55 protein-coding genes (2 of these 55 running past the window's edge) are annotated in these 56,932 nt (G+C 67.6%); 28 read left to right on the top strand and 27 right to left on the bottom strand.

The genetic code is table 11. The annotated features are described in order from the left end of the window. Positions 1–134 carry the final stretch of an SDR family oxidoreductase gene (locus M9980_RS05505; protein WP_250754278.1) on the top strand. Its footprint begins 616 nt before the window's first position, so only the last 134 of its 750 coding nucleotides appear in the window; the start codon falls outside the window, past its left edge; the stop codon is at positions 132–134. Between the two features lie 3 nt (positions 135–137). Here M9980_RS05505 and M9980_RS05500 read toward each other — a convergent pair whose 3' ends face one another. After that, positions 138–914, bottom strand: coding sequence for a hypothetical protein (locus tag M9980_RS05500; RefSeq protein WP_250754276.1), 777 nt, complete (start codon positions 912–914; stop codon positions 138–140). 340 nt (positions 915–1,254) lie between these two features. Here M9980_RS05500 and M9980_RS05495 point away from each other — a divergent pair, with 340 nt between their 5' ends. From M9980_RS05495 to M9980_RS05475, 5 genes are all read left to right on the top strand, one after another. After that, the gene (locus tag M9980_RS05495) at positions 1,255–1,872 is read left to right on the top strand and encodes an energy transducer TonB (protein ID WP_479725557.1); all 618 of its coding nucleotides are present in this window, start codon (positions 1,255–1,257) and stop codon (positions 1,870–1,872) included. A gap of 49 nt (positions 1,873–1,921) precedes the next feature. Further along, positions 1,922–2,725 carry a MotA/TolQ/ExbB proton channel family protein gene (locus M9980_RS05490; RefSeq protein ID WP_250754272.1) on the top strand — a complete coding sequence of 268 codons (804 nt, stop codon included), beginning with the start codon at positions 1,922–1,924 and terminating at the stop codon, positions 2,723–2,725. Positions 2,726–2,814: 89 nt separating this feature from the next. Continuing rightward, positions 2,815–3,297 (top strand): ExbD/TolR family protein, encoded by a 483-nt coding sequence (locus M9980_RS05485; RefSeq protein WP_250754270.1) that lies wholly within the window; start codon positions 2,815–2,817, stop codon positions 3,295–3,297. Between the two features lie 30 nt (positions 3,298–3,327). After that, a complete protein-coding gene (locus M9980_RS05480; protein WP_250754269.1) occupies positions 3,328–3,753 on the top strand; it encodes an ExbD/TolR family protein in 426 nt (141 codons plus the stop codon). 198 nt (positions 3,754–3,951) lie between these two features. Then, complete coding sequence (locus M9980_RS05475; protein WP_250754267.1) at positions 3,952–4,317, top strand: tetratricopeptide repeat protein; 366 nt, start codon at positions 3,952–3,954, stop codon at positions 4,315–4,317. Positions 4,318–5,187: 870 nt separating this feature from the next. Here the strand turns inward: M9980_RS05475 and dcd are convergent. From dcd to M9980_RS05455, 4 genes are all read right to left on the bottom strand, one after another. Continuing rightward, positions 5,188–5,742 (bottom strand): dCTP deaminase, encoded by a 555-nt coding sequence (gene dcd, locus M9980_RS05470; protein ID WP_250754265.1) that lies wholly within the window; start codon positions 5,740–5,742, stop codon positions 5,188–5,190. Positions 5,743–5,822: 80 nt separating this feature from the next. Further along, positions 5,823–6,938: an FAD-dependent oxidoreductase gene (locus M9980_RS05465; protein ID WP_250754263.1), complete on the bottom strand. Its 1,116-nt coding sequence runs from the start codon at positions 6,936–6,938 to the stop codon at positions 5,823–5,825. After that, positions 6,935–7,384: a cytidine deaminase gene (locus tag M9980_RS05460; RefSeq protein ID WP_250754261.1), complete on the bottom strand. Its 450-nt coding sequence runs from the start codon at positions 7,382–7,384 to the stop codon at positions 6,935–6,937. The genes M9980_RS05465 and M9980_RS05460 overlap by 4 nt, the downstream gene beginning before the upstream one ends. Before the next feature lie 2 nt (positions 7,385–7,386). Continuing rightward, positions 7,387–7,869 (bottom strand): UPF0262 family protein, encoded by a 483-nt coding sequence (locus tag M9980_RS05455; protein ID WP_250754259.1) that lies wholly within the window; start codon positions 7,867–7,869, stop codon positions 7,387–7,389. Between the two features lie 120 nt (positions 7,870–7,989). Between M9980_RS05455 and M9980_RS05450 the strand changes: the two genes are divergently transcribed. Further along, the gene (locus tag M9980_RS05450; RefSeq protein ID WP_250754257.1) at positions 7,990–9,498 is read left to right on the top strand and encodes a replicative DNA helicase; all 1,509 of its coding nucleotides are present in this window, start codon (positions 7,990–7,992) and stop codon (positions 9,496–9,498) included. Positions 9,499–9,626: 128 nt separating this feature from the next. Here M9980_RS05450 and M9980_RS05445 read toward each other — a convergent pair whose 3' ends face one another. Together M9980_RS05445 and M9980_RS05440 are read right to left on the bottom strand one after the other, a co-directional pair. Continuing rightward, a complete protein-coding gene (locus tag M9980_RS05445) occupies positions 9,627–9,887 on the bottom strand; it encodes a hypothetical protein (protein ID WP_250754255.1) in 261 nt (86 codons plus the stop codon). A gap of 135 nt (positions 9,888–10,022) precedes the next feature. Then, positions 10,023–11,396 carry a M20/M25/M40 family metallo-hydrolase gene (locus M9980_RS05440; protein WP_250754253.1) on the bottom strand — a complete coding sequence of 458 codons (1,374 nt, stop codon included), beginning with the start codon at positions 11,394–11,396 and terminating at the stop codon, positions 10,023–10,025. Between the two features lie 105 nt (positions 11,397–11,501). Here M9980_RS05440 and ettA point away from each other — a divergent pair, with 105 nt between their 5' ends. Beyond that, positions 11,502–13,181 carry an energy-dependent translational throttle protein EttA gene (gene ettA / locus M9980_RS05435; RefSeq protein ID WP_250754252.1) on the top strand — a complete coding sequence of 560 codons (1,680 nt, stop codon included), beginning with the start codon at positions 11,502–11,504 and terminating at the stop codon, positions 13,179–13,181. A gap of 10 nt (positions 13,182–13,191) precedes the next feature. Beyond that, positions 13,192–14,367, top strand: coding sequence for a sensor histidine kinase (locus M9980_RS05430; RefSeq protein ID WP_250754250.1), 1,176 nt, complete (start codon positions 13,192–13,194; stop codon positions 14,365–14,367). Here the strand turns inward: M9980_RS05430 and M9980_RS05425 are convergent. Both M9980_RS05425 and M9980_RS05420 read right to left on the bottom strand, forming a co-directional pair. Next, a complete protein-coding gene (locus M9980_RS05425; protein ID WP_250754248.1) occupies positions 14,364–14,561 on the bottom strand; it encodes a hypothetical protein in 198 nt (65 codons plus the stop codon). The genes M9980_RS05430 and M9980_RS05425 overlap by 4 nt on opposite strands. A gap of 167 nt (positions 14,562–14,728) precedes the next feature. Next, the gene (locus M9980_RS05420) at positions 14,729–15,007 is read right to left on the bottom strand and encodes an acylphosphatase (protein WP_250754246.1); all 279 of its coding nucleotides are present in this window, start codon (positions 15,005–15,007) and stop codon (positions 14,729–14,731) included. A 248-nt stretch (positions 15,008–15,255) separates the two neighbouring features. Here M9980_RS05420 and M9980_RS05415 point away from each other — a divergent pair, with 248 nt between their 5' ends. Next, entirely contained in the window at positions 15,256–15,528 is a 273-nt protein-coding gene (locus M9980_RS05415; protein WP_250754244.1) for a helix-turn-helix domain-containing protein, read from the top strand. 5 nt (positions 15,529–15,533) lie between these two features. On the opposite strand, the gene M9980_RS05410 is transcribed toward M9980_RS05415, so the two are convergent. Genes M9980_RS05410 through M9980_RS05400 form a run of 3 tightly spaced genes read right to left on the bottom strand, consistent with a single transcriptional unit; the run spans position 15,534 to position 18,943 of the window. Then, entirely contained in the window at positions 15,534–16,340 is an 807-nt protein-coding gene (locus M9980_RS05410; protein ID WP_250754242.1) for an NYN domain-containing protein, read from the bottom strand. A gap of 27 nt (positions 16,341–16,367) precedes the next feature. Continuing rightward, positions 16,368–16,844 (bottom strand): GreA/GreB family elongation factor, encoded by a 477-nt coding sequence (locus M9980_RS05405; RefSeq protein ID WP_250754240.1) that lies wholly within the window; start codon positions 16,842–16,844, stop codon positions 16,368–16,370. An 11-nt stretch (positions 16,845–16,855) separates the two neighbouring features. Further along, positions 16,856–18,943 (bottom strand): lytic transglycosylase domain-containing protein, encoded by a 2,088-nt coding sequence (locus M9980_RS05400; protein WP_422921408.1) that lies wholly within the window; start codon positions 18,941–18,943, stop codon positions 16,856–16,858. Positions 18,944–19,012: 69 nt separating this feature from the next. Between M9980_RS05400 and dapA the strand changes: the two genes are divergently transcribed. From dapA to M9980_RS05365, 7 genes are all read left to right on the top strand, one after another. Next, positions 19,013–19,891 carry a 4-hydroxy-tetrahydrodipicolinate synthase gene (gene dapA / locus M9980_RS05395; RefSeq protein ID WP_250754235.1) on the top strand — a complete coding sequence of 293 codons (879 nt, stop codon included), beginning with the start codon at positions 19,013–19,015 and terminating at the stop codon, positions 19,889–19,891. A 43-nt stretch (positions 19,892–19,934) separates the two neighbouring features. Next, positions 19,935–20,417, top strand: a complete 483-nt coding sequence (gene smpB, locus M9980_RS05390; RefSeq protein ID WP_250754233.1) for an SsrA-binding protein SmpB — start codon at positions 19,935–19,937, stop codon at positions 20,415–20,417. Positions 20,418–20,436: 19 nt separating this feature from the next. Further along, a complete protein-coding gene (locus M9980_RS05385; protein WP_250755076.1) occupies positions 20,437–20,967 on the top strand; it encodes a DUF2062 domain-containing protein in 531 nt (176 codons plus the stop codon). A gap of 100 nt (positions 20,968–21,067) precedes the next feature. Next, on the top strand, positions 21,068–23,116 hold the full coding sequence (locus M9980_RS05380; RefSeq protein WP_250754231.1) for a M13 family metallopeptidase: 2,049 nt from the start codon (positions 21,068–21,070) through the stop codon (positions 23,114–23,116). Positions 23,117–23,129: 13 nt separating this feature from the next. Then, on the top strand, positions 23,130–25,151 hold the full coding sequence (locus M9980_RS05375) for a M13 family metallopeptidase (protein WP_250755075.1): 2,022 nt from the start codon (positions 23,130–23,132) through the stop codon (positions 25,149–25,151). A gap of 49 nt (positions 25,152–25,200) precedes the next feature. After that, positions 25,201–27,603, top strand: a complete 2,403-nt coding sequence (locus M9980_RS05370) for a hybrid sensor histidine kinase/response regulator (RefSeq protein ID WP_250754229.1) — start codon at positions 25,201–25,203, stop codon at positions 27,601–27,603. Positions 27,604–27,640: 37 nt separating this feature from the next. After that, a complete protein-coding gene (locus M9980_RS05365; protein ID WP_250754227.1) occupies positions 27,641–27,991 on the top strand; it encodes a response regulator in 351 nt (116 codons plus the stop codon). A 313-nt stretch (positions 27,992–28,304) separates the two neighbouring features. On the opposite strand, the gene M9980_RS05360 is transcribed toward M9980_RS05365, so the two are convergent. Then, on the bottom strand, positions 28,305–30,632 hold the full coding sequence (locus M9980_RS05360) for a coiled-coil domain-containing protein (RefSeq protein ID WP_250754225.1): 2,328 nt from the start codon (positions 30,630–30,632) through the stop codon (positions 28,305–28,307). Between the two features lie 83 nt (positions 30,633–30,715). On the opposite strand from M9980_RS05360, the gene M9980_RS05355 reads away from it, so the two are divergent. Next, positions 30,716–31,009 (top strand): Hpt domain-containing protein, encoded by a 294-nt coding sequence (locus M9980_RS05355; protein WP_250754222.1) that lies wholly within the window; start codon positions 30,716–30,718, stop codon positions 31,007–31,009. A 12-nt stretch (positions 31,010–31,021) separates the two neighbouring features. Here the strand turns inward: M9980_RS05355 and M9980_RS05350 are convergent, their stop codons facing one another. The 10 genes from M9980_RS05350 to M9980_RS05305 form a co-directional block, all read right to left on the bottom strand. Next, positions 31,022–31,459 (bottom strand): DUF2141 domain-containing protein, encoded by a 438-nt coding sequence (locus M9980_RS05350; protein ID WP_250754220.1) that lies wholly within the window; start codon positions 31,457–31,459, stop codon positions 31,022–31,024. 54 nt (positions 31,460–31,513) lie between these two features. Further along, positions 31,514–32,692 carry a vWA domain-containing protein gene (locus tag M9980_RS05345; protein WP_250754217.1) on the bottom strand — a complete coding sequence of 393 codons (1,179 nt, stop codon included), beginning with the start codon at positions 32,690–32,692 and terminating at the stop codon, positions 31,514–31,516. Positions 32,693–32,700: 8 nt separating this feature from the next. Beyond that, positions 32,701–34,080: a glycosyltransferase family 39 protein gene (locus M9980_RS05340; RefSeq protein ID WP_250754214.1), complete on the bottom strand. Its 1,380-nt coding sequence runs from the start codon at positions 34,078–34,080 to the stop codon at positions 32,701–32,703. Positions 34,081–34,133: 53 nt separating this feature from the next. Further along, on the bottom strand, positions 34,134–34,679 hold the full coding sequence (locus tag M9980_RS05335) for a CHAP domain-containing protein (RefSeq protein ID WP_422921386.1): 546 nt from the start codon (positions 34,677–34,679) through the stop codon (positions 34,134–34,136). Positions 34,680–34,756: 77 nt separating this feature from the next. Continuing rightward, entirely contained in the window at positions 34,757–35,602 is an 846-nt protein-coding gene (locus M9980_RS05330; RefSeq protein WP_250754210.1) for an AAA family ATPase, read from the bottom strand. An 80-nt stretch (positions 35,603–35,682) separates the two neighbouring features. After that, positions 35,683–36,348 (bottom strand): DUF6975 family protein, encoded by a 666-nt coding sequence (locus M9980_RS05325; protein WP_250754208.1) that lies wholly within the window; start codon positions 36,346–36,348, stop codon positions 35,683–35,685. A gap of 152 nt (positions 36,349–36,500) precedes the next feature. Continuing rightward, positions 36,501–38,531, bottom strand: coding sequence for an RNA polymerase sigma factor RpoD (gene rpoD / locus M9980_RS05320; RefSeq protein ID WP_250754206.1), 2,031 nt, complete (start codon positions 38,529–38,531; stop codon positions 36,501–36,503). A 9-nt stretch (positions 38,532–38,540) separates the two neighbouring features. Then, positions 38,541–40,394: a DNA primase gene (gene dnaG / locus M9980_RS05315; protein WP_250754204.1), complete on the bottom strand. Its 1,854-nt coding sequence runs from the start codon at positions 40,392–40,394 to the stop codon at positions 38,541–38,543. Further along, the gene (locus tag M9980_RS05310) at positions 40,391–40,768 is read right to left on the bottom strand and encodes a GIY-YIG nuclease family protein (RefSeq protein ID WP_250754202.1); all 378 of its coding nucleotides are present in this window, start codon (positions 40,766–40,768) and stop codon (positions 40,391–40,393) included. The genes dnaG and M9980_RS05310 overlap by 4 nt, the downstream gene beginning before the upstream one ends. 110 nt (positions 40,769–40,878) lie before the next feature. Next, the gene (locus M9980_RS05305) at positions 40,879–41,331 is read right to left on the bottom strand and encodes a GatB/YqeY domain-containing protein (protein ID WP_250754200.1); all 453 of its coding nucleotides are present in this window, start codon (positions 41,329–41,331) and stop codon (positions 40,879–40,881) included. Between the two features lie 95 nt (positions 41,332–41,426). On the opposite strand from M9980_RS05305, the gene carA reads away from it, so the two are divergent. The 4 genes from carA (at position 41,427) to M9980_RS05285 (ending at position 47,505) form a co-directional block, all read left to right on the top strand. After that, positions 41,427–42,677 carry a glutamine-hydrolyzing carbamoyl-phosphate synthase small subunit gene (gene carA, locus M9980_RS05300; RefSeq protein ID WP_250754198.1) on the top strand — a complete coding sequence of 417 codons (1,251 nt, stop codon included), beginning with the start codon at positions 41,427–41,429 and terminating at the stop codon, positions 42,675–42,677. Positions 42,678–42,990: 313 nt separating this feature from the next. After that, positions 42,991–46,323: a carbamoyl-phosphate synthase large subunit gene (gene carB / locus M9980_RS05295; RefSeq protein WP_250754196.1), complete on the top strand. Its 3,333-nt coding sequence runs from the start codon at positions 42,991–42,993 to the stop codon at positions 46,321–46,323. A 76-nt stretch (positions 46,324–46,399) separates the two neighbouring features. After that, the gene (gene greA / locus M9980_RS05290; protein WP_250754194.1) at positions 46,400–46,876 is read left to right on the top strand and encodes a transcription elongation factor GreA; all 477 of its coding nucleotides are present in this window, start codon (positions 46,400–46,402) and stop codon (positions 46,874–46,876) included. Positions 46,877–46,953: 77 nt separating this feature from the next. Then, positions 46,954–47,505: a rhomboid family intramembrane serine protease gene (locus M9980_RS05285; RefSeq protein ID WP_250754193.1), complete on the top strand. Its 552-nt coding sequence runs from the start codon at positions 46,954–46,956 to the stop codon at positions 47,503–47,505. Positions 47,506–47,529: 24 nt separating this feature from the next. On the opposite strand, the gene M9980_RS05280 is transcribed toward M9980_RS05285, so the two are convergent. Then, positions 47,530–48,159 carry a carbonic anhydrase gene (locus M9980_RS05280; protein ID WP_250754191.1) on the bottom strand — a complete coding sequence of 210 codons (630 nt, stop codon included), beginning with the start codon at positions 48,157–48,159 and terminating at the stop codon, positions 47,530–47,532. Positions 48,160–48,276: 117 nt separating this feature from the next. Between M9980_RS05280 and lipA the strand changes: the two genes are divergently transcribed. After that, entirely contained in the window at positions 48,277–49,215 is a 939-nt protein-coding gene (lipA, locus tag M9980_RS05275; protein ID WP_250754189.1) for a lipoyl synthase, read from the top strand. Further along, the gene (locus tag M9980_RS05270) at positions 49,208–49,690 is read left to right on the top strand and encodes a type II toxin-antitoxin system RatA family toxin (protein WP_250754188.1); all 483 of its coding nucleotides are present in this window, start codon (positions 49,208–49,210) and stop codon (positions 49,688–49,690) included. Before lipA ends, M9980_RS05270 begins: the two co-directional genes overlap by 8 nt. Here M9980_RS05270 and M9980_RS05265 read toward each other — a convergent pair. Genes M9980_RS05265 through M9980_RS05255 form a run of 3 tightly spaced genes read right to left on the bottom strand, consistent with a single transcriptional unit; the run spans position 49,630 to position 51,834 of the window. Then, on the bottom strand, positions 49,630–50,142 hold the full coding sequence (locus tag M9980_RS05265; protein ID WP_250755074.1) for a CinA family protein: 513 nt from the start codon (positions 50,140–50,142) through the stop codon (positions 49,630–49,632). The two genes, M9980_RS05270 and M9980_RS05265, sit on opposite strands and share 61 nt — an antisense overlap. Before the next feature lie 17 nt (positions 50,143–50,159). Continuing rightward, positions 50,160–50,687 (bottom strand): hypothetical protein, encoded by a 528-nt coding sequence (locus M9980_RS05260; RefSeq protein ID WP_250754186.1) that lies wholly within the window; start codon positions 50,685–50,687, stop codon positions 50,160–50,162. Positions 50,688–50,691: 4 nt separating this feature from the next. Beyond that, positions 50,692–51,834 carry a bifunctional 2-C-methyl-D-erythritol 4-phosphate cytidylyltransferase/2-C-methyl-D-erythritol 2,4-cyclodiphosphate synthase gene (locus M9980_RS05255; RefSeq protein WP_250754183.1) on the bottom strand — a complete coding sequence of 381 codons (1,143 nt, stop codon included), beginning with the start codon at positions 51,832–51,834 and terminating at the stop codon, positions 50,692–50,694. Between the two features lie 92 nt (positions 51,835–51,926). Between M9980_RS05255 and dusB the strand changes: the two genes are divergently transcribed. The 4 genes in view from dusB to M9980_RS05235 are tightly spaced (at most 53 nt apart) and all read left to right on the top strand, a layout consistent with a single transcriptional unit that may run on beyond the window. Beyond that, on the top strand, positions 51,927–52,925 hold the full coding sequence (gene dusB, locus M9980_RS05250; protein WP_250754180.1) for a tRNA dihydrouridine synthase DusB: 999 nt from the start codon (positions 51,927–51,929) through the stop codon (positions 52,923–52,925). After that, on the top strand, positions 52,901–53,971 hold the full coding sequence (locus M9980_RS05245) for a two-component system sensor histidine kinase NtrB (protein ID WP_250754177.1): 1,071 nt from the start codon (positions 52,901–52,903) through the stop codon (positions 53,969–53,971). Before dusB ends, M9980_RS05245 begins: the two co-directional genes overlap by 25 nt. Next, positions 53,968–55,428, top strand: a complete 1,461-nt coding sequence (gene ntrC, locus M9980_RS05240) for a nitrogen regulation protein NR(I) (RefSeq protein WP_250754175.1) — start codon at positions 53,968–53,970, stop codon at positions 55,426–55,428. The genes M9980_RS05245 and ntrC overlap by 4 nt, the downstream gene beginning before the upstream one ends. Before the next feature lie 53 nt (positions 55,429–55,481). Further along, positions 55,482–56,932, top strand: partial view of a sensor histidine kinase NtrY-like gene (locus M9980_RS05235; RefSeq protein WP_250754172.1) — the 5' portion only. 799 nt of this gene lie beyond the right edge of the window; only the first 1,451 of its 2,250 coding nucleotides appear in the window; its start codon is at positions 55,482–55,484; its stop codon lies beyond the right edge, outside the window.

The raw sequence follows: 56,932 nt of genomic DNA, 5'->3' as shown, positions 1-56,932 counted from the left end.
CGTCGCCGCAGGAGGTCGCCGATGCCGTCGCCTGGCTGGTGGGCGCGCGATCGGTGACGGGGCAGACGATCTTCGTCGACGGCGGCGCGCATCTGAAGAGTTTCGAGCGCGACTTCGTGCACCTCGCGCGCTGACCCTCAGGCGCGGCAGCGACCGAGCGATTCGCGCACGAAGCCATAATCCTCCCGCGCGATCGCCGCATCGGCCGGCGCCATCGTCGCCAGCGCGCGGTCGGGTAGCGTGGCAGGCAGGCCACAGGCAAGGCGGTACCACAGCAGCGTGTCGCGCCGCGGAACGCCGGCGGCATCGTCGACGATCTCGCTCAGCGCGACTGCCCAGCGGGTCTGCTCGCCGGGACGCCGCAGGATCGACAGCGATACCGGGCGCCCGTCGGTGGTGTTGAGGAATATCTGCGTCTCGCCCTCGCCCGGCAGCGTACCCGCGACGTGGAAGGCGTTGCCGATCCCCGCGATCGCCGGCGGCGCGTCGGCGGCCAGCACTTCGCGCGCGATCGCGCGGACGCGGGCGTCGAGCGCCGGGGTCCACGGGCGCTGGGCGTCGGGCGTGGTCAGCTGCACCTCCCCGGCGCGACCCGCGACCGGGCGCGCGAACACGATCGCACGCGATTTCTTCAGCTTCGGCGCCTTGCCGCGCGCGTCGAGCGGCACGTCGGCGAGATAGGTCAGGCGCTGGGCGATCCCCGACGGCCCGCGAATCAGCGCCAGTACGTCCGCGGTGACGTAGAATCGCGCGGTGCCGGCGGTGAGTCCGGGAGCTTCCTCGGGCTTCAGCCGCTGCGCATCGCGGATCGTGACGTCGATGATCGCGGGTGCGCCGAGCACGCGGTCGGCGACTGCGGCATAATCGGGCAACACTTGCCCTGATTCGGCCACGATCGCGGCATTCTGCGCCAAAACCGGCGGGATTGGCACGCTGATTGCGGCCGTCAAAAGGGCCGCGATACGGATACTGGACATGGTAAACGCCCTACCTCAACCCCCCCAGATGATACAGAAATAATTCCCCGGGCCCGCGCTTGTACGTTTGTTGCGCCCGACAAAGCGTTTGCGTCACGAGAACCACGTGATAGAGACACGCTGCCTTGCCGGGGATATAACAATACCTGCGGCAGAAGGTGGGCATGGCACTGTCTCGATCGTGCTGCGTTCACCTCAGTCAGACTTTAGGGAGTGTGGTTGCTGAATGTCCTACGCTGACAGGAGTACGGGTGGTAGCCGGGTCGTGGCCTTGGTCATGGTCGCGCTGATTTGCGCGGTGCTCGGCTACGCATTCGTCACGGGCCTCGCCTATCAATATATCAAGAAGGCGCAGGAGAATCTGCAGACGTTCGAGGTCGAGGAGCCGCCGCCCCCGCCCGAGGAAGTCCCGCCGCCGCCGCCGCCGCCGGATCAGCCGATGACGCCGCCGCCGGTCGTGACCCCGCCGCCGATCGTGCAGACCACGACCCCGCCGGTGGTGATCCAGTCGGTGACGACGCCGCCGCCGCCGTACGTCGCGCCGCCGCCCGCACCCGCCGCCCCGCCGGCCCCGCCTGCACCCCCGGCTCCGCCGACGGTGAACAAGGCGGCGAGCTCGAAGGGTGACGAAGCCGGCTTCTTCGGTACCGATTCGTATCCGCCGAGCGCGCTGCGCAACGAGGAGCAGGGTACCGTCGCGGTGACCTGGACGATCAACACCGCCGGGCGCGTCGAGAATTGCCGCGTCACCGCGTCGAGCGGGTCGAGCACGCTCGATCGGGCGACGTGCGACAACATCACGCGGCGTGGTCGCTACAGCCCTGCGCTGGACCAGTCGGGTGCGCCCATCGCGTCGACCAAGTCGCGGCGCATCAAATGGGTCATTCCAAACTAAGCCCTTACAAAGTTTTTAAATATTCAGCTAGTTAGAGGGAATTTCGAGCATGTTGACCACCATTCTCGCCGCAGGCGCTGCGCCGGCCGCTGAAAATCCGTACGGTCTCTGGGAAGCACTGCAGCAGGGCGGCGTCATCGCCTGGTCCGTGTTCATCATCCTGGTGACCTTCCTGTTCTTCTCGCTCTTCATCATGTTCGTGAAGCTGTTCGAGCAGCAGAAGATCATGGCCCAGGCCAAGCGCGTGCGCGCGACCTTCTGGCAGTCGAACAGCCTGCGTGAGGGCGCCGCCAAGCTCGAGAAGAACTCGGCTTATCGCCAGGTCGTCGACGACGGTCTCGCCGCGCAGGACCAGCACAAGCTGCTGACCGACCCGGTCGAGGCGCATGACTGGCTGCACGGTTCGCTCGCCCGTTCGGAGGCGCAGATCAACTCGTCGCTCAACGGCGGCCTTGCCTTCCTCGCGACCGTCGGTTCGACCGCGCCGTTCATCGGCCTGTTCGGTACCGTCATCGGCATCTACCGCGCGCTCATCAAGATCGGCGCGTCGGGCCAGGCATCGATCGACGCCGTCGCCGGCCCGGTCGGTGAGGCGCTCATCATGACCGCACTCGGCCTCGTCGTCGCGGTTCCGGCCGTGCTCGCCTACAACTGGCTGCAGCGCCGCAACAAGGCGATCGCGGAAGAACTGTCGGCGTTCTCGAACGACGTGCTCGGCTTCCTCGCCTCGAATGGCGCGGTGAAGCCGGTTGCGATGCGCGCCGGCACGACGAAGCCCGGCGTGGCGACGGCTCCGGCGACCAAGCCGGCGGCGACGACCACCGCTGCCGGTGGCATCCCGACCCGCTCGTAATACCCGGTCGGGGGCGACGTTCGCGGCGCTCCCGACTACCCTCCGGCGAACGGCGCCGGATGTGGAAAAGTGGATAGGATAGGCTCGCAATGGCGATGAGCGTTGGCGGAGGTTCCGCCGAAGACAAACCCCTTTCGGACATCAACACGACGCCGCTCGTCGACGTCATGCTGGTGCTGCTGATCATCTTCCTGATCGCGGTTCCGGTGGTGTTGCAGACGGTGAAGCTCGAGCTGCCGAAGGTGGCCTACGAAGTCACCACGACGAAGCCGGAGAACATCCTGCTGTCGGTTACGGGCGACAACAACAAGTGCAACGTCGGCTGGGGCATGACCCCCGTGACGCACCAGGAACTGCTCGACCGCGGCGTCGCCAAGCTGAAGGGTGTGGTCGATCGCCTGGGCGCCAATGTGAAGCCGGACGACATTCCCGAAGTGCACATCCGCGGCGACATCAACACGCCCTACCGGTGCATCGGCGGTGCGGTCTACACGATGCAGCAGGCAGGCTACCTCAAGGTCGGCTTCATTTCCGAGCCGCCCGCCGGCTCGATCAAGCCGGCCGATCGTTGATCCCCGGCCAGCAGTTCAGGAGTATTTGAAATGGCAATGAGCGCCGGCCAAGACGATGGCGAGCCCATGATGGAGATGAACACGACGCCGCTCATCGACGTCATGCTCGTGCTCCTCATCATGTTCATCATCACCATCCCCGTGCAGACGCACGCGGTGAAGGTCGACCTGCCGCAGAACGCGAACACGCCGAACAACGTCATCGAACCGGACAAAAACAAGGTCACGATCGATGCGGCGGGTTCGATTTTCTGGAACGGCGCGCCGATCAACGAGGTTCTGCTGCGCCAGTATCTGGAACGGACCGCGGTGATGAACCCGGAACCCGAACTCCATTTCGCGCCTGATCCTCAGGCGCGGTACGAGAAAGTCGATCAGGTTCTCGCTGTCATCAAGCGGGCCAACATCACCAAGCTCGGCTTCGTGGGGAACGAGCAATACCGCAACGATTTCTGATCGTTTCGGACCGCATCTTCGGATGAAAGGGGTGGCCTCGCGCCGCCCCTTTTTTTTGTGCGCGTGTTCCGGGGCGGGCGCGACGCCCATGCGCGTTAGCGGTTGGGTGCGGGCTGGGGTCCGCAACCCTCCGGACTTGCGAGCGCGCAACAAAAGTGACACTCTCCTGTCATCGAACTGTAATAGTTGGAGGGTGACATGGCAGGGATGCGGATGGTGTTCGGATTGGCAGCCGCCGCGGTCGCGTTCGTCTCCCCGGCAATGGCGCAGGCGCAGGCGATCAAGGTCGCCCATGATGCGATCCTGGCCGGCGACTTCCACACGGCGGAGCGCACGCTCGACGCGGAACGCCGGATCTTCCCGAAGCGCGCGGAGGTCTTGCTGAACCTGGCCGCAATCTACGCGGGCACCGGGCGGTGGCAGGATGCTGCGCGGCTCTACCGCATCGTGCTGGAGCTGCCCGACTCTTTGATGGACCTGTCCTCAGATCGCACCGCGCGCGCGCACGCCATCGCCCATGCCGGACTGCTCCGCCTGCGCTACGTTCAGACGGCAGCGCGCTGACAGGTTGAGGATCGCGCGGGAGCGGGGGGGTGCGCGGATATCCTGCTGGCTCTGCAATGGACCCGTCCGCAGATCGCACCGCTAGCGCGCACGCATCGCCGGTGCCGGACTGCTTCGCCTGCGCTACATCCAGACCGCGGCGCGCTGGCACGTTGAGGATGGCGCGTGAGCGGGGGCATCCGGGCATATCCTGCTGGCTCTGCAATCGCGATCAGGCATGGGACGGCGAGGCGTTGGGTGCGGCTCCATATCGACATGCCGCCTCGAATCGCGTGTGCGGCGGGGTGTCTCCGGCCTGTGATGTTGGGACGCTGTAGTCGGGGGGGTGGTGACGAGTTTCGTGCTGCCCCGCGGATCGCTGTTCAGATGAAACGCGTTTCCTCGCGACGTCAGAAGCGTACGGAAGCGGTACTTGGACAAATCTCCACGGTCGCGGCGTCGCACTTCACGGTCCCGATTCGCTCCATGCAAAGTCTTCCGCCGTGCGCATTTGCGGACTGGTCGCGGCTCGATCACGGTCGTGACGGCGCTCGTTTCGGAATGGCGGTCGTTCTGGATAAGGCGTCGCCTGCATGCGACGTTTTGGACAAGGCATGGCGCCATGTGTTCGATGTCGCGGAATTCGGCGTCCCGGGTTCCGGTCTCGCTGTACCTTCGGACGCGGCGCTGATTCGCGGGCGCCATCTAGTCGCTTCATGCCGAGCCTCAGACTCGTCGGTGAGCCTGCACAGCGCACCTGCCAAGGCCACAGTCTCTCAACGAACAACGACCGGCGCACTTGGTCGTCGGCACACCGTGGCACGTCGCGATTCTACCCCTGCGGCGGGGTACCCACATGCCTGGGCTATCACTCGACCAAGCGCACCGCCGTCACAATCGCGGCAGGGTGACGCCGCGCTGGCCCATATATTTGCCCGCGCGGTCGGCGTAGCTCGTTTCGCACGGCCGGTCGCCCTTAAGGAACAGGAACTGGCACGCGCCTTCGTTGGCGTATATCTTGGCGGGCAGGGGCGTGGTGTTCGAGAATTCGAGCGTCACATGCCCCTCCCATTCGGGTTCGAGCGGGGTCACGTTCACGATGATGCCGCAGCGTGCATAGGTCGATTTGCCGAGGCAGATCACGAGCACGTCGCGGGGCACGCGGAAATATTCGACGGTGCGGGCCAGCGCGAAGCTGTTCGGCGGGATCACGCAGACGTCGGTCTTGCGATCGACGAAGCTGTTGGCGTCGAAATTCTTCGGGTCGACGACGGCGGAATCGACGTTGGTGAAGATCTTGAACTCGTCCGACACGCGCGCGTCATATCCGTAGGACGACAGGCCGTAGCTGATGCAGCCCTCGCGGCGCTGCGCCTCGACGAACGGCTCGATCATCCCGGTCGCGGTCGCCTGCTCCCGGATCCAGCGGTCGGAAAGAATCGCCATGTCGCCCCCCTGATTGCGCGGTCAGCTTTCGCCGGTGCGGGCCGCCGGGGCAAGGGGGGGCGCGGGCGTCGCGGTGGCGATCAGGGCAGTCGGTGCATCTCGCTGATCACACCCGCCGTGATCGTCGCCGGCATCGCGCGCATCAGCGCCCGCCAGACGCCGCGAACCGGCCAGGAGGCGTGACCGCCGAGGCGCCCTTCGCCCGACCGGCGGACCATCGCGCGGATGCGGCGCAGGCGCATCGCTTCGAATGCGGGCAGCATTTCGTCGGCGGCAAGGGTCTGCGCGAGCGTCCCGATCGCGGCCGCATCCTCGATCCCCTGGCAGCCGCCTTGACCAAGGTTTGGCTCCATCGCGTGCGCCGCGTCGCCGACGCACAGGATGCGCCCGCGCCCCAGTTGCCGCGGGGCTGCCCGCGCGTGGACCGCGAACGGGATCAGTTCTGCGTCGGTCGTCGCCGCGACCGCGGCGGTCACGTCGGCGGGCCAAGCTTCAGCCGCCGTGCGCACCTCATCGATGCCAACCGGGTCGGCATCGACAGACCGGTCGCGCATCCAGAACCAGTATTGCCCGCCAGCCTCCAGATCGAACACGCCGAAGCGTTCGCGCGCGCCCCAATATTCGCGCGCCTCGAAGGTCGGGGCGGCGCGCGTGCGGCTGATGCCGAGCACGCCGCCATAGCCGCGGTACCGCGGTGTGTTGCCGATCAACGCGGTTGCGTGCGGCGACCAGATGCCGTCGGCCAGAATGACGAGGTGGGCGGACGTGGCGGAGCCGTCGCCCAGCCTCACGGTGGCGCCGCCGCCATCCTGCGTGACGCCGGCGACCGCTTGCCCCAGCCGAAGATCGATATCGCGGACGCCATCTAGCAAAGCGCGTTGCAGCAGGCTGCGGGTCGGGAGGAAGGCGCCGGGCGCACCCTGGCCCCGCGGCAGGTCGTATTGCAGGATCGTGCGATCGGCGCGGTCGGCGACGCGCATCGCATGAATCGGCGCGGCGGCGGTTTCGATCGCGTCGGCCACCCCCAGCCGGCGCAGGGCCGCGATGGCATTCGGCCACAGGCTGAGCGCCGCGCCGGCGGGCTCCAGCACCGGCGCGCGTTCCAGCACGGTCACGCCCCAGCCCGCCCGGCGCAGCGCGATCGCGGTGGACAGGCCGGCGATGCCGGCGCCCACCACGATCGCGCTGCGGCTCAAGCGAGGCCGAGGTCGGCTGGCCCGAACGCGTCCGGCAACAGTTCGGAGAGCGCATAGCGGCGGACGGCATCGCCCTCCGCGGCGCCGCACAGCACGGGCAGGTCGGTGCCGCTCATCTGCGCGGCCTCGTTGATGACCTGGCGACAGCGCCCGCACGGGCTGACCGGGGCGGTGCCGGTGGGACGGCCGTCGGCGTCCATCGCGCCGCCGATGACGGCGACCGCGGCAACCTCGCGCAGGCGGCCTTGCGCGCTGATTGTCGCCAGTGCGACCGTCTCGGCGCACAGCGACAGGCCATAACTCGCATTCTCGAAATTGGCGCCGGTCACCACCGATCCGTCGGTCATCAGCACCGCGGCGCCGACCGCGAAGCGCGAATAGGGCGCGTGGGCGTGGCGCGCGGCGGTGCGCGCCTGTGCGATCAGGGCGGCGGTATCGATCGTCATGGTCATCCCTTGATATGCAGCACGCAGATCAGCGTGAAAAGGCGGCGTGCGGTGTCGAAATCGATCGCGATCTTGCCGTCCAGCCGCTCGATCAGCAGGTTCGCGGCGTCGTTGTGGATGCCCCGCCTGGCCATGTCGACGGTTTCGATCTGCGCCGGTGTGGACTGGCGGATCGCCTGGTAATAGCTGTCGCAGATCGCGAAATAGTCGCGGATCGGGCGGCGGAACCGTCCGAGCGCCAGCACCAGCGTTTCGAGATGGCTGTCGTCGGCGCGGTGGATGGCAAGGGCCAGGCGCCCTTCCTCGACCGACAGCTTGATGCGGTACGGCCCGGCATAACCGTCGTCATGGGCCCGCTGCGGCGCGAAGCTGTTGTCCTCCAGCAGGTCGAAGATCGCGATGCGGCGTTCCTGCTCGACGTCCGCCGACCGCCACAGGATCGTGCGTTCGTCCAGGGCGACGTCAATGATGCGCGGATCGGCCACGTGCGCAGCCTTGATGCACTTGGCCGCGCGAATCAACGCCGCGGAGGCGATCCACGTTATCCACGGCCCGGGCGGGCGCAGGACGGTTGCGGGGCGCGGCGCAGGGTGGGAAGGGGGAGCATGGCCACACTGATCCGCCCCGCCGATTCCCCCGCCCCCGTGCAACTGCCCCAGAACGTCGAGGCGGAGGCGGCGCTGCTGGGCGCGATGATGATCGACAACCGGTTGGCCGACGACATGCTCGACCGGCTCGACCAGGACCATTTCTTCGAGCCGCTCCACGGGCGCATCTTCACCGCGATCCGGTCGCTGCGCCAGAACGACATGCTGGCGACCCCGGTCACGCTGCGCCCGATGTTCGACGGCGACGAGGGGATGCGCGAGCTGGGCGGGCCGGCGTATCTGGCACAGCTGACGGGCAGCGGCGCGGGGTTGATCGGCGCGAAGCAGTTCGCCCAGCAGATCTACGACCTCGCCATGCTGCGCGCGCTGGTCACGGTCGGGCGCACGCTGATCGACGGCGCGATGGACACGCGCGAGGAAGTGAACCCGCGCGCGCAGATCGAGGCGGCGGAAGAGGCGCTGTTCCAGGTTGCCGCGGAGGGCAACAGCGAGAACGCGGTCAAGACGTTCAGCCAGGCGACCACGATGGCGGTCAAGATGGCCGAAAAGGCGCTGAACGCGGGCGGCGGCCTGTCGGGGGTCACCACCGGCCTGGACACCGTCAATGCCAAGACCGGCGGCCTGCATCACAGCGATCTGCTTATCCTCGCCGGGCGTCCGGGTATGGGCAAGACGTCGCTCGCCACCAACATGGCGTTCAATGCGGCCAAGCGCTGGATGGACGACATGCGGCTCGGCATCCCGCCCGAGAAATCGGTGGGGGCGAAGGTCGCGTTCTTCAGCCTGGAAATGTCTGCCGACCAGCTGGCGACGCGCATCCTGTCGGAGCAGGCGCGGATCAGTTCCGAATCGCTGCGCATGGGCAAGATCAGCAAGGCCGAGTTCGCGCAGCTGGCCGCCGCCGCCGCCGATCTCGAGAACCTGCCCCTGTTCATCGACGATACCGCGGGCCTCAGCATCAGCGGGCTGCACACGCGCGTGCGGCGGTTGCAGCGGCGGCAGAACAACCAGATTGGGCTGGTGATCGTCGACTACCTCCAGCTGCTGTCGGGCTCTGGCAACCGCGCCAGCGACAACCGCGTGCAGGAGATTTCCGAGATTTCGCGCGGGCTGAAGACGCTGGCGAAGGATCTGAACGTGCCGGTGCTGGCGTTGTCGCAGCTCAGCCGCGCGGTCGAGCAGCGCGAGGACAAGCGCCCGCAGCTGTCCGACCTGCGCGAATCGGGCTCGATCGAGCAGGACGCCGACATCGTGATGTTCGTGTACCGCGAGGATTATTACACCGCCGCCAAGGAGCCCAAGCGCCCGAAGGAAGGCGACGACGCCAAGGTGTTCGACGACCATTCGCGCTGGACGCAGGACATGGAGCGGGTGTTCGGCCTGGCCGAGCTCATCATCGCCAAGCAGCGCCACGGCGCGACCGGCAAGGTGACGATGAAGTTCGAGCCGAACATCACGCGCTTCAGCGACTATGCCGGGGAGCAGAGCTTCTCGAGCTTCGAGTAAGCCGGCGCGCGCTCGGACGGCGCGCTGCCCTCACGCGCATCACGCGCACATACGAAAAAGGGCGCATCCCGCAGTGGGAAGCGCCCTTTCCGCATCCGCGCCGACCGGGGCCGGCGGGATGGTCTGGATTACTTGACGTCGGTCGCGTCGTCAGCATGATCCTCGGCGTTGTCGGCCGCGGCGTGCATGTTGTCGGCAGCAGCCTCGAGGTTGGCTTCCGAAGCTTCGGTGGTGGCGTTGTCGGCCATCGCTTCGAGGTTGTCGGCCTGTGCCTCGATGTTGTCGGCGACCATCTCGGCGTTCTGCTCGTTGGCTTCCGCCTGCGGCGAGTTGCAGGCTGCGAGCGACATCAGGCCGGCGGCAGCAGCGACAAAGAGAACCTTCTTCATTAATTGCTCCCAAGCAAATACGTTCGCGGACCGGCCCGATTGCCGACGCGAAGTTGCCGCAATAGCGTCACAAACGGGTACGTCAACGCACAATCCACGGGCGTGCGCCGAATGGACGAGCGGCGATCGCGCCCGTCATCGCGCCGGCGTGACCCGGCCGATCACCTCGGGTGCGTTGGCCACGATGGCGAGCATCGCCGTCCACGCCGCGACATTCTGGCGCAGCTGCGCCGGGTCGATCTTGTCGAGCGTGTCGTCGGGCGTGTGGTGCAGGTCGAAGTAGCGGAGGCCCGATTGCGACAGGTCCACCGCGGCCACACCCTGTTTGAACAACGGGCCGACATCGGCGCCGTCGCCCGCCTTTTCGGACCCGCGCGAGATACCGAGCGGGAATAGCGCGGTGGCCAGGCGGTCGCCGACCGCCTTGGCGCTGTCGGGCAGGTTGACCGCGAATTTCCAGATGCGGTCGGCGCCGAAATCGCTTTCGGCGGCGAGCACGTGGTTGTCGCCCTTGTGCGCCTCTCCATAAGCGCGTCCGCCGAACACGCCGACTTCCTCCGCGCCGAACCAGACGACGCGGATCGTGCGGCGCGGGGTGCCGGCATTCATGATCCGCTTGGCAGCCGCCGCAGTGATCGCGACGCCGCTGGCATCGTCGATCGCGCCGGTCCCCAGATCCCAGCTGTCGAGGTGACCGCCGACGACGACGATGCCGGCGGCGGGGTCGCTGCCGGGCACTTCGCCGATGACGTTGCCCGACTGCTTCATGCCGGTCTGGCGCGCGGTGATGAGCAGTTTCAGCCGCACCGGCTTGCCGCGCTTTAGGATGCGTTCGAGCTGCTCGGCATCGGGCAGCGACAGCGCGGCGGCCGGGATCGCGGCGGTTCCGTCGGGGAAGTTGGTACCGCCGGCGTGCGGGTTGCGGTGATAGTCGGTGCCGACCGACCGGATCAGCATCGCCGCCGCACCCTTCTTGGCGGCGATCGCGGGGCCGGTGCGACGGACGGCGCCGTAATAGCCGTAGGACGACCCGTCCTGCGTCGCGTGCATCGCGTGGCTGACGAAGGCGATCTTGCCCCGCAGGCTGCCGTCGGGTGCCGCCTGCAAAGCCTCGAGCGAGGGGAAATACACGATCTCGCCGACCAGTCCCTTCGAGGGCGTCGCGCCCGAGTTGCCGAGCGCGGTTACCGCCAGCTTCTGCGGGAAGGGGGACACGACTTCGGCGGTTTCCTCGCCGCGGACCCACACCGGCATCTGGTATGGCTCGATCCGCACGTTCTTGAAGCCGAGCGCGGTCAGCTTGGTCACCGCCCACGCGCGTGCCCGTGCCTCCGCCTCGGTCCCGGCCAGGCGCGGGCCGATCTCGGTCGTCAGCCCCTCTGTGATGTCCCACGCATAGTCGTCGGACAGCGCGGCATCGCGGAGCGCGGCGGGGTCCATCGTCTGGGCATGGGCGGAAAGCGGAAGGGCGAGCGCGGCGATGGCCGCGAGCAGGGGGCTTTTCGTCATGCGCGCGGTGCTAGCCCGTGGCCCGCGCGTTGCCAAGCGATCAGGGCGTCGCTACATCGCCGCCGACCTTTCCAGCCTATCGAACCTACGAGACGGAGACCGCAAGTGGCCGCGCAATACGCCTTTGTCATGAAGGACATGACCAAGACCTTCCCCGGCGCGCCCAAGCCGGTCCTGAACAACATCAACCTGCAATTCTACCAGGGTGCGAAGATCGGCATCGTCGGCCCCAACGGCGCCGGCAAGTCGACGCTGATGAAGATCATGGCGGGCGTCGACAAGGACTTCACGGGCGAGGCGTGGCCGGGCGAGTACATCACCGTCGGCTATCTGGAGCAGGAGCCCGAGCTCGACCCGACCAAGACGGTGCTTGAGAACGTGAAGCAGGGCGCGCGCGAGACGGCGGACCTGGTCGATCGGTTCAACGCGATCTCGGCGGAAATGGGCGATCCCAAGGACGACACCGATTTCGACGCGCTGATGGAGGAGATGGGCGAGCTTCAGGCCAAGATCGACGCGGTCGACGGCTGGAGCCTCGACAACCAGCTAGAGATCGCGATGGAGGCCCTGCGCTGCCCGCCGTCGGACTGGCCGGTCGAGAATCTGTCGGGCGGTGAGAAGCGCCGCGTCGCGCTCACCCGGCTGCTGATTCAGAAGCCGTCTATCCTGCTGCTCGACGAGCCCACCAACCATCTGGACGCCGAAAGCGTGCGCTGGCTGGAGCAGCATCTGAAGGAATATGCCGGCGCGGTCCTGATGATTACCCACGACCGCTACTTCCTCGACAACGTGGTCAACTGGATCCTCGAAATCGACCGCGGCAAGTATTTCCCGTACGAAGGCAATTACTCGACCTATCTCGAGAAGAAGGCCAAGCGCCTGGAGCAGGAAGAGCGCGAGGAATCGGGCCGCCAGACCGCGATCAAGAACGAGCTGGAGTGGATCCGGCAGGGCGCGAAAGCACGCCAGACCAAGTCCAAGGCGCGTATCGCGAAGTTCGAGCAGCTGGTCGAGGCGCAGAAGAACCGCACCCCCGGCAAGGCCCAGATCGTCATCCAGGTACCCGAGCGCTTGGGCGGCAAGGTGATCGAGGTCGAAAACGTCAGCAAGGCGTATGGCGACAAGCTGCTGTTCGAGAACCTCAGCTTCACGCTGCCCGCGGGCGGCATCGTCGGCGTGATCGGCCCGAACGGCGCCGGCAAGTCGACGCTGTTCAAGCTCATCACGGGTCAGGAGACGCCCGACGACGGCACGATTGCGATGGGGTCGACCGTGCGACTGGGCTATGTCGACCAGAGCCGCGACCACCTCGATCCCAAGAAGAACGTCTGGGAGGAAATCTCCGACGGGCTCGACTACATGAAGGTCAACGGCCACGACCAGTCGACGCGCGCCTATGTCGGCGCCTTCAACTTCAAGGGGCAGGACCAGCAGAAGAACGTCGGCAAGCTGTCGGGCGGTGAGCGCAACCGCGTCAACATTGCCAAGATGCTGAAGAAGGGCGGCAACGTGCTGCTGCTCGACGAGCCGACGAACGACCTCGACGTCGAGACGCTGGGCGCGCTGGAGGAGGCGATCGAGAATTTCGCGGGCTGCGCGGTGGTCATCAGCCACGACCGATTCTTCCTCGACCGTCTCGCCACGCACATCCTGGCGTTCGAGGGCGACAGCCACGTCGAATGGTTCGAGGGCAATTTCGAAGCGTATGAGGAAGACAAGCGCCGCCGCCTGGGCGACGCCGCCGATCGTCCGACTGCCCTGTCGTACAAGAAGCTGACGCGCTGAGGCGATCGGCGTGGCGGTGATCGAGGAATCGCCGGGCGGCGACGCCCCACCCAGTGCGGACGCGCTGGCGTACAGGTTGCGCCAGCAATCGGTGCTGGCGGATTTCGGGATCGAGGCGCTCCGCGCGCGCGACCTCGACCCGATGCTGCAACGCGCGACCGAGTTGTGCGCGTCGGGCATGCGATCACGCTACGCCAAGTTCCTCGAATATCGGCCCGGCGACGATCGCCTGCTGGTGCGCAACGGTGTCGGCTGGCGCGCAGGCGTCATCGGACAGGTGGAGATGGGCGCCGACACGGGCTCGCCCGCCGGCTATGCCTACAAGACCGGCGAAGCGGTGATATCGAATCATCTGGAGAATGAGGCGCGGTTCCGCACGCCCGCCTTCATGGCCGAACATGGCATCCGTCGCGCGATCAACGTGCTGGTCGAGGCCGACGGCGCCAAATACGGCGTGCTGGAGGTCGACAGCCCGGACGAGGGCGAGTTCGAGGCCGACGACCTGGCCTTCATGCGCGGTTTCGCAAACCTGATCGGCGTCGCCATCGAACGCCAGCATGCCGAGGGCCGCCTGGCCGCGGCGATCGAGCATCAGGAATTGCTGACGCGCGAGGCCAGCCACCGCGTCAAGAACAGCCTGGCGATGGTATCGGCGATGCTGCACCTTCAGGCCAATGACGAGGACGATCCCCGCGTCGAACGCCTGCTGGGCGATGCGCAGGCGCGGATCACCGCGATCGCGCAGGCGCACGACAAATTGTGGCGCGGCGAGCGGGTGGGGGAGGTCGCGCTGAACGACCTGATCTGCGGCATCGTGTCGGGTCTGGCCGAACAGACCGGCGCCGATATCGCCTGCGAGGTCGCGGCCGTGCAGATCAGCGCCGACATCGCGATCCCGGTCGGGCTGGTCGTTACCGAACTGGCGACCAACGCCGCCAAATACGCCGCGGCGGACGGCGCGATCCGGGTGGAGATCGTCGCCAATGATGGCGAACTGGTGCTGACAGTGCGCGATCACGGGCCGGGCCTGCCCGCCGGTTTCGATATCAAGGCGGCGTCGCGCGACAGCCTGGGCATGCGCATGATCGCCAGCCTGGTGCGGCAGCTGGGGGGCACGATCGTCTTCGCGGCGGCCGATCCGGGCACGGTCGCGACGTTGCGCTTCCCCGACCCGCGAACCGCCTAGGCGCTCCCCACCGGCGTCAGTCCGTCGTGGCCGGCGCGCGCCTCTGCCAGCAGGCGTTCGGGGTCGCACAGGTCGAGGTAATGTTCGGCGAGCGCCACATGGGCGTTGATCGCGGCGGCGTGGTCCGCGCGCTCCGCCAAGTCCATCTGGACCTCGGCCCGGTGGTAGAAATAGGCCCGGTCTTCATCGGGCAAAACTGGACGCGCCTTCGCCACACCAACTCCTTGCCCGGATACCGGCCGGGCGCCTGCTTTCGTCTCGATGTATCAACGCACTGCGGGCGGATTTGCTGCGCGGAAAACGGTGTCCGAATTGTAACGAAACCGGGCCGGCGGCGGGGGCGCTGCCGGCCCGGTTTCGCTCAAGCGGTGAAGCGTTTCGTAAAGCCCTTCACCGCCCGATCCTCGACCGGAAACGCCACGACGTCCTCGACCCGGGCCAGCATCGGCCCCTCCCGGCTGGCGGCCAGGAACGCGTCGAGCGCGGTGTCTTCGCCGTCGGCCAGCATCTCGACGCGCCCGTCGGTCAGGTTGCGCACCCAGCCGCGGATCCCCAGCGCCTGCGCTTTGCGCACCATATAATCGCGGTAGCCGACCTGCTGCACTCGCCCGCTGACCAGCACCCGCTGCATCGCACCCATTTTATACTCCCCAAACCCGGCAGTGCGGCCCCGCGCCGCTCCTGCCCGAGGGCGATCCTTATCGACATGCTGCGCGCAGACGAGATTGCGGTGCAGCAACTGATCGCGCGGCACCTGCAACCGGGCGTGAAGCGTGGGATTCCAGCGATATGCCGAGCCGGCGGGGCGTGGCCCTTCGCCCGCGCGCGGTTACTTAAGGGACTGGGAGGGCGGGCGCGAGCGAGTCGCGGCCTGCCGAGGGGTGGACGATGGCAACACTTCAGCGACCTGCCAGCTGGCTGGAACTCGGCGCGGACCTGTCGATGGCGCGCGAACATGCGGGCATGAGCGTGGGTTCGGTGGCCGAGCGCACCAAGATCGGGCGTCACCAGATCGAGGCGATCGAGCGCGGCGACCTCGATATGCTGGCGGCACCGCTCTACGCGGTCAGCTTCGCGCGCAAGTTCGCAGCGGCAGTCGGAAAGACCGATGGCGGCGTGCGCGAACGCGTGATGCGCGGCTACAGCGACCTGCGCCGCTAAGGCCCTTACCGCAGCCGCTTCACCCAGACGCGGCCACCGTCGCGCTTTTCGGTCTGGAAGATCGGCACCGCCTCGATCAGGTCGGACAGGCGCTTGAACCCATAGTTGCGCGCATCGAAGCTCGAGCGGTTGGCGGCGAGCTGACCCATCGCCGACAGGCTGACGAAGCCGCGTTCGTCGCGCTTCACGCTGTCATAGCTGTCGATCAGCAGCTTCATCAGGTCGGGATCGACGATCTTGGCGGCGGGCGCCGGGGCGGGCGGCGGCGTGCGCGGGCGACCGGAAGCGGGGGGCAGCGATTCGGCGAGCGGTACGTCGACCGCTGCCGGCACGGCTTCCGCCTTGGTCGCGGGGGGGGCGCTGGCCGCGGTGCCCAGCGCGCCGGTATCGATGAAGCGGGTGCAGGCCTGTTTGAAGGGGTCGGGCGTCTTCGACGTGCCGAAGCCGTACACCGGAATCCCTTCCTGCCGGATGCGCATTGCCAGCGGCATGAAGTCGCTGTCCGAAGACATGATCCCGAACCCCTCGACGCGCCCGCGGTACAGCAGGTCCATCGCGTCGATCGTCATCTTCATGTCGGTCGCGTTCTTGCCCTTGGTCAGGTCGAACTGCTGCTGCGGCTCGATGCCGTGCTTCAGCGACATGTCCTGCCAGCCCTTCAGCGCCGATTTCGTCCAGTTGCCATAGACGCGGCGGATGTTGACGGTGCCGAGCTCTGCCAGCACGGTCAAGACGGGATCGAGCGTTGCCGAGGACGCGTTGTCGGCGTCGATCAACAGGGCGATGTTGCGGCTGGGGGTATCGTCGTTCACGCCCGCGACCCTAGCCGCGATCACCGGTCAGGGATAGGCGATCGCGACGACCTCATATTCGCGTTCGCCCGCGGGCAGCGCGACGCGGCGCAGGTCGCCGATCGCGGCACCGCGCAGGGCGCGGGCGAAGGGCGCGTTCCAGCCGATCCGTCCGGCGCCGGCGTCCGCCTCGTCGTCGCCGACCAGCGTCAGGACGCGCTCGTTGTCATTCTCGTCGGCGACGGTGACGGTCGCGCCGAACCAGGCGCGTGTGCGGTCGGCCTGGGCGGCGGGATCGACGACCTTGGCCGCCTTCATCCGCTTCGACAGCCATCCCAGCCGCCGGTCGATCTCGCGCAGCCGCTTGCGCCCGTAGATATAGTCGCCGTTCTCCGACCGGTCGCCGTTGCCCGCCGCCCAGGCGATCGTATCGACCAGCTTTGGGCGCTCCACACCGAACAGCGCCTCATATTCGGTGCGTAGCGCGGCGTATCCGGCGGGCGTGATGTAATTGGGGCGGTCCATGCCGCGCCCTATCAGCCCGGCGTGCGCTTGCCGAGGTACCAGCTCATGTTCGCCGGCCCGCGTGAGCGCGCCCTTTCCGGGTTCATCAGGTCATAGACCACGGCATTCTCCAGCACGCGCTGGACGTAGTTCTTGGTCTCGAAGATCGGGATGTTCTCGACCCAATCGACCATGTCGACGCCGGGCATGCGCGGATCGCCGTTGGCGCGCAGCCATTTGTTCACGTTGCCGGGCCCGGCGTTGTAGGCGGCGACCGCGAGCGGATAGCTGCCGTAGAGCGCGTACATCTTCTCGAAATAATGCGAGCCGAGCTGGATGTTGTAGCCGGTGTCGACGGTCAGCGCGGACGGGTTGTAGCCTAGCCCCAGCTTTCCCGCGACTTCGCGCGCGGTGCCGGGCATCAGCTGCATCAGCCCGCGCGCGCCGGCGTGGCTGACGGCGGCGCGATCGAACTGGCTTTCCTGGCGGGCGATGGCGTGGACCATCGTCCAGCTGTCGTTCGCCGAGGCGGGCACGGCGACGCTGGGATAGCCGGCGGCGGTATAGTCGGTCAGGCCGTTCTGGAGCGCGCTCTTGCCGACCAGCACGCCGAGATCGGGTCGGTTGATCGATCGCGACAGCTCGGTCGCGAGCGCGTGGTCGGTGTCGGTGGTCGCGTCGAGCGCGATCTGGCGGACGAACTGACCCTGTTCCTGCCACCGCCCCATCTGGCCTAGCAGCCGCACGGCGCGGACGACTTCGCGGTTGGCAAACGCGGTACGCTGATAGGGGTCGATGGTGGCCGCGGTCAGGGCAGCGGGGCGCTTAAGGGGCAAGCGCATGCGCTCCGCGGCCAGCTGGCCATAGTAGAGATCGCCGAAGCCCGAAGCGCGCGAATAATAGGTCTGCGCCGCGGCGGAATCGCCCGCCGCCTCGGCCGCGCGGCCCGCCCAGTACAGACCCTTCGACTGCGTCGTCGGCGTGCGCGACCCACGCGAATAACGCTCGAACATCGGCACCGCATCGCGCGGTCGCCCGAGGTTCTTCAGTGCGGTCGTGCCCGCAAGCCACGTCAGGCTGGTATAGTCGTCGCGCTCACCCAGCGGACGCGTCGCGACGTCGGTGCCGGCGGGGTAGGCGTCGTCGACCTGCCGCGCGATGTCGTAGGCCAGGCTGTATTGCCGGTCGGCGGCGGCACCCCGTGCGGCGTTCAGCAGCGCCTCGAACCACTTCTCCGCCGACCCGGGCGGGGTCGCGACCTGGTGCGGGCGGGCGAGCAGCGCTCGGGCGGTGCCGCTGGCGCCGTTGTCGCGCAGCCAGTTGGCGCGGTCGGCGAGGTAGCCCGCATCATTCGAAGCAAGCGCCTCGACCATCGCCCCGCGCGCGGCGGCGTCGGGCGCCGACGTTCGATAGGCGAGCCGCGCATCGAAGATCGCGCGCCGCTGCGGGCTGGTATAGACGATGTGGCGGGCGGCTGCGGTCGTCGCGCCCTGCCACAGCAGCATGTCCATCCGTGCGTCGTGATCGTCGATCGCAAGGGCGCCGGCGAAGCGACCGAGGATCGCGGCCTCGTCGAACGGGCGCAGCACGCCCATCCGCCAGGCGCGGCGCGCCTGGTCATAGGCGCGGGTGCTGTCACCGGTCGCGGCCAGCGCCTCGGCATAGCGGACGCGGCCCGCGGCGGTCACCGGCGGGAATCGATCGAAGAAGCGGACCGCAAGCTGCGGCGACGCGCTGGCGTCGGCAGACGTCTCGGCAGCGGCGCGACGGCTTGTCTCGCCGGGCCAGCCGGGATGGGCGAGCAGGAAGTTGGCGTAGGTCGAAAAGCCGAGATTGTCGGACTGCTGGATGCGGCGCCATTCGTCGATGGTGTAGCTGAACGGATCGCTGACGATCGCGGACGGGATCGGCTGCACCGTCTGGACCGGCGCAGGCTGCATCGCGGGCGGCAGGATCGCGGTCGGGGTGCGGCCGGGCGTGAACTGGGGCAGCGACTGGCTGACCTGATCGGCGACAGCCGCGACCTTCGCCGCCAACGGCGGATGCGCCATCGCTGTCGCTACCGCCACCAAAGATACGCCGACGGCGATCGCGCCGCCCTCTACAACTCGCCCCAGCATGCTGGACATGATACGCTCTCTGGACCTATCCGCCACTCGTCAAATCGCTCCCACAAGGCTGCTCGTCGCATGTTTACCGGCTCGATCCCGGCGCTCGTCACGCCGTTCCGTAACGGCACCTTCGACGAGGATGCATACCGCACTCTAGTTGAATGGCAGATTGCCGAGGGCTCGTCTGCCCTTGTTCCGTGCGGCACCACGGGTGAAAGCGCGACCTTGACCTTCGACGAGCATTTCCACGTCGTTCGAACCTGCGTCGATCAGGCGCGAGGACGCGTGAAGGTGATCGCCGGGGCGGGATCGAACGATACGCAGGTCGCGATCCAGAACATCCGGGCGGCAAAGGATGCGGGCGCCGATGCCGCGCTGATGGTGCCGCCGTATTACAATCGCCCGAACCAGGACGGCATCTTTGCCCATTTCGAATCCGTCGCCGCCGCCTGTGACCTGCCGATCGTCCTGTACAATGTGCCCGGTCGCACTGTGACCGACATCCAGCCGGCGACGGTGGTGCGCCTGGCCAACGCCATTTCCACGGTCGTCGCGATCAAGGATGCCAGCGGCGACCTGCCCCGCGTATCCGCGCACCGTGAAGGGGCAGGGGCGGACTTCGCCCAGCTGTCCGGCAACGACGACATGGCGCTGGCCTTCAACGCGATGGGTGGGGTGGGATGCATCTCGGTGACCGCGAACGTCGCGCCGCGGTTGTGCGCGGAGTTTCAGGCGGCGACGCTTAGCGGCGACTATGCGGCGGCGCTGGCGCTCAACGACCGGCTCTATCCGCTTCACACCGCGATGTTTACCGATGCGTCGCCGGGGCCGGTAAAGTACGCGCTAAATCGGGTGCGGCCCGAGATCGGAGCGGAGCTGCGCCTGCCGATGACGCCGCCGTCCGCCGCCGCGCGCGCCGCGGTCGATGCGGCGCTGGCCCACGCCGGGCTGGTCTAGGGCCGCTTCCCTTATCGCCCCCGGCCCCCTACATCGCCGGGCCATGTCGCGTCCCAAACCCATCCAGTTCGAAAAGACCAAGATCGTGGCCGAGAATCGGCGCGCGAAATTCGAATATTTCATCGAGCAGGTGTTCGAGGCCGGCATCGCGCTGACCGGAACCGAGGTGAAGAGCCTGCGCTTCGGCGAGGGGTCGATTGCCGAGGCCTATGCCGAGGTGAAGAACGAGCAGGTGTTCCTGGTCAACGCCAACATCCCCGAATTCAGCCACGGCAACCGGTTCAACCACGAGCCGAAGCGCCCGCGTAAATTGCTCCTTCATGAGCGTGAGATACACAAGATGCACGGGGCGGTAGCGCGCGAGGGGATGACCCTGGTTCCGCTGTCGGTGTATTTCAATTCGAAGGGGCGGGCGAAGGTCGAACTCGCGCTCGCCAAGGGCAAAAAGGCGCATGACAAGCGCGATACGATCAAGGAGCGCGACTGGAAGCGCGAACAGGGACGGTTGCTCCGCGACCGTGGCTGACGTGACCTTGTGGGGCCGCATGCGCGCCTGGGCGCAGCGCAATTTTCCGACGCGCGAAAGCATGGAGCAGAGCCGCATCCTGCGCCCTGTCGCGCACCGCGTGCTGGCGCCCGAATTGTGGCGCTTCACCCGGCGCAGCGTGCCGCGCGGCGTGGCGCTCGGCGTCGTCACCGGCATCCTGATTCCGATGGGTCAGATTCCGGCGTCGGCGGTGTTGGCGCTGCCCTTGCGCGCCAACATCCCCGCCGCCGCGCTGACGACATTCATCACCAATCCCTTCACCACGCCGTTCCTGTGGGCCGGCGCATATTGGGTGGGGCGCAAGGTCTTGCGGCTCGACACGATCGTGCCGGGATCGCCGATCCGCGACCAGGTCGACGCCAACATCGGCTGGCTGCAGTGGTTTTTCGCCGAGGCGGGACCGGCGCTGATCGTCGGGCTGCTCGTCGTGACGCTGATCGGCGCGATCGCGGGCTATGGCCTCAGCGTCTTCGGCTGGCGGATGTGGATTGCACGAAAGTGGCGTTCGCGACATGGGAAGGGCACCTGAGCGGCTGAAGATTTGACGCGCCTTTCACGGGGGTTAGAGTTCGCCGCAACTCGAACGGGCGGGGTTCCACCGCCCGACTTCCCAGGAAAGGCTCGTCCCAATGCGGTTCTCGCACCTCGTTACCCTGTTGTCCGCCGGCAGCGTGCTGGCCGGCGTCGCCGTCGCCCAGACGGCACCGAAACCCGCCGCCGCACCAGCGAAGGCGAAGGGCCCGGCGATCGGCACCTACGGGTTCGACACCGCGGGGATGGACACGACGGCGAAGCCCGGCGCCGATTTCTACGATTATGCCAACGGCAATTGGGACAAGACGACTACCATTCCGGAGGATCGCGCGTCCTACGGCATGTTCCACCGCCTGCAGGATCTGTCGCTGGAGCAGACCCGCGCGATCCTGACCGATGCGGCGCGCACGCCGGGCAGCAAGATCGGCGATTTCTACACGAGTTTCATGGACGAGGCGGGCATCGCCGCGAAGGGCATCGCCCCGGTCAAGCCGTGGCTGGCCGCGATCGCCGCCGCGCCCGACAAGACCGCGCTGATCCGCGAGGCCGGCAAGCTCCAGACGATGGCGGCGGGCGGCATGATCGGCGCAGGCGTCGCGCAGGACAGCAAGGCGCCCGAAAATTACATCGTCCTGATCGGCCAGTCGGGCCTCTCGCTGCCCGACCGCGACTATTATCTGAAGGACGATGCGAAGCTGGCGGGCATCCGCACCGCCTACGTTGCCTACCTCACCCAGCTACTGACGCTGGCGGGCGAGCCGAATGCCGCGGCGCGTGCCAATGCGGTGTTCGAGCTGGAGAAGGGCCTCGCGACGTCGCATTGGACACGTATCCAGAGCCGCGACGCCGACAAGACCTACAACAAATGGACCTACGCCGATCTCGAAGCGAAGGCGCCGGGCTATCCGTGGGCGACGTGGTTCGAGGCGATGGGGATGCCCAAGCAGCCGGCGTATATCGTCCGCCAGCCCGAGGCGGTTATCGGTGAGGCCAAGACCTTCGCTGACGCACCGCTGCCGGTCCTCAAGGATTACTACACGCTGAGGGTGCTGAAGACGTACGCGTCGTATCTCCCCAAGGCGTTCGACGACGCCGATTTCGCCTTCACCGGCACCGTGCTGTCCGGCACTCCTCAGCAGCAGGTCCGCTGGAAGCGGGCGGTGTCGCTGGTCGGTGCGGGCATCGGCGAGGAGGTCGGCAAAGTCTATGTCGCGCGCTATTTCCCGCCGGCATCGAAAGCGGCGATCGATGCGCTGGTCACCAACGTCCGTGCGGCGATGGGCGACCGGCTCCGCAATCTCGAGTGGATGGCGCCCGAGACGAAGGAGAAGGCGCTGGCGAAGCTCGCTGCGTTCACGCCGAAGATCGGCTACCCGACCAAGTGGCGCGATTACTCGACGCTGGCGATCAAGCGCGACGATCTAGTCGGCAACGTCGCCCGCGCCAGCCAGTTCGAATTCCGCCGCGGCGTCGCAAAACTCGGCCAGCCGATCGACCGGTCGGAATGGTTCATGACTCCGATGACGATCAACGCCTATGCCAACCCGCCGATGAACGAGATCGTGTTCCCCGCCGCGATCCTGCAGGCGCCGTTCTTCGATCCGAAGGCCGATGCCGCGATCAACTACGGCGGGATCGGCGCGGTGATCGGCCATGAACTGAGTCATCATTTCGACGACCAGGGCCGCAAGTTCGACCCCAGCGGGAAGCTCGCCGAATGGTGGACGCCGCAGGACGTGGAGCGGTTCAAGACTTTCACCGACAAGCTGGTCGCGCAGTACGACGCCTATGAGCCGCTGCCCGGCCAGCATGTGCAGGGCGGCCTGACGCTGGGCGAAAACATCGCCGACCTCGCCGGGCTGACCGTCGCGTACGAGGCTTACAGGAAGTCGCTGAACGGCAAGCCTGCCCCGGTCATCGGCGGGCTGACCGGCGACCAGCGCTTCTACCTCGGCTGGGCGCAGGTGTGGCGGACCAAGTATCGCGAGCCGGCGCTGCGCCAGCAGTTGCTGAGCGATCCGCATTCGCCGGGGCAGGAGCGCGTCGCGACGGTGCGCAACCTCGACCCGTTCTACTCGGCGTTCGCGCCCAAGCCCGGCGAGGCGATGTACCTTGCCCCCGCCGACCGTATCCGTATCTGGTAAGGACGTGACCGACATGCGTTTCCGCAGCATCGCGCTAGTTTCCGCCGCCGTCGTCGCGCTTGCCGCGACCGGCATTTCCGCCCAGTCCGGGGCGCCCGGCAAGCCGCAATACGGCAGCTTCGGCTTCGACGAGACCGGCATGGACAAGACCGCCCAGCCGGGCGACGACTTCAACGACTTCGCTAACGGCAGTTGGCTGGAACGCACGCCGATTCCCGCCGACAAGGCGAGTTACGGCATGTTCAACGTCCTGTCCGACCAGTCCGAGCTGCAGACGCGCGGACTGATCGAGGCCGAGCGGGCAAAGCCGAATTCGAAGATCGGCATGGCCTATGCCGCCTATCTCGACACCGTCACGATCGAGGCGAAGGGCCTGGCCCCGGTCAAGCCGTGGCTGACGAAGGTGAAGGCGGTCGACAAGGCCGGCTACGCAACCCTGCTGGCCGAAGCCGACCGCAACGGCGTGTCGGTGCCGTTCGGTGCGGGCGTGGGCGCGGACGCCAAGGATCCGAACACCTACACCGTCAGTGTCAGCCAGGGTGGGCTCGGCATGCCCGATCGCGACTATTACCTGAGCGCCGATCCGAAGCTCGCGGCGGTGAAGGCCGCGTACCAGACGCACATCGCGCGGATGTTCACGCTGGCGGGCGAACCGAATGCCGCCGCGCGCGCAAAGGCGATCGTCGATTTCGAGACCGAGATCGCCAAGGTCCACTGGACGCGCATCCAGAGCCGCGACGCCGACAAGCGGTACAACAAGATGACGGTCGCCGACCTGGCGCGATCGGCGCCGGGCTTCGACTTCGCCACCTATCTGACCGCCGCGAAGATGCCGAGCGAGACGGTGATCGTCGGCCAGCCGAGCGCGGTCACCGGCATCGCTCGCCTGATCGGCGCGGCGCCGATCGGCGTGTTGCGCGACCAACTGCTGATCCGGTCGCTCGACGGCTATGCATCGGTGCTGCCCAAGTCGTTCGACGCCGAGCGCTTCGCATTCTTCGGCACCACCATCTCCGGCACGCCGCAGCAGCAGGAGCGGTGGAAGCGCGCGGTCGGCTTCACGCAGGGTGCGCTCACCGACGATCTCGGCCAGCTCTACGTCGCCAAATATTTCCCGCCCGAGACGAAGGCGGCGGCGGATGCGCTGGTGAAGAACGTCATCCTGGCGATGAAGGCGCGCGTCGCCAAGCTCGACTGGATGACGCCCGAAACGCGGACGAAGGCCGTCGCCAAGCTCGATGCCTTCACGCCGCGGATCGGCTATCCGGACAAGTGGCGCGATTATTCGGCGCTGACGATCCGCGCCGGCGACGCCTTCGGCAATGAGGTACGCGCCGCGCAGTGGCGGCACGACTATAACGTCGGGAAGCTCGGCAAGCCGGTCTATCGCTGGGAATGGGGCATGACCCCGATGACCGTGAACGCGCAGGCGAACCCGACGCTGGTCGCGATCACTTTCCCCGCGGCGATCCTGCAGCCGCCGTTCTTCGACCCGAAGGCCGATCCCGCGGTCAACTACGGCGGCATCGGCGCGGTCATCGGCCACGAGATCAGCCATCATTTCGACGACCAGGGTTCGAAATACGACATCACCGGCAAGCTGACCCAGTGGTGGACGCCCGCCGACGTCGCCGCGTTCAAGCAGCGCACCGACGCGCTGGTGGCGCAGTATGACGCCTATGAGCCGATCCCCGGATTCCACGTGAAGGGCGGGCTGACGCTCGGCGAGAACACCGCCGATCTGGCGGGCCTGAGTGCCGCCTACGACGCCTATAGGATGTCGCTGAACGGGCGCCCCGCGCCGGTCATCGACGGCTTCACCGGCGACCAGCGGTTCTACCTCGGCTGGGCGCAGGTGTGGCGGCGCAATTATCGCGAAGCGGCGTTGCGCAACCAATTGCTGACCGATCCGCATTCCCCGTCGCAGCAGCGGGTCTGGGTCGTCCGCAACCTCGATCCCTGGTACGCGGCCTTTGCGCCCAAGGCCGGGCAGACGCTGTACCTGGCCGACGATCGCCGCGTCCGCATCTGGTAAGGCGCCGGACACTTGACGCTGGGGAGGGGGCGGCACAAAGCCGGTGGTGATGGCCGCTCTCGCCCTTTCTGACGTTGCCACGCGGGGGTCTGTCGCCCGCTTGATCCTTGCCCTGTCGGCGGCCTGCGCGGTCGCCGCGGGGGGGCTGATCCTGTGGGCGGTCGGCGACTGGATACTGGCCGCCGGGTTCGGGGCGGCGGCGGTGATCGTCATCGGCGCCGTCGTCGCGGTGCGGCTGTTGCTGCCCGCGGCACAGGTGGCGGCCACCGAGCCCGACTGGACCGTCGCGCACGCCATCGCCAGCGCGTCGCCCGACGCCATCGCGCTGACCGATCGCGCGGGGCGACTGGTCTGCGCCAACGATCGCTACCAGGCGATCTTCCGCGGCTATCCGACCCCGCCCAATTTGGGGCTGGACGATGTTCAGGGCGACCGGCTGGGCGCCGCCGGGCGTCAGGCGTGGCGCGATGGCGACGCCCGAACCGACATCGACGTGCGCGGCAACGCCGTCGAGGCGACGATCACCCGCGTCGGCGACGACATGCTGCTGTGGAAGTTCGAGACCACCGACGCCAGCGATCTGGTCGCCACCACCACGGCGCTGATCGCCGGGCCGGACGGCGACCGGCTTGGGAGCGCGGGGATCATGGCCGCGCTGCTCTCCCCCGACGGGCGCATCCGCGCCGCCAACCGCGTGTTCCGCGCCCGCGCGATGGGGCAGGAGGACGGCGCGATCGAGGGTCGCGACTTCGCGCGCTTCCTCGTCACCGATAGCGCCGGCCTGGTCCATTTCGAGCGCGAGGGGCTGTCGGGCACGTCGCTCCGCGTGTTGCAGGTACCGTTCCTCGATGGGGACGACGCGCCGATCCTGGTCGCGCTGCTCGACGAGGAGCCGGCGATGGCGTTGCCCGCGATCGGATCGAGCGCGGCGAGCCATGTCCGATCGCTGATCGCGTTGCTGCCGGTGCCGCTGGCGCTCATCGATCGCGACGGGCGGTTCGTGCACATGAACGACGCCTTCACCCGCGCCGCCGGCGTCGATGCCGCCGCGCCGCCCCTGTACCCGGGCGACCTGGTGGTGCGCGAGGACAAGGGCGCGCTGGCCGATTCGGTGCGGCGCTTCGGTGCCGGCGCGGGGCATGCGACGCAGCTGCCGGTGCGCTTCGCCGAGCGGCCCGAGGAACCGGTGCAGGTCAGCCTTACCGGCGCACGTGGCCTCGGCGACGCGGCGGTGCTGATGAGCCTAAAGGATTCGAGCGAGGAGGGTAAGCTGAAGCGGCAGGTCGCGCAGGCGACGAAGATGCAGGCGGTGGGCCAGCTCGCCGGCGGCGTCGCGCATGACTTTAACAACATCCTGACCGCGATCATCGGCCACTGCGACCTGATGCTGATGCGCCATACGCCCGGCGACAGCGACTATGACGACATCCACCAGATCCGCACCAATTCGAACCGCGCGGCGGGGCTGACCCGCCAGCTCCTCGCCTTCTCGCGCCAGCAGACGCTGCGCCCGCAGGTGCTGCAGCTGCCGGACGTGATTTCGGAAGTGTCGAACCTGCTCAAGCGGCTGCTGGGGGAGACGGTGCATCTGGTCGTCCAGCATGGGCGCGGGCTGGGGCCGGTGCGTGCCGATCCTGGCCAGCTGGAGCAGGTCGTCGTCAACCTGGCCGTCAACGCGCGCGACGCGATGCTGGCGGTCAGCCCCAACGGCGGCGGCACGGTGACGATCGAGACGAGCGCGGTGACGGCGCGCGCAGTGCGCAAGATGGAGGAGGATGTCCTTCCCGTCGGCGACTATACCGCGCTCAGGATTTCGGACACCGGCACCGGCATCCCCGCCGACGTGCTGCCCAAGATCTTCGAGCCGTTCTTCACCACCAAGGAAGTGGGGAAGGGCACCGGCCTCGGCCTGTCGACGGTGTACGGCATCATCAAGCAGTCGGGCGGCTATATCTTTGCCGAAAACCTGCCCGGATCGGGTGCGGCGTTCACCATCTACCTGCCGGTGCATGCCGCCAGCGCGGGTGCGCCGGCTCCGGCGACGCCGGCGGCTGCGGCGCCGAAGGTGAAGGCCGGCGAAACCTGGGGCACCGGCACGATCCTGCTGGTCGAAGACGAGGACATGGTCCGCGCCGTCGCCGAACGCGCGCTGGTGCGACAGGGCTATACGGTGCTGACCGCCGAAAATGGCGAGGCGGCGCTCGAGTTGCTGCGCGGTCAGGCGGCGCCCGACCTGCTGATCTCCGATGTCGTCATGCCGCTTATGGACGGGCCGACTATGGTGCGCCACGTCCGCAAGCAGTTTCCCAATCTGCCGATCCTGTTCATGTCGGGCTATGCCGAGGAGCAATTGCGCCGCTCGATCGACATCGACAATGTCGCGTTCCTGCCGAAACCCTTTTCGGTGCAGCAACTTGCGGAGGCCGCGCGCGACGTTCTCGCGGCGAAATGATTTGGCGAACGCGCGATTGATCGCCTAAGACGACGCCATGTCCGTGCCCAAGCGTATCCTCATCGTCGAGGACGAGCCCCTGATCGCCATGATGCTCGAGGATTTCCTTGACGCACTCGACAAGGAGGTCGTCGGCACCGCCGACACGGTCGCGGGCGGGCTGGAGCTGGTCGAGGGGGGCGGCATCGACGCCGCGATCCTGGACGTGAACCTGCGCGGCGGCGAACAGAGCTGGGCGATCGCCGATGCGCTGGCCGCAGTTGGCGTGCCATTCGTGCTGGCGACCGGCAGCGGCGGCGACGCTATAGCAGAGGCCCACCGCGAGATGCCGGTGCTGGCCAAGCCCTTTACTATGGACGGCGTCGAAAAGGCCCTGGCCGCGCTGTAGGCGGGAGCGGGCTGTGCCGGCGGCTCGGTATTGCCATCGGGCTTAGCGTACCGAAACGCGATCGCTCTGCGCGTTCAAGCAGACAATTCCGTTGAAACACCCGCGGCGACCGCTGGTTTTTCGCGCTTACGCCACCCCGTCGGTTCTTTTCGAGCACAGTCTTGAAACCGCGCGTACCTCTCGTGGCGGTTTCTCGACTACGCTCGAAACGAACGGGGAGAATGGGTGAGAGGAGCGCGAGGGTGGGGAAATGATGTCCTACGATCTGCGCTCCGTTTGACCCCGCGCTCGGTCATCCCAAAGCCTGAGGACGCTACGTACGCAGTCGCTCGATCGCCTGTGCCAGCGCGACGTACAGCTTGCCCATGTCGGACGACAGCAGCGTGACGCCGAGCGGGGAGCCGTCGCGCAGCGCGAGGATCTGGCGCAGCATTGCCTCGAAATCGTGGATGTAGCGATTGACGTGCTCGCGGAAATCCACGTCCTCCTCGTGCAGCCGGGCGATCTCGCGGGCCTGGTGGCTGTCGAGCAGGCGCACCGCGCGGCGGGTGAACACACCGCGGTCCCCCTTCAGATAGGCGGCCCAGGCGCTGTCGGTGACTTCGTGCGCGAAGGTCTTGGAGATGTCGATCGAGGCCGAATTGAGCGCCTCGATCAACAGCGACACGCGGCGGGCGAAATTGTCCTGGTTGCTCGCTTCGCGCTCGCTTCGTTCGCGCTCGATGCGCGCCTCGATCGTCGCGGTCGTCTCGCTGATCGTCATCAGCTGCTGCGACAGGCGCTCCGACGCGCGGGTCGCGGCGGACACCGCCGCCTGCGAAGCGTCTTCCAGTTCGGCGAGTGGCTGCGGCAACGCGCGGGCGAAGGCGCGGCGGACGGCGTCGGCGCTGGCGACCTCGATCGACTGGGCGGCGTCCGGGATGACGTCGGCCAGCACCCCGCGCGCGCTTTCGGCGGCATGGTCGGCGGTTTCGCGGATGCGGGCGAGTGCCTCGACGAGGGCGGGGGCGGCATCCTCGGCAAAGCGACGGCTCTTCAGGATCGCCTCGCCGACGACTGCGTCCATCGTCGCGGCCTTGTCCTGCCCGATGTCGAGCGCCTCGGAGAGGGTGGCGGTGATCTCGGCCAGCTTCGTGCGCTCCGCGGTCACCAGCCCCGCGACCGCCTCGACCGCGACGTGAGTGCTCTCCGCGGCGGTGACGAGCGCCAGCAGTTCGGGCTTGGCGGTGCCGACCAGACGCCGGCTTGCGGCGATGCGTTCGTCGAGGCGGATGAGCGAATCGGGCAGCGTTTCGTCGATCTCCCGCGCGGACGCGTCGAGCGCGGTCAGCAGATCCTCGGCTCCGGCGATCAGGTTGCGTGCGGTCGATTCGCCGATCCGCATCGTCTCGGTCATCGCCGCGGTCGATGCGGTCAGCGCGCTGATCGCGGCGGCGAGCGACTGGCTCTTGGCGAGGCCATCATCGTGCAGCCGGTCGAGCTGTTCGGAGGCACCGTCGACGCCGGTCGCCAGCGTCAGGAACAGGCTGTCGCTGCGTTCCTGCTCGTCGCCGATCCGCGCCGTGATCCGCTCGATCGCTTCCTCGACCTGAGCCAGCCGGGTCTGGAGCGCCTCCGCCCCGTCGCGACCCGACTTTTCGAGCGCGGCCTGGCTCGCGCCGAGCATCGCCAGCATCGCCTCTCCCTGCGCGGCGATCCCTTTGCGGGCCTCGTCGATGGCGACGGCGGCGCGGTCGAGCACGGCGTCGACCGCGCCCGACATGTCGTTCGCCGCCGATTCGAGGCGTGCGGCGGCGGCGTCGCTCGACGATTCCATGCGCGCGATATGGGCACCGAGCTTGGCCGCAGCGCCGCCCGCGATCTCGTCGGCGACGCGGCCACGCTCCGCCAGTGCCGCGACCGCGCCGGTCAGTTCCGCGGTCCGCTCACTGGCGCTCAGGCCGAGCGTGGTGACAGCGGCGCTCATCTTCGCGGTTTCGACATGCGCCTTCGGGAGCGAATCGAAGACCGTCGACAGCTTGCCCTCGACCTCGCCCGCCGCGCGGACCAGCGAGCCGCCGATGGTGTCGAGAATCTGCGCCTCCGCGGTCAGCGTCGCGGTCGTCGCCTGCAGCCGCTCGGACGCGGCGTCGCCGATCGTCAGCAGCGACTGCGCCTGTTCGTGGAGCAGGCGCCGATTGGCCTCGATCCGCTGGCCGAGTGCGAAGACCGTGTCCTCCAGGCTCGCCGCCTCGGCGCGCATCGCCCGCGCGGTGGCGCCAAAGCGGCGTGCCTCCGCGCGGCTTGTGCGGAGTGCCAGCAGGCAGAGGACGGCGACCAGGGTCGGGACGACGCACAGCGCCGCGGCGAACTGGACGAAGGCGACCGGGGGCATCGGGAAGGCGTCGCGCGCGAACCAGAGCATCGATCCGATCCAGCCGGCGGACACCAGGATGCCGAGCGTCGGCATCAGCCACGGCAGGCGCGGCGTCGCGGCATAATCCGCCATCTCGACCGTCCAGGCATCGGTCGTGGCGTCATCGGGATATTCGGGTTCGGGACCGGGGTCTGCCGCCGCCACGCCGCCGGACGCGGCGAAATCGGTCGCCAGCTCCTCACCCGTTGCCGGGCGCAATCCCACGATGCGCGAACCCCCGTTCATTTTGGGACACCTATCACGAATCCGGGTGAGCGATACAGCCATGCGGCAACCCGATGTTAAACACGCGGTCGTAGCACCCAGACATGGCCTATGATCCCGGAGCAATCGATGCGACGCTGGCAGCGGCGGTGGGCGACGAACCCGCGCTGATCGCCGAACTGCGCGAGGCGTTCCTCGACAGCGCGAAAGCCGGGCTGACCAGCCTGACCCGCGCGAGCGACGCCGCGACGTGGAAGGACGCGGCGCTGCGCCTGAAGGGCCTGGCTGCCAGCTTCGGTGCGGTCCGCCTGATGGCACTGGCCGGCGACGCTGCGCTGGTGCCGGTCGGCGACGTCGAGACCCTCAGGAAACTGCGCCGCGCGGTCGACCGGCTGTAACGCGCGAGCGGTTCACCAGCCGCTGCGATCCTCAGGATAGCTCATCGCCAGCCTCACCGCGGCGCCGGTTGCGGGAATGGCGATTCGCGTGACGTCGAACGTGGGAGCGCCGCGCAGCTTCTCTGCATTCGACAACGCCGTGCCCTCGGCCATGCGGCCATCCTTCATCGTCAGCGTGCCGTTGCCGTCGGCGTCGTGGAAGGCGCTGACCGCATAGTCGCCCGCCGGAATCTTGGGCAGCGTCACGGTGACCACGCCATCGGCGGGCACCTTCACGCTCGTCATATAGGGTGGACGCGCCTTGAAGAAGGTGTTGGCGTCGTAGAGCGCCACTACCATCGACCCGCCTTTGGGCTTCACGCCGCTCAGCGTCACGACCACGTCGCCAGCGATGGCAGGGGATGCCGCGACCAACGCGGTGGCGCCCAGCAGCAGCTTCAGACCGATCATAGCCCTCTCCTGTCGTTGCGTATTAGGGCAGTAATACGCAGGAAGGGGCCGGCGTCAATGCTTGCGCCCCAGCTCGCGCATCGCGTCGTCGAGTCCCGCGAGGGTCAACGGGAACATGCGGTCGGTCATCAATTCGCGGATGATGCGTACCGACTGCGAATAGCCCCATTGCTCCGCCGGCACGGGGTTCAGCCAGACGCTCGCCGGATAGGTGCTGGTCAGCCGGTGCAGCCAAACCGCGCCCGACTCCTCGTTCATATGCTCGACCGAGCCGCCGGGGTGGGTGATCTCGTACGGACTCATCGACGCGTCGCCGACGAACACGACCTTATAGTCGTGGCCGAACTTGTGGAGCACGTCCCAAGTCGGCGTGCGCTCGGCGAAGCGGCGGCGGTTGTCCTTCCACACGCCTTCGTACGGGCAGTTGTGGAAGTAGAAGAATTCGAGATTCTTGAATTCGGCGGTGGCGGCGCTGAACAGCTCTTCGCAAAGCTTCACGAACGGATCCATCGATCCGCCGACGTCGAGGAACAGCAGCAGCTTGACCGCATTGTGCCGCTCGGGCCGCATGCGGACGTCGAGCCAACCCTGCTTCGCCGTACCTTCGATCGTGCCGTCGATATCGAGCTCGTCGGCGGCGCCCTCCCGCGCGAAGCGGCGCAGGCGGCGCATCGCGACCTTGATGTTGCGGGTGCCGAGCTCGCGGGTGTTGTCGAGATTGCGGAATTCGCGCTGGTCCCACACCTTGATCGCGCGCTTGTGCGTGCTCTCGCCGCCGATCCGCACGCCTTCGGGATTGTACCCCGAATTGCCGTAGGGGGATGTGCCGCCGGTGCCGACCCATTTGTTGCCGCCCTGGTGGCGGCCCTGCTGTTCCTCGAGCCGCTTCTTCAGCGTTTCCATGATCTCGTCCCAGCGGCCGAGCGAGGCGATCTTTTCCATCTCTTCAGGACTGAGATATTTTTGGGCGACGGCCTTCAGCCAGTCCTCGGGAATGTCGGCACCCTGCACGCCGTAGCTGGTGGCGACACCGCGGAAGACCTTGGCGAACACCTGGTCGAAGCGGTCGAGCAACCCCTCGTCCTTCACGAACGTCGCGCGGGCGAGGTAGTAGAACGCCTCGGGCGTGCGATCGATCACCTCGCGGTCGAGCGCCTCAAGCAGGATCAGATGCTCCTTGAGGCTCGCCGGGATGCCGGCGGCGCGAAGCTCGTCGAGGAAGCCGAAGAACATCCGTCCACCTAGGGGCGGCGTTCGTACAAAGTCCAGTGGGTGCCCGACAGGCCGCTCGGATGGCCGCTGGCGACGGCATGGAAGGTCACGCCGCAGCGCCTCGGGCGATCGGGGAAGGGTTCGTCGCCGTCGCGGTCGACGAACAGCCAGTCGCCGCAGGGGAGCACGCGCACCGGGTAGCGCCGCGCGGCGGCCGCCGCCTCGATCACCGCGGATGCGCGCGGGCGATCCAGCGCGATCGCGGCCCCCGCCGGGCTGCTCCGCGCGATCGTCGCAATCGCGCGGGCGGGGTCGCCGCGGCGATTGCCGACCAGATCGATCGCATAGGCCATCGCGCCGATCCCGAACCCGACCATCAGCGCGAGGGCGACCCATCGGCGCCTGCCGCCGGCGATCAGCGCCCCGCCAAGAGCGTTGCCGAGCATCAGCAGCAGCGCGACACTGGAGAGGAGATAATAGCGCGACATGCCGGCGTTGCCGATGTGCAGCAGCGCGATGGCGAGCGGCAGGCCGAAAATGGCGAGGGCATGGAAGGGCGACTGTGCCGCCTTTGGCGACCGGACCACCATCCACGCCGCCGCCATGCCGACCAGGATGGCCGCGACCGGGTTGACGGGTAGCGCCAGCGTGTAGGCTATCATGTCGGTCAGCCCGCGCGCCTGGTCGATCAGGGCATAGGGTTGGTACGCACCGAACTGGAAGCCGTGGGCGCCAGGCAGCCAGCGCAGGATGGCGAGCGCGGCAAGCGCCGCCGTCGCGACCGGCAGCGCCATCAACCGCGCGGTGTCGCGGATCGCCGACGCGCGATCGTCTCGCCAGCACTGCCACGCCGCCCATCCGGCAAGCGCGGGCAGGGCGAAGACCATCGTCATCTGCGACAGGATGCCGAGCAGCACGGCAACCGACAGGCCGATCGCCGGGGCGGGGCGCTTACGGTCCTCCAGCCACCGCTCGACGATCAGCACGGCGACGAGCAATGCCAGCATCATCGGCGCATAGCCGCGCGCCTCGCTGCCATAGATCACGAGCATCGGGGAAAAGGCGAAAAGCGCCGCCGTGACGAGACCCGTTCCTGCGCTGCGCCGCATACCGATCGCGGCGGCGACGAGGATCGCGAGCGTTCCCGTGGCGATCGACAGTGCGCGCTGGACGACGGGCGCTGCGTCCCAGCCGACAAGTTGGAGCCACAGCGTGTTCAGGTGATGGTTGTTGTCGTGGTTGATGCCGACGAAGACGCCGACCGGCGTCGCCACATCGCGCGCGAAGGCCGCCGACCATGCCTCGTCCAGCCACAACGCACCGTGCGCACTCGCGATACGCACGCCGAGTCCCAACGCGGCGATGACCGCGATCGACAGCGGCAGGAAAGGAATGCGGTGGGCGGGCACGCGCGAGACCCTGCCACGACAGGGGTTAACGCGTCGCTAGGGACATGCCGTCTTCAGCGCCCGTAGGCGTCGATCAGCGAGGCGACGTAATCGGGCGACTCGGCGCTCAACTCGCGGGTCACGCCGGCGCGCGGGCCGTAGATGAAGCCGTGGACCGGATAGGTCGATCCGCCGAGGCCGTCGCTGTCGCGGTACCAGACCTTCACTTCGCTCCAGTCGTTGCCGGGCGAGACGTCGAACAGAGTCACGTCCTGCTCGACATGGCCGCGCTCGCCGTTCTGGCGCGACCAGTTGGCGTGGGTCAGCATCAGCACGCGCTTCTCGACGATTCGGCTGACGACGGCGACATGGCCGAGACGGAGCTTCGCCGAGCGTTCGAAGGCCACGACCGCACCGACCTTGGGTACATGTCCGCGCGGATAGCGGCCGTCGGCCTGGTCCCACCACGTCCACGCATCGCCGAAGATGCGCACGCCCGACGCTTCCCGCGCAAAGGGCACGCACTGGCCGACGTAACTCAGGATGGATGCGGCGGCGGGCAGCGGCGCGATTGCCAGCGCCAGCACGAAACACGCCCTTGCGAACTTCCCCGGTCCCATCCGGGCACCCTGCGCGGATCAGGCTTGAAACCGGGTTAGCGGGCATGGTTGCCGGATCGTAAATATCGTTAGCGAGCTTATCGTTGCTGGCGTTTCGCCATGAACGCCAGCCGTTCGAACAGCATCACGTCCTGTTCGTTCTTCAGCAGCGCGCCGTGGAGCGGCGGGATCGCCTTCGTCGGGTCGCGGTTCTGCAGCACTTCGAGCGGCATGTCCTCGTGGAGCAGGAGCTTCAGCCAGTCGAGCAGCTCGCTGGTCGACGGCTTTTTCTTCAGGCCGGGCACTTCGCGGATGTCGTAGAAGACGTCCATCGCTTTCGACACCAGCAGCTTCTGGATACCGGGGAAGTGAACGTCGACGATGGCCTGCATCGTCTGGCGATCAGGGAATTTGATATAGTGGAAGAAGCACCGGCGCAGGAACGCGTCGGGCAGCTCCTTTTCGTTGTTCGACGTGATGACGACGATCGGGCGCTCTACGGCGCGCACAGTTTCCTTGGTCTCGTACACATGGAACTCCATGCGATCGAGTTCCTGGAGCAGGTCGTTCGGAAATTCGATATCGGCCTTGTCGATCTCGTCGATCAGCAGCACGGGCAGCTGCGGCGCGGTGAAGGCTTCCCACAATTTGCCGCGGCGGATGTAGTTGGCGATGTCATGGACGCGTTCGTCGCCCAGCTGGCCGTCGCGCAGGCGGGCGACCGCGTCATATTCATACAGGCCCTGCTGCGCCTTCGTGGTCGACTTGACGTTCCACTCGATCAGCGGCGCGCCGACCGCCTTGGCGATTTCGTAGGCGAGCACGGTCTTGCCGGTGCCCGGCTCGCCCTTGACCAGAAGGGGGCGGCGGAGGGTGACGGCGGCGTTGACGGCGACTTTCAGGTCGTCGGTCGCCACATATTCCTGAGTGCCCTCGAACCGCATCGCATCCCTACCCGCCGTGATTGGAAGATCGGGTATGCAGTAGCGCGCCCGCGGCGGCGCGCAAGCCGTGGAGCGGCCGATCAGTTGCCCGCGCGGGCCGTCGAGCGCGCGTCGAGCAACTGCCAGAGCGCCCGGTGTTGCGCGAGCGTCTGCTGCGCGCCGAACAGCATCGCCCGTTCGAACGCCGCCGAGGTCGCGAGCGCGGCGATCACGGTGGCGCCGTCACGCGCTTCCGGCAGGCGGAGGGCGGGGATCGGGCGGCCCAGCCGCTCGGCGACGGTTTCCAGCACGCCGCGGATCGCCGGCCAGTCGAGCACCAGCGCCATCGTCGCGCCGATCGGGCAGCCGGCGCGGTCGGACGTCGCGATCATGTCCATCGCGTGGCGCTGGCCCAGGATCGCGCCTTCGGTTTCGGCCTGTCCCGGCGTCGAAGGCAGGGGGCCGACCGCGGCGACTAGGCCGACGAGCATGGCGCGTTCGTCGGCGAAAGCCGCGGCAGCTTCGGTCAGCCACGCCTCGACTACCGGGTCGGTCGCGCGTTCCGCGGCGAAATCGATGACGCCCGGATGGCGCCCGTGGAGCAGGCAGAGGCAGTGTGCTGCGTCCGCCAGGTCGCGCATCGCGGCGCCCGGGCGGGCGAGGGCGGTGGCATAGGCCTCGCGCCTGCTGCCCTCGGCGGCGACAAGCGCGGTCAGGGCATCCCATGCCTCACCGTAGCGCGCGCTGTGTACCGTTCCGAACGCCATGTTGCCCCGCTTGTTGAAACCGGTCGCGTGGTCGCGACGCGGACTCTTGTGGGGCAAACCCTATACCGAACCACGTAAAGACGCGGTTGACGGCGCCTTAAGCATCGGTTGGGGTTTGGCGGGCGGCGACATGCCACCCGCCCGATCCAGCGTTACTGGTCGAGGAATGACCGCATCTTGCGGCTGCGGCTCGGGTGCTTCAGCTTGCGCAGCGCCTTGGCCTCGATCTGGCGGATACGCTCGCGCGTCACCGAGAACTGCTGGCCGACTTCCTCCAGCGTGTGATCGGTGTTCATGCCGATGCCGAAGCGCATGCGCAGCACGCGCTCCTCGCGCGGAGTGAGCGAGGCGAGGACGCGGGTTACCGTCTCCTTCAAATTCGCCTGGATCGCGGCATCGACCGGGATCACCGCATTCTTGTCCTCGATGAAGTCGCCGAGGTGCGAATCCTCCTCGTCGCCGATCGGCGTCTCGAGGCTGATCGGCTCCTTGGCGATCTTCATCACCTTGCGCACCTTTTCGAGCGGCATGCTCAGGCGCTCGGCCATTTCCTCCGGCGTCGGCTCGCGGCCCTGCTCGTGGAGGAACTGGCGGCTGGTGCGGACCAGCTTGTTGATCGTCTCGATCATGTGGACCGGGATGCGGATGGTCCGCGCCTGGTCGGCGATCGAGCGCGTGATCGCCTGACGGATCCACCACGTCGCATAGGTCGAGAACTTGTAGCCGCGGCGATACTCGAACTTGTCGACCGCCTTCATCAGGCCGATGTTGCCCTCCTGGATCAGATCCAGGAACTGCAGCCCGCGGTTGGTGTATTTCTTGGCGATCGAGATCACGAGGCGCAGGTTCGCCTCGACCATCTCCTTCTTGGCGATCCGCGCCTCGCGCTCGCCCTTTTGCACCATGTTGACGATGCGGCGGAACTCGGCGAGCGCCATGCCGGTCGCCTGCGCGATCTCGCTGATCTCGACGCGGATGCGATCGACCGCGGCCCCTTCCGCGGCGGCGAAGGCGGCCCATTTCTTGTCGGTCTTGGCGTTGGCGGACAGGAAATTCTCGTCGAGCTCATGATCGACATAGGCGTCGAGGAACGACTTGCGCGGCACCTTGTGGCGCTCGGCCAGGCGCAGCATCTGGCCGCCGAGCGCGGTCAGGCGGCGGTTGAAGCTGTACAGCTGGTCGACCAGGAATTCGATCTTCGCCTGGTGGAACTGGACGCTCTCGACCTCGGCGGTCAGCTCTTCGCGCAGCTTCTGGTACTTGCGCTCGTCGCCCGCGGACAGCTCGCCGCCGGCGGCCATCGCCGACAGGCGCGATTCCTGGATTTTCCCGAACTTCTTGTACAGGGCGGTAATATTCGCAAACTTCTCGAGCGCCTGAGGCTTAAGCGTCTCTTCCATCTGCGCGAGGCTGAGGGTGTTGTCCTCGTCATCGTCGTCCGACGGGCGCGGGGCGCGCCGTTCGGTCATCGAATCCTCGTCCTCCTCCTCGGGCGCGTCCTCGACCTCTTCCTCTTCCTTGAAGGTCGCGCCGGCGGTCTTCTCGCTGATCTCGCCCGAATCGTCTTCCTCGGCGTTCTCGACCTGCTCGGCGGACGGCCCCTTCGAGAGCATCGCGTCGAGATCGAGGATCTCGCGCAGCTGCATCGTGCCTTCGTTGAGGGCGGTCGACCAGCCGATGATCGCGTTGAACGTGATTGGCGATTCGCACAGCCCCAGGATCATCGTGTCGCGACCGGCCTCGATCCGCTTGGCTATGGCAATCTCGCCCTCGCGCGACAGCAGCTCGACCGCGCCCATCTCGCGCAGGTACATGCGGACCGGATCGTCGGTGCGATCGACGGTTTCCTTCTTCTTTGCGACCTCGAACGTCTGCGAGCCCTCGGTGCCGTCGTCCGACGCCTCGGCCTCGTCCGGGGTATCCTCCTCGGTCTCGGAATCCTCGCCGGCTTCCTCGTTCTCGACGACGTTCACGCCCATGTCGTTGAGCGCGGCCATGACGTCCTCGATCTGCTCGGACGACATCTGGTCCTGCGGCAGCATCTCGTTCAGCTGGTCGTAGGTGATGTACCCGCGCTTCTTCGCCCGCGCGACCAGCTTCTTCAGCGTGCCCTCGTTCAGGTCGATCAGCGGCGCGTCGCCCGTATCGGTCGCGTCCACATCCGCAGTGTTAGCCTTGGCCATCAATGTCCCTTACGCACTTTGCGAATTCTCTTTGTCGTCCAGCATCAGATTTGCAAGCCGCGCCTCAAGACTGGCGCGTTCCCGCACCAGTGCCACCTGCCGCGCAAACGCGGCTTCGTCGAAACGCGCCGCGACCGCAGCCGTTGCCTCCACCAGCGCGGCATCGACCATCGGCCGCGCCACCAGCACCGCAATCGCCTCGTCCAGGTCGGCGCGGGCACGGACGGGATCGGCATCCCGCTGGGTGAAACTGAACGATACCATGTCGGCGCGCAGCAGATCGGCGGCAACGGAATCGAAGCCGGACCGTGCCAATATGGTGAGCACGCGGTCGCTATCAAGCGTCCGGTCCTCCAGCGCGACGTCGATCACCGCCTCGAACAGCCGCCCGAGCGCGCCGTCGGCGAGGCGGAGCGACCCCAACACTTCCATATGTCGGGCAATTTCGGCGGGGTGGCGGATCAGGCCGGCGATGACCGCCTTTGCCAGCACCCGGTCGATGCCGCCCGAATTGAGCGCGCGGGCCGACGCAGAGGGCGGTTCGGGCGGGGGCGTCCATTTCTGGCCGGGCTTGCGAGGGCTGCGCGGCGTGAAGACACGCGGCGCGGGCGCGAAATGCGCATCGAAGCGGCGGCGGAATTCGCTCTGATATTCGTAGCCGACGTTCGAATCGGCGACCGTCTTGGCAAGATCGGCGAGCCGCGCCTTCAGCCCGGCGCGCTGCTCGGGCGTGTCGAGCGGCTCGGCGGCGAGTTCGTGACTCCACAACCGGTCGACCAGCGGTTCGGCGGCGCGCAGCAGCGCCTCGAACGCTGCCGGCCCTTTTGCGCGGACAAGGTCGTCGGGATCCTGCCCGTCGGGGATGGTGACGAACGCCAGGCTGCGACCGGGTGCGAGCATCGGCAGCGCGCGGTGGGCGGCGCGGATCGCCGCCTTCTGCCCCGCGGCATCGCCGTCGAAGCACAGGACCGGCACGTCGGCGATGCGCCACAGCCGTTCGAGCTGATGCTCGGTGAGCGCCGTACCGAGCGGGGCGACCGCCTCTCCGAACCCGGCCTGGGCGAGGGCGATGACGTCCATATAGCCCTCCACCGCGATGATCCGCCCGGTTTTGCGCGCGGCGGGCAGCGCCCGGTCGAGGTTATAGAGCGTGCGCCCCTTGTCGAAGAGCGGGGTTTCGGGCGAATTCAGATACTTCGGTTCGCCCTCACCGATGATGCGCCCGCCGAACGCGATCGGGCGCCCGCGCGGGTCGCGGATCGGGATCATCAGCCGCCCGCGGAAGCGGTCGTAGGGGGTCTTGTCGTCGACCCCGATCAGCAACCCCGCCTCGACCAGCATGGCGTCGCCGTAGGTCTTCAGCGCATCCTTCAGCTTGCCGCGCGAATCGGGGGAGAAGCCCAGGCCGAAGTCGCGTGCGGTCTCCGCGCGGATGCCGCGCTTCGCCAGCACCGCGCGCGCCTCGGCGCCGGCGATGCCGTTCAGCTGCTCGACGAACCAGTCGGACGCATCGGCCATCGCCTCGTGCAGGCCCTTGGCGCGTTCGGCCCGCGCCGCGGACGCGCGATCCTGCGCCGGCATGTCCATGCTTGCCGCCTGCGCCAGCTCCTTCACCGCATCCATGAACGGCAACCCGCGCTGGTCGGTCAGCCACCGGATCGCATCGCCATGCGCCCCGCACCCGAAGCAATGGTAGAAGCCCTTGTCGTCGTTGACGTAGAACGACGGCGACTTCTCGTTGTGGAACGGGCAGCAGGCGCGGAATTCCTTGCCCGCACGCTGGAGCTTGGTGGTTTTAGCAATGAGGCCCGAGAGGAGCGTGCGGTGACGGAGTTCGTCGAGGAATTGGGGGGTTAGGGTCATTGGGAGGCAGGTTTCTCGACTTCGCTCGAAACGAACGGTTGGGGGTGGCCACTACATCCGCCTCCGTTCGTTTCGAGCGAAGTCGAGAAACGCTCTCCCGGCGGACGGGCGAAGAAGGAAACGGCGCGCCAATCGGATCGAATGAGCGCTTCCTTCTTCGCTCGCGACCAGCCGCCGACGATCCGCTCAGCTTCTAGTGCCTCGATACGGGATGGAAAACTCTCGTTCCCAACAAGCTCGACCGGCAGGCGCCGCGACGTATAGTCGCAATAGCCGCCGGTCTGATGCTCGCCGATGCGGCGATCGAGGTTGTCGGTGTGGCCCGTGTAATAGCGCCCGTCCGAGCACCGCAGCATGTAGGCCCAGAACGCCACGATCTCCCACCCTCCGTTCGTTTCGAGCGTAGTCGAGAAACGCTTGCGAGTCGCCTGTAACTGTTTCTCGACTACGCTCGAAACAAACGGCGGAGTGGTGTTGGCGCCGCCTAAGAAAGCGCCGCCTTCACCGCGGCGCTCGCCTTTGCCATGTCCAGGTTCGCGGCGTGGCGCGTCTTCAGTTCGGCCATCACGCGGCCCATGTCCTTCATGCCGGCAGCGCCGATCTCCGCCTTGATCGCCTCGATCGCTGCCGCGGTCTCGGCCTCGGTCATCACCGCTGGCAGGAAGCGTTCGATCACCGCGACCTCGCGAGCTTCCGCATCGGCGAGTTCCTGGCGACCGCCCTTCGAAAACATCTCGATCGATTCGCGGCGCTGCTTGACCATTTTCTGCAGCACCTCGACCACCAGCGCGTCGTCGCTGTCGGGGGCCTTGCCGGTGCGCGCCTCGATGTCGCGGTTCTTGATTGCCGACTGGATCAGCGTGATCGCGCTGCGGCTATCCTTGTCGCCGGCCTTCATGGCGGCGATCTGGGCGGCTTTGATGTCATCTCTTATCATGCCCGCCCCATAGCGGCGGTTGACGAAAAGGGGGAGGGGGTCTAGCCGCCGACCCTTAGCGACATCGCAAACGATCTTTGGAGTGCCCGCCCGACATGGCTGCCGCCGATCCCCTTCCCGTGCCCGTCAAGACCCCGGACGGCGCCACCGGCGTCCTCGTGCTGGCGAGCGGCGAAGTGGTGTGGGGCCGTGGCTTCGGTGCCGAGGGGCAGGCGGTGGGCGAGGTGTGCTTTCACACCGCAATGACCGGCTATCAGGAGATCATGACCGACCCGTCGTTCGCGGGCCAGATGATCGCGTTCACATTCCCCCACATCGGCAACGTCGGCGCGAACCCCGACGATGTCGAGGCCGACAACCCCCACGCGCTCGGCATAATCGTGCGCGAGGACGTGACCGAGCCGAGCAACTTCCGCAGCGCCGAGCATCTCGATTCGTGGATGAAGAAGCATGCGCGGATCGGCCTGTCGGGGATCGACACGCGCGCGCTGACGCGGCGCATTCGCGAGGGCGGGGCACCGAACGGCGTGATCGCGCATGCAGCGGACGGGGTGTTCGACGTGGCCCTGCTGCTGGAGATGGCGCGGGCGTGGCCGGGGCTGGAGGGGATGGACCTCGCCAAGGCCGTGACGCGCAAGACGCACGGCGGCTGGGGCGAGGATCGTGCGGGCGGCGTGTGGCGGCTGGGGTTCGGCTACTCTCCGTCATCGCAGCGAAAGCTGGGATCTCAGGCCGCGAGCGAAACGTCGGAGGCGAGAGATCCCGACTTTCGTCAGGATGACGGTAAACCCCACGTCGTCGCGATCGATTACGGCAGCAAACACAACATCTTCCGCAACCTGGTTCAGGCCGGGGCGCAGGTGTCGGTCGTGCCCGCCGACGCGAGCTTCGACCAGATCATGGCGCTGAAGCCCGACGGCATCTTCCTGTCGAACGGCCCGGGCGACCCCGCAGCGACCGGCGAATACGCCGTGCCGGTGATCCGTCAGCTGCTGGAGACGAAGCTGCCGCTGTTCGGCATCTGCCTTGGCCACCAGCTGCTCGGCCTCGCGGTCGGCGCGCGCACGACCAAGATGTTTCAGGGCCACCGCGGCGCCAACCATCCGGTCAAGCGGCTGAGCGACGGTCGGGTCGAGATCACCAGCATGAACCACGGGTTTGCGGTGGAACGCGAAAGCCTTCCCGCGAACGTCCGCGAGACCCACGTGTCGCTGTTCGACGGCTCGAACGCCGGGCTGGAACTGACAGATCGCCTGGCCTTCAGCGTGCAATACCACCCCGAGGCGAGCCCGGGTCCGCAGGACAGCTTCTATCTGTTCGAGCGGTTTGTCGGTTCCTTGCGGTGATCGCGCCAATTCTTCTAGTCGCAGTCTTTGGGCAGCCGGCGCCAGCCGCTCTCCGCGAGTGGGTCGATGTCGTGCAGGGTCGCGGCACGCTAGTGTTTGCCGTCGCACACGCGGCGAAGCGGTGCGGGTATCGAACGGCTAGTTCGAGCATCGCTCATGGTCTTGCGTCCTATCATCAGCCCGAAGATCAGTATGCGGAGCTCCAGGTGCGCAGGGACGAGGTGACGCCGGCAACCCGACGATGCCTGCGCCGAACCACCGCCTCTCTTCGCAGACCTCACCGCGACATTACCTTCTTCCCGGACGCCTTTTGATGCCCAAACGTACCGATATCTCCTCCATTCTTGTCATCGGCGCGGGGCCGATCGTTATCGGGCAGGCGTGCGAGTTCGATTATTCGGGCACGCAGGCGATCAAGGCGTTGAAGGAGGACGGGTACCGCATCGTCCTGGTCAATTCGAACCCGGCGACGATCATGACCGATCCGGAACTGGCCGACGCGACCTATATCGAGCCGATCACGCCCGAGATCGTCGCCAAGATCATCGCCAAGGAGCGCCCCGACGCCGTCCTGCCGACGATGGGCGGGCAGACTGCGCTCAACACCGCGTTGGCGCTGTTCAACGACGGCACGCTCGCGAAATACGGCGTCGAGATGATCGGCGCGGATGCCGAGGCGATCGACAAGGCCGAGGACCGGCTGAAGTTCAAGGACGCGATGTCGAAGATAGGGCTGGAATCGGCGCGCTCGGCGATCGCGCATACCGAGGCCGAGGCGCTGGAGGGGCTGGCCAAGACCGGCCTCCCGGCGATCATCCGCCCGAGTTTTACGATGGGCGGGACGGGCGGGGGCATCGCCTACAACCGCGAGGAATTCATCGAGATCGTCCGCAAGGGGCTCGACGCATCGCCGACCACCGAAGTGCTGATCGAGGAATCGCTGATAGGGTGGAAGGAGTATGAGATGGAAGTCGTGCGCGACCGCGCCGACAACGCCATCATCGTCTGCTCGATCGAGAATATCGACCCGATGGGCGTCCACACCGGCGATTCCATCACGGTCGCGCCGGCGCTGACGCTGACCGACAAGGAATATCAGATCATGCGCAACGCAAGCATCGCTTGCCTGCGCGAAATCGGTGTCGAAACAGGCGGTTCCAACGTCCAGTTCGCGGTGAATCCGAAGGACGGGCGCCTGATCGTCATTGAAATGAACCCGCGCGTCAGCCGCTCGTCGGCATTGGCGTCGAAGGCGACCGGCTTTCCGATCGCGAAGGTCGCGGCGAAGCTGGCGGTGGGCTACACGCTCGACGAGATCACCAACGACATCACGGGCGCGACGCCGGCCAGTTTCGAGCCGACGATCGATTACGTCGTCACCAAGATACCCCGGTTCGCCTTCGAGAAGTTCAAGGGCGCGGAAGCCGTGCTCGGCACCGCGATGAAGTCGGTCGGCGAAGTCATGGCGATCGGGCGCAACATACACGAAAGCCTGCAGAAGGCATTGCGTGGGCTCGAAACCGGGCTCAGCGGGTTCAACACCGTCGACAGGCTGGCCGGGCGTCCCCGCGCGGAAATCGAGGCGGCGCTGGCGGTGGCGACGCCGGACCGGCTGCTGGTGGCGGCGCAGGCGCTGCGCGAGGGCTTCACGGTGGCCGACGTCCACGCGATCGCGAAGTTCGACCCCTGGTTCCTGGGGCGGATCGCCGAGATCGTCGCGGCGGAGATGGAGGTCTGCAAGGACGGGCTGCCGATCGACGCGGCGGGCATGCGCCGGCTGAAATCGATGGGGTTCAGCGACAAGCGGCTGGCGTGGCTGGCGCTGCAATCGGCTAACCTGCGCGGGATGAGCCGCGGCATCGCGCGCGGCTCCGGCCTGATCCACGAAGCGGTCAAGGCGATGACCGGCGGAGTCACCGAGGACGAGGTGCGCGAACACCGGCTGAAGCTGGGCGTGCGCCCGGTGTTCAAGCGGATCGACACCTGTGCTGCGGAGTTCGATGCCCGGACGCCGTATATGTACTCGACCTACGAAGCGCCGAGCTTCGGAGAGCCGGAGTGCGAAAGCGCGCCTAGCGACCGGAAAAAGATCGTTATTCTGGGCGGCGGGCCGAACCGGATCGGGCAGGGGATCGAGTTCGATTACTGCTGCTGCCACGCCTGCTTTGCGCTGGCGGATGCGGGCTATGAGACGATCATGGTCAACTGCAATCCGGAGACGGTGAGCACCGATTACGACACGTCCGACCGCCTGTATTTCGAGCCGCTGACTGCCGAGGACGTGCTGGAAATCCTGCATGTCGAGCAGCAGAATGGCACGCTGGTCGGCGTGATCGTCCAGTTCGGCGGGCAGACCCCGCTCAATCTGGCGCAGGCGTTGGAGGATGCGGGCATTCCGATTCTGGGGACTTCGCCTGACGCGATCGACCTGGCCGAGGACCGCGAGCGGTTCGCGGCGCTCGTCGCCAAGCTGGGGCTGACCCAGCCCGCCAACGGCATCGCGCGTAGCCGCGACGAGGCGATCGCGGTGGCCGAGCGCATCGGCTATCCGGTGCTGATGCGCCCGAGCTATGTGCTTGGGGGCCGGGCGATGGAGGTCGTCGATGGTCCGGCGCAGCTCGACGACTATATCGCGACCGCGGTGCAGGTGTCGGGCACATCGCCGGTGCTGATCGACAGTTATCTGCGCGACGCGATCGAGGTCGATGTCGACGCGATCTGCGACGGCACCGACGTCACGGTCGCGGGCGTGATGCAGCACATCGAGGAAGCCGGCGTTCATTCGGGCGATTCGGCCTGCTCGCTGCCGCCGTACAGCCTGTCCGCAGGAATCATCGCCGAGATCGAACGCCAGACCGAGGCACTGGCGCGCGCGCTGTCGGTCGTCGGGCTGATGAACATCCAGTTCGCGGTGAAGGACGGTGTCGTCTACCTGATCGAGGTCAACCCGCGCGCCAGCCGGACGGTGCCGTTCGTTGCCAAGGCGGTGGGATCGCCCGTCGCCAAGATCGCGGCGCGGGTGATGGCGGGCGAGAAGCTGGCCGAGCTGCCGCAGGTCAATCGCGCCGTGGGCCACGTCGCGGTGAAGGAAGCGGTGTTCCCGTTCAATCGCTTCCCGGGCGTTGATCCTGTGCTGTCACCGGAAATGAAGTCCACCGGCGAAGTCATGGGAATAGATCGCGATTTCACGCTGGCCTTCGCCAAGGCGCAGCTGGGCGCGGGGACGACGCTGCCGGCGGGCGGCACCGTCTTCATCAGCGTCAAGGACACCGACAAGCCGGTGATCCTGGCCGGCGCCCGCGTGATGGCGGCGCAGGGATTCGCCATCGTCGCCACCAACGGCACCGCCGATTATCTGACCGCCAACGGCGTCGCGGTGGAAACGGTGCTGAAGGTGGCACAGGGCCGCCCGAACATCGTCGATCGTATCCGCGACGGCGACATCGCGCTGGTGTTCAATACGACCGAGGGCTGGCAGTCGCTGAAGGACAGCCAGGAGATCCGCAAATCGGCGCTGGCGCAGAAGATCCCGTATTTCACGACCGCATCGGCGGCGGTGGCGGCGGCGAACTCGATCGCGGCGCTCGCCACCACCTCTCTTGAAGTACGCCCGCTGCAATCCTATTATTCGCAGTCGCACAAATAATCCCCCGACAGTTCGGTTGATGTGCGGGCGGGCCGAGGGAGGTTCGTCTGGGGAGAGGGGCGTAAGGAAATTCGTGATGGCGACGGTCGAGAAGATGCCGATGCTGGCGGAGGGCTATGAGAAGCTCCACGCCGACCTGAAGCGATTGAAGATCGAGCGACCGACGATCGTCGATGCGATCGAGGAAGCGCGCGCCCACGGCGACCTGTCCGAAAACGCCGAATATCATGCCGCCAAGGAGCGGCAGGGCCAGATCGAGGCATCGATTTCCGACATCGAGGACAAGCTCTCGCGCGCCCAGATCATCGATCCCAAGGATCTGTCGGGCGACAAGATCGTGTTCGGGGCGACCGTGACCCTGCTCGACGACGACGACAAGCCCGTGAAGTACCAGATCGTCGGCCAAACCGAGGCAGATGCCCGCACCGGGCGGATCAGCTACAATTCGCCGCTCGGTCGTGCGCTGATCGGGCGCAGCGTCGATGACGAGGTCGAGGTATCGGTCCCCGCGGGCGACCGCTACTACGTCGTCAGCAAGATCGAGTTCATCTGATCGGCGCGAATATTCGCAGCGCGCCGGCCACATTTGCGATTGCCGGCCTGACCGCGGTCGTCAGCCTGTGCATCACGTTGCTGGGGCTCGAGTCGGACGCCGCCGTCTATGCCGGGTTCATCCCCGCGCGGCTGACAGCCGATGCGCCGGGTCTGCTGCCGTTCGTGCTGACGCCGCTCAGTTCGACGCTGGTGCACGGCGGGCTGCTGCACCTGCTGTTCAATCTGGTGACGCTGACGTTCTGCGGCATCGCGACCGAACGGGCGCTGGGCGCGCGTGGTATCGTCGTCCTGTATCTCGCCGGCGCCTATGCCGCCTGCGCCGCGCAATGGGCGGTCGCGCCGGCATCGACGGCGGTGATGATCGGCGCGAGCGGCGCGGCGTCGGCGATCGTCGGCGCCTATGCGCTGCTATATGGCCGCAGCCGGACCAAGGATTTTGGGCCGGTGCCGGCGTGGCTGCTGCATGTGCTGTGGCTGTTGATCGCGTGGACCGCGCTCAACCTCGCGGTCGGCATATTGAGCGCACAGGCGGGCACGCCGATCGCGGCGGCGGCGCATGTCGGCGGATTTCTTGCGGGCCTGATCCTGTGCCGCCCGTTGCTGTTGTGGCGGTGGCGCGGGGCGTAGCGATACGACCCCGCGCCCGCACGATTAGGCGGCAGTGAAAGCGCCGTCCTCGTCGATCACCTTCAGTTTGCCGTCCGCGATCGCGAACACCGCGCCGTGCAGCGACAAGCTGCCGTCGGCGAGCCCGGCCTGCACGAACGGGAAGGTCTTGAGGTTCTCGATCGAGACGCGGACTCCCTCCTGCTCCAGCGCCGCCTGGCCCTTTTCGGTCACGCCGTGCTCGGCGACGACGCGCTCGCGGGCTTCGTCCAGCAGGCCGATCCATTCGGCGACGAAGCCGCCTTCGCCGGGCTTCGCGTCGGCCAGGCTCTGGGTGAGCGAGGCGTTGACGCCGCCGCACGCGCCGTGGCCCAGCACGACGACTTCCTCGACCTTCAGCTTGGTGACCGCAAATTCGAGCGCGGCGGAGACGCCGTGGAGGCCACCCGACGCATCGAACGGGGGAACCAGCGCGGCGACGTTGCGCACGACGAACACTTCGCCCGGGCGGCTGCCGAAGATGGTGGCGGGATCGACCCGGCTGTCGGAGCAGGCGATGATCATCACCTTGGGCTCCTGCCCGCTGGCGAGCTCGGTCCAGCGTTCGCGCTCCTCCAGCCATTCGCCGCCGCGGAACCGGTAATAGCCGTCGATCAGATCGTTGAAGTGGGTCATGCCATCCTCTGTGCTTGGGTGTCGCAGAGCCTAAATCACGGTGCGTGCGCGCGTTCCACCGGCGATTGCAGCGCGCAACCATTGTTTACAGGCCGGACGCTGGCTATTTGCGCGGGCATGAACGAGATGACCCCGCTCGCCAAGCCTGCTGCGCCCGAGCTGCGCCAGCGCAAGCCCGACTGGATTCGCGTGAAGGCGCCGACGTCCGCCGGCTTCGCCGCCACCCGCGCGCTGATGCGATCGAAAAGCCTGACGACGGTGTGCGAGGAGGCGGCGTGCCCCAACATCGGGGAATGCTGGTCGAAGAAGCATGCGACCGTCATGATCCTGGGCGACACCTGCACGCGGGCGTGCGCGTTCTGCAACGTGAAGACGGGCATGCCGCGCAAGGTCGACGTCAACGAGCCGAACAACGTCGCCGATGCGGCGGCGCAGATGGGGCTGGCGCATATCGTCGTGACCTCCGTCGACCGCGACGACCTGCCCGACGGCGGGGCGAGCCAGTTCGTCAAGGTGATCGAGGCGATCCGGCGGGCCAATCCGACCACCACGATCGAGATCCTGACGCCCGATTTCCGCAACAAGCACGAGGCCGCGGTCGAGGCGATCGTCGCGGCGCGGCCCGATGTGTACAACCACAACCTGGAAACCGTGCCGCGGCTGTATCCGACGATCCGGCCCGGCGCGCGCTATTATGCATCGCTGCGGCTGCTGGAGAGCGTCAAGAAGCTCGATCCGTCGATCTTCACCAAGTCGGGGATCATGCTTGGGCTGGGCGAGCAGCGGCTGGAGGTTCATCAGGTGATGGACGACATGCGCAGCGCCGATATCGATTTCATGACGATGGGCCAGTACCTCCAGCCGACGCCGCGTCACGCCAAGGTGCAGGATTTCATCACGCCCGCCGCGTTCGACGCCTATGCCGCGATCGGGCGCGCCAAGGGGTTCCTGCTGGTCGCATCGTCGCCGCTGACCCGGTCGAGCTATCACGCCGGTGACGACTTCGCGCAGATGCGCGCGAATCGCGAGGCCAAACTGGGGCTGGTCCGTGCCTAGGCATCAGGAGATCCGGCGGCTGCCCTATACGCCGGAACAGATGTTCGACCTGGTCGCCGACGTCGGGCGCTATGCCGAATTCCTGCCGTGGGTCAGCGCGATCCGGGTGCGGTCGAACAGCGACACCGAAATGGTCGCCGACATGATCGTCGGGTTCAAGGGCCTGCGCGAGACGTTCACGTCGCGCGTGACGAAGGAGCGCCCAAACGCGATCCGGGTCGACTATGTCGACGGGCCGCTGGCGCATCTCACCAACGAATGGGCGTTCCGCAGCGACGGGCAGGGCGGGTGCACGGTCGATTTCTGCGTCGACTTCGCGTTCCGCAACCGGATGTTCGAGATGCTGGCCGGGCAGGTGTTCGACCGCGCGCTTCGCAAGATGATCGGCGCGTTCGAGGAGCGGGCGGCGGTGCTCTACGGCGCGGGAGCGTCCGCGTCGGGCAGCAGCAGTTCGAGCGCACACAGCGCCGCCTGAAGGCGGATGCCGCCGCGACCCAGGTCGCCGAATTCCTTGACGTCGGCGACGATGTGATCGGGAAGGGCGCCGCGCGCCGCGCGGGCGAAGACCACGGTGCCGACCGGTTTCTTGGCCGATCCGCCGCCGGGGCCCGCGATGCCGGTTATCGCAACCGCGACGTCGGCGTCGGTTTTTGCCAGCGCGCCGCGCGCCATTTGCCACGCGGTGGCGATCGAGACGGCGCCGAATGTCTCCAGCACCTCGCCGCTGACGCCCAGCAGGCGCGCCTTGGCCTCGTTCGAATAGGTGACGAACCCGCCGTCGAGCACGTCGGACGCGCCGGCGATCTCGGTGATCGCCGCCGCCACGAGGCCACCGGTGCAGCTTTCGGCGACGGCGACGCGAAGGCCCGCGGCGCGATTCTCGTCCACCACGCGCCGCGCCATCGCGATCAGCGCTTGCGGAAACATGGTATCGCGATGCTCGGTCACGACGGGGTGCCGGGCGGGCAGAGCGTGAACGGCGGGCGTGCCGCCTTGCGATTGCGACCCGCGATCTCGACGATCGTCACGATCAGCGCGGCGGTGTTGCGTGCCGGCAGTGGATCGAGCAGCGCGAGGACGCGGTCGATCGCGGGGCAATCCTGCGCGTTGATCTGCTGGGCCAGCATCGGCGCGACCATCGCCGTCACCATCGGGCGGGCGAGTTCGCTGTCGAGCATCGGCGAGACATCGGGGCCGGCGATCTTGCGCAGCGCCTCGCGCGCCAGCGGCCATGCCGCGTCGCTGGTCGCGGCGAACTTGGCGGTCAGCGGAGCGACCGAGCGGCGCAGGTAAGCGTTTGCGGGCAGGGTTGGGGAGCAGGTCGCCGCGGTGGATCCGACCAGCGTGGAGCCGAGGTTGAGCACCAGCGCCTCCGCCTCGCGCTGCGGCACGCACTGCGCGGCCTGCGCGGCGGTGGCGGCAAGCGTGCCGGCGATCAGGGTCGTGGCGGCGATCAGGGACTTGAACGTCATGCGGTTACACTCCGGGTACACGGACAGTGGCGATCGCTTGCGCCGCGATCCCCTCCTCGCGACCGGCAAAGCCCAGCCGCTCGGAGGTGGTGGCCTTCACGCTGACGGCGGCGACGTCAAGGCCGAGGATCTGCGCGATCGCCGCGCGCATGGCGTCGCGGTGGGGGCCGATCTTGGGCGCTTCGCAGATGAGGGTCAGGTCGACGAAATCGATGACACCGCCCGTGTCGCGGACCAGCCGCGCGGCGTGGGCGAGGAACTGGTCGGAGGCGGCGCCCTTCCACTGCGGGTCGCTCGGCGGGAAATGGCTGCCGATATCGCCAGCGGCGATCGTGCCGAGCAGAGCGTCGGTAATGGCGTGGAGCGCGACGTCGGCATCGCTGTGACCGGACAGGCCGCGATCGTGCGGGATGAGCACGCCGCCCAGCCATAATTCCTCCCCCGCCTCCAGCCGGTGGACGTCGAAGCCGATGGCGCTGCGCGCGACGAGACGCGCGGCCAGCCGGGCCTCGGCTGCGGCGAGATCGGCGGGGTAGGTGACCTTGTCGAGCATCGCATTCCCCGCGACCAGAGTGACGTCATGACCCGCCGCGCGCGCGACCTGCGCGTCGTCGGTCGCCTCGGCGTCGTCGGGCCAGGCTTCGTGGGCGGCGAGGATCGCGGCGTGGTGGAACGCCTGAGGGGTCTGGACGCGGTGGAGCGCGGTGCGGTCCACGGTCTCGCCGAGCACGGCGTCGCCGCGGGCGAGCGTGTCGGCGACCGGCAGGACCGGGACGGCGGCGGGCGCGGTGCTTAGGGCGTCCAGCAGGCGGTCGATGACGGCGGCGGGCACGAAGGGTCGCGCGGCGTCGTGGATCAGGACGCGGTCGGCCTCCACCGCGCGCAGGCCGGCGATCACCGACTCCCGCCGCGTGGCTCCGCCGATGGTCGAGGGGATCTCGCCGACGGCGTCCGCGAGCAAATCTTGCTGCCCCTCACCGATGACGACCAGCACGTCGTCGATACCGGGATGCGCGCGCAGGGCAGCGACGCTGTGCGCCAGCATCGGACGCCCGCCGAGCGAGGCAAATTGCTTCGGGAGTGCGGAGCCGATGCGTTCGCCCTTTCCGGCGGCGACGACGATGGCGACGGTGCGAGGGCGGGTCATGTCTGAGCGCCTAGCGCAGGCGCCCGATCCTCGCCAGCCTTGCCCTACGCGGCGTTTTCGCCTAGGCGCTGCCTAAATTTCAGGCACATTCCATGCGCAGCATCGCTCCCATCCACATCGGTCCCGTGCGGATCGACACGCCCGTCCTGCTGGCGCCGATGACCGGCGTCACCGACCTGCCGTTCCGCCGGGTAGTGCGCGGCTATGGGTCGGGGCTGAACGTGACCGAGATGGTGGCGAGCCAGGCCGCGATCCGCGAAACGCGCCAGTCGCTCCAGAAATTCGCGTGGGATCCGATCGAGGATCCGGTGTCGATGCAGCTGGTTGGCTGTACCCCGCACGAGATGGGCGAGGCGGCGAAGCTGAGCGAGGATCGCGGGGCGGCGATCGTCGACATCAACATGGGCTGCCCGGTGCGCAAGGTGACGAGCGGCGATGCCGGTTCGGCCCTGATGCGCGACCTGCCGCTCGCGACTGCGCTGATCGCCGCGGTGGTGAAGGCGGTGGACGTGCCGGTCACGCTTAAGATGCGGATGGGCTGGTGTCACGACAGCCTGAACGCCCCCGAGCTCGCGCGCATCGCCGAGGATCTGGGGGTGAAGATGGTCACCGTCCACGGTCGTACCCGCAACCAGATGTACAAGGGCTCGGCCGACTGGCGCTTCGTGCGGTCGGTGAAGGATGCGGTGTCGCTGCCGGTGATCGTCAACGGCGATATCTGCACCGTGGATGACGCGCATGCCGCGCTCGACCAGTCGGGCGCGGACGGCCTGATGATCGGGCGCGGCGCTTACGGGCGCCCGTGGTTGCTCCGGCAGGTGATGGATGCACTGGAGGGTCGGACGCCGCGTGCCGACCCCACCCTAAACGAACAATATCGCCTGATTATCCGCCATTACGACGACATGCTGTCGCTCTATGGCAAGGAAACGGGCGTCAACATGGCCCGCAAGCATCTCGGCTGGTATACCAAGGGGCTGCCGGGATCGGCGGAGTTCCGCAACAAGGTGAACCAGGTGCCCGATGCCGCCGTCGTCAAGGCGATGCTGGCCGAATTCTACGCGCCGTGGCTGGACCGCGCCGCCGCGTGACGACGTCGGCGCCGCCGTTTGCGGAGCTGTTCGCCGCGCTGCCGGTCGCGGCGCTGATCGTCGATCCGGAGGGGCGGGTGGTTCATGCCAATTCGGCATCCGAGACGCTGCTGAACTTTTCCGAGCGCGCGATGGCGGGGCAGGACGTCGATACGCTGGTGCGGTTCGCGGAAGCCTATGCCGACCGCCGCAGCGGGCGCACCTTTGCCGCCTATGACGCCGACGTCGGCATCGGCCGGATCGGGCGGCTGCGCGTCGACCTGGTCGAATGCGGCGTGCCCGATCATCCCGGCTGGACGATCGTCACCATCCGGCAGAGCCCTGCCTCGCGCGGGCACACTGCCGACCGCTCGGGCGGGGCGCGCGCCGCGGTGGGGGCGGCGGCGATGCTGGCGCACGAGATCAAGAACCCGCTGTCGGGCATCCGCGGCGCGGCCCAGCTGCTGCGCGAGGGCGGGGACGAGGGTGCCGAGCTCACCCGCCTCATCACCACCGAAGTCGATCGTATCGTCGCGCTGATCGACCGGATGCAGGATTTCACCGACACCCGACCCCTGACGCTGGAGCCGGCCAACGTCTATCCGCTGCTAGACCACGTTCGCCAGGTCGCCACCGCCGGCGTCGCGCGCGGTATTGCGATCGACGAACGCTTCGATCCGTCGCTGCCCCCGGCGTTGATCGACCGCGACGCGCTGACCCAGGTCGTGCTGAACCTGGTCAAGAACGCCGCCGAAGCGGTGCATGGCGAGGGTCGCATCACGCTGGCCACCGCGTACCGCCACGGCATGGCGGTTAGCGCCGCGCCGGGACGCCCGCGCCACCCGCTGCCGATCGAGGTCGCGGTGATCGACACCGGCCCTGGCGCCTCGCCCGACATCGCCGAGCACATGTTCGAGCCGTTCGTGTCGGGCAAGGCCGAGGGGCGGGGCCTCGGCCTGCCGCTGGTCGAGAAGCTGGTCCGCGACATGGGGGGCATCGTCACCTATTCGCGCGAGGGAGAGCCCGAAGTGACCGTATTCCGCATCCTGTTGCAGAGGGCGGCATGACGTCACTCCCCATTGAGAGCGGCCGGGTGCTGGTGGTCGACGACGACGCGGCGATCCGCACGGTCGTGACGCAGGCGCTCAGGCGCCGGGGCCATATCGTGACGACCGCGGCATCGGTCGCCGAGATGCGCCGCGCGCTGGCGGGTGAGGTGCCTGACGTGCTGGTAACCGACGTCGTCCTGCCCGACGCCAACGGGCTGGACGTGCTGCCGGGCGTGCTCGCCGAACATCCGCGGCTACCGGTGATCGTCCTGTCGGCGCAGAACACGCTGTCGACCGCGGTGCGTGCGACCGAGGCGGGAGCGTTCGATTACCTGCCCAAGCCGTTCGACCTCGACGCGCTGACGCAGGCGGTCGCGGGCGCGCTGCTGCGAGTGCGGCGCGATCCGGTGGCGGCAGCGTCGCCCGCCGACGATGCCCTGCCGCTGATCGGGCGATCGCCGGCGATGCAGGACGTGTACCGCGTAATCGCGCGCGTGGTGTCGAACGACCTGACCGTGCTGGTGTCGGGGGAATCGGGCACCGGCAAGGAACTGGTGGCGCAGGCGATCCACGACCTCGGCCCCCGTCGTCGCGCACCGTTCGTGGCGCTGAACATGGCGGCGATCCCCCGCGAGTTGATCGAAGCCGAATTGTTCGGGCATGAACGCGGCGCCTTCACCGGTGCGGCGGCGCGGGTGGCGGGCCGATTCGAGCAGGCAGCCGGCGGCACATTGTTCCTCGACGAGATCGGCGACATGCCGATGGACGCGCAGACGCGGCTGCTGCGCGTTCTGCAATCGGGCGAATTCACGACCGTCGGCGGCGCCCGCCCGATCCGCGCCGACGTGCGCATCGTTGCGGCCACGAACAAGGATCTGGCGGCGCTGGTCGCGAGCGGTGGTTTCCGGGAGGACCTGTTTTACCGGCTGAACGTCGTGCCGATCCTGCTGCCACCCCTGCGTGAGCGGCGCCAGGACGTCGCGCTGCTCGCGCGGCACTTCCTCGAGCGGGCGGCGGAGGACGGGCTGCCGCGCAAGCAGGTCGATGCCGGAGGGCTCGCGCGACTGGAGGCACACGACTGGCCGGGCAACGTGCGGGAGCTGGAAAACCTGATGCGCCGCCTGGCCGCGCTCAGCCGCGACGAATGGATCGGGGCGGCGGAGATCGCGGCGATGCTGGGGCGCGCGGCGATGCCTGCCGCTGTGTCCGATGCCGGCCTGGAAAGTGCGGTCGCCGCGCGCATCGCCGCGATCGCGCGCGACGATCCCGCGGCGCTGGAGGATGGCACGCTGTACGACCGCATCATCGCCGAGGTCGAACGCCCGCTGATCGCGGCGATCCTCGATCGCCACGGCGGCAACCAGCTGCGCGCCGCCCGCGCACTGGGGATCAACCGCAACACCTTGCGCAAGCGGCTCGACGATCTGGCGATCGATACCGGTGTCACGCGACCAAATGGGGCGCCGCTGCGCTGATGCGCGCGAAATATGTGTTTTCTCTGCAACAGTGAGCGTGTAGGCCGGCCACGATGACTGTTGCCGCTGTGCCGATTGTCGACCCTAAGGTGCCGCCGCGGCGCTTCGCGGTGACGCCGGCGGTCGAACTTGCCGTCATCGTCATCGCCGTGATCGTCGCATTTGCAAGCTGGCGCGTGCTGGCGAGCGCAAGCGCGAACGGGCGCCTCATCAGCCCGCCGCTGGTCGCCATGCTGCTGACCGCGAACCTGATCCCCGCGGTCGCGCTGGTGTCGCTGATCGGGCGGCGCATCGCCATCGCCCGGGCATCGCGCGCGTCGCTGGCGGGCGGGGGGCGCCTCCACGTCCGCCTAGTCGCGGTCTTCTCGCTGATGGCGAGCATCCCGATCGTGCTGACCGTGGTCGCCGCGTCGATCATGTTCCAGTCGGGCGTGCAGCTGTGGGGCTCCGAGCGCGCGCGCGATGCCTTCGCCTCGACCATCGCGCTTGCGAAACAGGGACAGGCCGTCGTGGTGCAGCGCTGGACCGGCGAGGCAGTGTCGATGGCGGGCGATATCCGCGCCCGCTATACCGAGGCGGGCGGGCGGTCGCAGGAATTCCACGAATTCTTCCTGCGCCAGACCTTCTACCGCAACCTGTACCAGTCGGTGCTGTTCCGCGTGTCGCCCGCCGGCAAGGTCGAGGCGATCGACTTCTACGAACCGCCCGATCCGAAGATTTTCGCGCAGCGGGTGTCGGGCCAGGTGCTGAACCTGCTGACCGACCGCGACAGCTACACCAATTTCGATCAGCGCCAGTTGTGGGTGGTGACCCCGGTCGACCGGTCGAAGAACGTGTTCCTGTACGTCGCGACCCCGAACGAGGTCGATTTCCTCAACCGCCAGAGCCTGGCCGCGGACAAGCTGCTGCTGGATTACGAGGCGCTCCAACGGCGCACCCGATCGGTGCAGATGCAGTTCAACGCGATCCTGTTCGGCGTCGCGCTGCTGATCGTCGGCCTTGCCACCTGGATCGCGCTCGGCGTCGCCGACCGGCTGGTGCGCCCGGTCGATCAACTCGTCACCGCCGCCGACAAGATTGCAGGCGGCGACCTGACCACGCGCGTCGCCATCCGCCCTGATCCGGATGAGATCGGCGCGCTGGGCCTCGCCTTCAACGGCATGACCGCGCGGTTGCAGAAGCAGACCGATGCGCTGGTGAGTGCCAACGCCCAGCTCGAAAGCCGCCGTGCGCTGATCGAGGCGGTGCTGTCGGGCGTCACCGCGGGCGTCATCGCGGTCGGCGGAGGGCGCGAGGTGCGGCTGGTCAACAGCTCGGCGCTGGCGCTGATCGCGCCGGGCGACGCACTGGTCGGTCGATCGCTCGCCGATGTCGCTCCCGATCTCGAGGCGCTGCTGGCGAGCGGCGCGCGCGAGGGCGTCGTCCAGATCAACGCCAGCGGCGAGGCGCGGACGCTGGCGGTGAAGATCACGCGCGACGAGGACGGCCACGTCCTGACCTTCGA

Origin of the sequence: Sphingomonas donggukensis, from assembly GCF_023674425.1 — a bacterium.
Lineage (GTDB): Bacteria > Pseudomonadota > Alphaproteobacteria > Sphingomonadales > Sphingomonadaceae > Sphingomonas > Sphingomonas donggukensis.
This window is presented reverse-complemented; position numbering and strand designations above follow the sequence as displayed.

Coding starts and splice junctions, on each gene's coding strand:
- ntrC (WP_250754175.1), top strand. CDS start 53,968: ATGACGTCACTCCCCATTGAGAGCGGCCGGGTGCTGGTGGTCGACGAC.
- carA (WP_250754198.1), top strand. CDS start 41,427: ATGGCTGCCGCCGATCCCCTTCCCGTGCCCGTCAAGACCCCGGACGGC.
- M9980_RS05490 (WP_250754272.1), top strand. CDS start 1,922: ATGTTGACCACCATTCTCGCCGCAGGCGCTGCGCCGGCCGCTGAAAAT.
- carB (WP_250754196.1), top strand. CDS start 42,991: ATGCCCAAACGTACCGATATCTCCTCCATTCTTGTCATCGGCGCGGGG.
- M9980_RS05335 (WP_422921386.1), bottom strand. CDS start 34,679: ATGGGACCGGGGAAGTTCGCAAGGGCGTGTTTCGTGCTGGCGCTGGCA.
- M9980_RS05495 (WP_479725557.1), top strand. CDS start 1,255: ATGGTCGCGCTGATTTGCGCGGTGCTCGGCTACGCATTCGTCACGGGC.
- M9980_RS05255 (WP_250754183.1), bottom strand. CDS start 51,834: ATGACCCGCCCTCGCACCGTCGCCATCGTCGTCGCCGCCGGAAAGGGC.
- M9980_RS05350 (WP_250754220.1), bottom strand. CDS start 31,459: ATGATCGGTCTGAAGCTGCTGCTGGGCGCCACCGCGTTGGTCGCGGCA.
- M9980_RS05420 (WP_250754246.1), bottom strand. CDS start 15,007: ATGGGTGCGATGCAGCGGGTGCTGGTCAGCGGGCGAGTGCAGCAGGTC.
- lipA (WP_250754189.1), top strand. CDS start 48,277: ATGAACGAGATGACCCCGCTCGCCAAGCCTGCTGCGCCCGAGCTGCGC.
- M9980_RS05280 (WP_250754191.1), bottom strand. CDS start 48,159: ATGACCCACTTCAACGATCTGATCGACGGCTATTACCGGTTCCGCGGC.
- M9980_RS05365 (WP_250754227.1), top strand. CDS start 27,641: ATGTCCGTGCCCAAGCGTATCCTCATCGTCGAGGACGAGCCCCTGATC.
- M9980_RS05400 (WP_422921408.1), bottom strand. CDS start 18,943: ATGCTGGGGCGAGTTGTAGAGGGCGGCGCGATCGCCGTCGGCGTATCT.
- dnaG (WP_250754204.1), bottom strand. CDS start 40,394: ATGACCCTAACCCCCCAATTCCTCGACGAACTCCGTCACCGCACGCTC.
- M9980_RS05265 (WP_250755074.1), bottom strand. CDS start 50,142: ATGTTTCCGCAAGCGCTGATCGCGATGGCGCGGCGCGTGGTGGACGAG.
- M9980_RS05325 (WP_250754208.1), bottom strand. CDS start 36,348: ATGGCGTTCGGAACGGTACACAGCGCGCGCTACGGTGAGGCATGGGAT.
- M9980_RS05385 (WP_250755076.1), top strand. CDS start 20,437: ATGCGCGCCTGGGCGCAGCGCAATTTTCCGACGCGCGAAAGCATGGAG.
- M9980_RS05415 (WP_250754244.1), top strand. CDS start 15,256: ATGGCAACACTTCAGCGACCTGCCAGCTGGCTGGAACTCGGCGCGGAC.
- M9980_RS05260 (WP_250754186.1), bottom strand. CDS start 50,687: ATGACGTTCAAGTCCCTGATCGCCGCCACGACCCTGATCGCCGGCACG.
- M9980_RS05460 (WP_250754261.1), bottom strand. CDS start 7,384: ATGACGATCGATACCGCCGCCCTGATCGCACAGGCGCGCACCGCCGCG.
- M9980_RS05360 (WP_250754225.1), bottom strand. CDS start 30,632: ATGAACGGGGGTTCGCGCATCGTGGGATTGCGCCCGGCAACGGGTGAG.
- M9980_RS05375 (WP_250755075.1), top strand. CDS start 23,130: ATGCGTTTCCGCAGCATCGCGCTAGTTTCCGCCGCCGTCGTCGCGCTT.
- rpoD (WP_250754206.1), bottom strand. CDS start 38,531: ATGGCCAAGGCTAACACTGCGGATGTGGACGCGACCGATACGGGCGAC.
- dusB (WP_250754180.1), top strand. CDS start 51,927: ATGCGCAGCATCGCTCCCATCCACATCGGTCCCGTGCGGATCGACACG.
- greA (WP_250754194.1), top strand. CDS start 46,400: ATGGCGACGGTCGAGAAGATGCCGATGCTGGCGGAGGGCTATGAGAAG.
- M9980_RS05485 (WP_250754270.1), top strand. CDS start 2,815: ATGGCGATGAGCGTTGGCGGAGGTTCCGCCGAAGACAAACCCCTTTCG.
- dcd (WP_250754265.1), bottom strand. CDS start 5,742: ATGGCGATTCTTTCCGACCGCTGGATCCGGGAGCAGGCGACCGCGACC.
- M9980_RS05445 (WP_250754255.1), bottom strand. CDS start 9,887: ATGAAGAAGGTTCTCTTTGTCGCTGCTGCCGCCGGCCTGATGTCGCTC.
- M9980_RS05355 (WP_250754222.1), top strand. CDS start 30,716: ATGGCCTATGATCCCGGAGCAATCGATGCGACGCTGGCAGCGGCGGTG.
- smpB (WP_250754233.1), top strand. CDS start 19,935: ATGTCGCGTCCCAAACCCATCCAGTTCGAAAAGACCAAGATCGTGGCC.
- dapA (WP_250754235.1), top strand. CDS start 19,013: ATGTTTACCGGCTCGATCCCGGCGCTCGTCACGCCGTTCCGTAACGGC.
- M9980_RS05405 (WP_250754240.1), bottom strand. CDS start 16,844: ATGGACCGCCCCAATTACATCACGCCCGCCGGATACGCCGCGCTACGC.
- M9980_RS05370 (WP_250754229.1), top strand. CDS start 25,201: ATGGCCGCTCTCGCCCTTTCTGACGTTGCCACGCGGGGGTCTGTCGCC.
- M9980_RS05440 (WP_250754253.1), bottom strand. CDS start 11,396: ATGACGAAAAGCCCCCTGCTCGCGGCCATCGCCGCGCTCGCCCTTCCG.
- M9980_RS05305 (WP_250754200.1), bottom strand. CDS start 41,331: ATGATAAGAGATGACATCAAAGCCGCCCAGATCGCCGCCATGAAGGCC.
- M9980_RS05330 (WP_250754210.1), bottom strand. CDS start 35,602: ATGCGGTTCGAGGGCACTCAGGAATATGTGGCGACCGACGACCTGAAA.
- M9980_RS05450 (WP_250754257.1), top strand. CDS start 7,990: ATGGCCACACTGATCCGCCCCGCCGATTCCCCCGCCCCCGTGCAACTG.
- M9980_RS05475 (WP_250754267.1), top strand. CDS start 3,952: ATGGCAGGGATGCGGATGGTGTTCGGATTGGCAGCCGCCGCGGTCGCG.
- M9980_RS05380 (WP_250754231.1), top strand. CDS start 21,068: ATGCGGTTCTCGCACCTCGTTACCCTGTTGTCCGCCGGCAGCGTGCTG.
- M9980_RS05480 (WP_250754269.1), top strand. CDS start 3,328: ATGGCAATGAGCGCCGGCCAAGACGATGGCGAGCCCATGATGGAGATG.
- M9980_RS05345 (WP_250754217.1), bottom strand. CDS start 32,692: ATGTTCTTCGGCTTCCTCGACGAGCTTCGCGCCGCCGGCATCCCGGCG.